Annotated in this window: 40 protein-coding genes, 3 other RNA genes and 1 pseudogene (2 of these 44 cut by a window edge); 28 read left to right on the top strand and 16 right to left on the bottom strand. The window is 64.2% G+C overall.

Features of this window, described 5'->3' with window-relative positions; genetic code table 11:
• On the top strand, nt 1-6,111 hold the 3' portion of the coding sequence (locus RQH86_RS04545) for an autotransporter-associated beta strand repeat-containing protein (RefSeq protein ID WP_311238869.1). Its footprint begins 4,095 nt before the window's first position; only the last 6,111 of its 10,206 coding nucleotides appear in the window; the start codon falls outside the window, past its left edge; the stop codon is at nt 6,109-6,111.
• Between the two features lie 459 nt (nt 6,112-6,570).
• Here the strand turns inward: RQH86_RS04545 and RQH86_RS04540 are convergent, their stop codons facing one another.
• The 3 genes from RQH86_RS04540 to RQH86_RS04530 form a co-directional block, all read right to left on the bottom strand.
• A complete protein-coding gene (locus RQH86_RS04540) occupies nt 6,571-9,327 on the bottom strand; it encodes a S8 family serine peptidase (protein WP_311238870.1) in 2,757 nt (918 codons plus the stop codon).
• A 1,731-nt stretch (nt 9,328-11,058) separates the two neighbouring features.
• Nucleotides 11,059-11,691 (bottom strand): carboxymuconolactone decarboxylase family protein, encoded by a 633-nt coding sequence (locus tag RQH86_RS04535; RefSeq protein WP_104616798.1) that lies wholly within the window; start codon nt 11,689-11,691, stop codon nt 11,059-11,061.
• A gap of 185 nt (nt 11,692-11,876) precedes the next feature.
• Nucleotides 11,877-11,954: non-coding RNA, sX9 sRNA (locus tag RQH86_RS04530), on the bottom strand.
• Nucleotides 11,955-12,443: 489 nt separating this feature from the next.
• Between RQH86_RS04530 and RQH86_RS04525 the strand changes: the two genes are divergently transcribed.
• The 5 genes from RQH86_RS04525 to RQH86_RS04505 all read left to right on the top strand — a co-directional run bounded on the left by RQH86_RS04525 (nt 12,444) and on the right by RQH86_RS04505 (nt 16,648).
• Complete coding sequence (locus RQH86_RS04525) at nt 12,444-12,860, top strand: hypothetical protein (RefSeq protein ID WP_311238871.1); 417 nt, start codon at nt 12,444-12,446, stop codon at nt 12,858-12,860.
• A complete protein-coding gene (locus tag RQH86_RS04520) occupies nt 12,857-14,179 on the top strand; it encodes a sorbosone dehydrogenase family protein (RefSeq protein WP_311238872.1) in 1,323 nt (440 codons plus the stop codon). Before RQH86_RS04525 ends, RQH86_RS04520 begins: the two co-directional genes overlap by 4 nt.
• Nucleotides 14,180-14,584: 405 nt before the next feature.
• Nucleotides 14,585-14,661, top strand: a non-coding RNA gene (locus RQH86_RS04515) — sX9 sRNA.
• A 70-nt stretch (nt 14,662-14,731) separates the two neighbouring features.
• Entirely contained in the window at nt 14,732-15,418 is a 687-nt protein-coding gene (locus tag RQH86_RS04510) for a thermonuclease family protein (protein ID WP_311238873.1), read from the top strand.
• A 168-nt stretch (nt 15,419-15,586) separates the two neighbouring features.
• A complete protein-coding gene (locus tag RQH86_RS04505) occupies nt 15,587-16,648 on the top strand; it encodes a Gfo/Idh/MocA family oxidoreductase (protein WP_311238874.1) in 1,062 nt (353 codons plus the stop codon).
• A gap of 137 nt (nt 16,649-16,785) precedes the next feature.
• Here RQH86_RS04505 and RQH86_RS04500 read toward each other — a convergent pair whose 3' ends face one another.
• From RQH86_RS04500 to RQH86_RS04475, 6 genes are all read right to left on the bottom strand, one after another.
• Nucleotides 16,786-17,037 carry a hypothetical protein gene (locus tag RQH86_RS04500; RefSeq protein WP_115527782.1) on the bottom strand — a complete coding sequence of 84 codons (252 nt, stop codon included), beginning with the start codon at nt 17,035-17,037 and terminating at the stop codon, nt 16,786-16,788.
• The gene (locus tag RQH86_RS04495) at nt 17,037-18,383 is read right to left on the bottom strand and encodes a TFIIB-type zinc ribbon-containing protein (protein ID WP_311238875.1); all 1,347 of its coding nucleotides are present in this window, start codon (nt 18,381-18,383) and stop codon (nt 17,037-17,039) included. Before RQH86_RS04495 ends, RQH86_RS04500 begins: the two co-directional genes overlap by 1 nt.
• A 14-nt stretch (nt 18,384-18,397) precedes the next feature.
• A complete protein-coding gene (locus tag RQH86_RS04490; protein WP_311238876.1) occupies nt 18,398-19,549 on the bottom strand; it encodes an SPFH domain-containing protein in 1,152 nt (383 codons plus the stop codon).
• A gap of 231 nt (nt 19,550-19,780) precedes the next feature.
• The gene (locus tag RQH86_RS04485) at nt 19,781-20,056 is read right to left on the bottom strand and encodes a hypothetical protein (protein ID WP_055854279.1); all 276 of its coding nucleotides are present in this window, start codon (nt 20,054-20,056) and stop codon (nt 19,781-19,783) included.
• Between the two features lie 170 nt (nt 20,057-20,226).
• Nucleotides 20,227-20,652 (bottom strand): YqaA family protein, encoded by a 426-nt coding sequence (locus RQH86_RS04480; RefSeq protein ID WP_115527785.1) that lies wholly within the window; start codon nt 20,650-20,652, stop codon nt 20,227-20,229.
• 200 nt (nt 20,653-20,852) lie between these two features.
• Nucleotides 20,853-21,395 carry a TetR family transcriptional regulator gene (locus RQH86_RS04475; protein ID WP_115562017.1) on the bottom strand — a complete coding sequence of 181 codons (543 nt, stop codon included), beginning with the start codon at nt 21,393-21,395 and terminating at the stop codon, nt 20,853-20,855.
• 145 nt (nt 21,396-21,540) lie between these two features.
• Between RQH86_RS04475 and RQH86_RS04470 the strand changes: the two genes are divergently transcribed.
• The 3 genes and pseudogenes from RQH86_RS04470 to RQH86_RS04460 all read left to right on the top strand — a co-directional run.
• A complete protein-coding gene (locus tag RQH86_RS04470; protein WP_311238877.1) occupies nt 21,541-22,230 on the top strand; it encodes a DUF1349 domain-containing protein in 690 nt (229 codons plus the stop codon).
• Between the two features lie 203 nt (nt 22,231-22,433).
• A non-coding RNA gene (locus tag RQH86_RS04465) (sX9 sRNA) lies at nt 22,434-22,509 on the top strand.
• Between the two features lie 102 nt (nt 22,510-22,611).
• Nucleotides 22,612-22,860 (top strand): annotated as a pseudogene (locus RQH86_RS04460) (MFS transporter); the annotation flags it as partial.
• A 647-nt stretch (nt 22,861-23,507) separates the two neighbouring features.
• On the opposite strand, the gene RQH86_RS04455 reads toward RQH86_RS04460, so the two are convergent.
• From RQH86_RS04455 to RQH86_RS04440, 4 genes are all read right to left on the bottom strand, one after another.
• A complete protein-coding gene (locus RQH86_RS04455) occupies nt 23,508-24,905 on the bottom strand; it encodes an alginate export family protein (RefSeq protein ID WP_311238878.1) in 1,398 nt (465 codons plus the stop codon).
• A gap of 6 nt (nt 24,906-24,911) precedes the next feature.
• Complete coding sequence (locus tag RQH86_RS04450; protein WP_311238879.1) at nt 24,912-25,802, bottom strand: glyoxalase; 891 nt, start codon at nt 25,800-25,802, stop codon at nt 24,912-24,914.
• 303 nt (nt 25,803-26,105) lie between these two features.
• Complete coding sequence (locus tag RQH86_RS04445; protein ID WP_311238880.1) at nt 26,106-26,402, bottom strand: XapX domain-containing protein; 297 nt, start codon at nt 26,400-26,402, stop codon at nt 26,106-26,108.
• A gap of 918 nt (nt 26,403-27,320) precedes the next feature.
• Nucleotides 27,321-28,076 (bottom strand): hypothetical protein, encoded by a 756-nt coding sequence (locus tag RQH86_RS04440; protein ID WP_311238895.1) that lies wholly within the window; start codon nt 28,074-28,076, stop codon nt 27,321-27,323.
• Between the two features lie 926 nt (nt 28,077-29,002).
• On the opposite strand from RQH86_RS04440, the gene tssB reads away from it, so the two are divergent.
• The 19 genes from tssB (at nt 29,003) to RQH86_RS04345 (ending at nt 54,990) form a co-directional block, all read left to right on the top strand.
• Nucleotides 29,003-29,509 carry a type VI secretion system contractile sheath small subunit gene (gene tssB / locus RQH86_RS04435; protein WP_311238881.1) on the top strand — a complete coding sequence of 169 codons (507 nt, stop codon included), beginning with the start codon at nt 29,003-29,005 and terminating at the stop codon, nt 29,507-29,509.
• A complete protein-coding gene (gene tssC / locus RQH86_RS04430) occupies nt 29,502-31,022 on the top strand; it encodes a type VI secretion system contractile sheath large subunit (protein WP_311238882.1) in 1,521 nt (506 codons plus the stop codon). Before tssB ends, tssC begins: the two co-directional genes overlap by 8 nt.
• A 94-nt stretch (nt 31,023-31,116) precedes the next feature.
• Complete coding sequence (locus tag RQH86_RS04425) at nt 31,117-31,620, top strand: type VI secretion system tube protein Hcp (protein ID WP_115527790.1); 504 nt, start codon at nt 31,117-31,119, stop codon at nt 31,618-31,620.
• Between the two features lie 36 nt (nt 31,621-31,656).
• Nucleotides 31,657-32,490, top strand: coding sequence for a type VI secretion system accessory protein TagJ (locus RQH86_RS04420; protein ID WP_311238883.1), 834 nt, complete (start codon nt 31,657-31,659; stop codon nt 32,488-32,490).
• On the top strand, nt 32,478-32,981 hold the full coding sequence (tssE, locus tag RQH86_RS04415) for a type VI secretion system baseplate subunit TssE (RefSeq protein ID WP_311238884.1): 504 nt from the start codon (nt 32,478-32,480) through the stop codon (nt 32,979-32,981). The genes RQH86_RS04420 and tssE overlap by 13 nt, the downstream gene beginning before the upstream one ends.
• A gap of 3 nt (nt 32,982-32,984) precedes the next feature.
• Nucleotides 32,985-34,862 carry a type VI secretion system baseplate subunit TssF gene (gene tssF, locus RQH86_RS04410; RefSeq protein ID WP_311238885.1) on the top strand — a complete coding sequence of 626 codons (1,878 nt, stop codon included), beginning with the start codon at nt 32,985-32,987 and terminating at the stop codon, nt 34,860-34,862.
• A complete protein-coding gene (gene tssG / locus RQH86_RS04405; protein WP_311238886.1) occupies nt 34,826-35,842 on the top strand; it encodes a type VI secretion system baseplate subunit TssG in 1,017 nt (338 codons plus the stop codon). The genes tssF and tssG overlap by 37 nt, the downstream gene beginning before the upstream one ends.
• Before the next feature lie 33 nt (nt 35,843-35,875).
• A complete protein-coding gene (tssH, locus tag RQH86_RS04400; RefSeq protein WP_311260561.1) occupies nt 35,876-38,581 on the top strand; it encodes a type VI secretion system ATPase TssH in 2,706 nt (901 codons plus the stop codon).
• Nucleotides 38,582-38,685: 104 nt separating this feature from the next.
• Complete coding sequence (locus tag RQH86_RS04395; RefSeq protein WP_115527795.1) at nt 38,686-39,126, top strand: hypothetical protein; 441 nt, start codon at nt 38,686-38,688, stop codon at nt 39,124-39,126.
• A gap of 535 nt (nt 39,127-39,661) precedes the next feature.
• Complete coding sequence (locus RQH86_RS04390; RefSeq protein WP_311239975.1) at nt 39,662-40,702, top strand: hypothetical protein; 1,041 nt, start codon at nt 39,662-39,664, stop codon at nt 40,700-40,702.
• A gap of 19 nt (nt 40,703-40,721) precedes the next feature.
• Nucleotides 40,722-42,659, top strand: a complete 1,938-nt coding sequence (gene tssI, locus RQH86_RS04385; protein WP_311239974.1) for a type VI secretion system tip protein TssI/VgrG — start codon at nt 40,722-40,724, stop codon at nt 42,657-42,659.
• 8 nt (nt 42,660-42,667) lie between these two features.
• On the top strand, nt 42,668-43,207 hold the full coding sequence (locus tag RQH86_RS04380) for a hypothetical protein (protein WP_311239973.1): 540 nt from the start codon (nt 42,668-42,670) through the stop codon (nt 43,205-43,207).
• Entirely contained in the window at nt 43,204-44,607 is a 1,404-nt protein-coding gene (tagH, locus tag RQH86_RS04375; protein WP_311239972.1) for a type VI secretion system-associated FHA domain protein TagH, read from the top strand. The genes RQH86_RS04380 and tagH overlap by 4 nt, the downstream gene beginning before the upstream one ends.
• A complete protein-coding gene (gene tssK / locus RQH86_RS04370) occupies nt 44,604-45,941 on the top strand; it encodes a type VI secretion system baseplate subunit TssK (protein WP_311239971.1) in 1,338 nt (445 codons plus the stop codon). The genes tagH and tssK overlap by 4 nt, the downstream gene beginning before the upstream one ends.
• Nucleotide 45,942: 1 nt before the next feature.
• The gene (gene icmH, locus RQH86_RS04365; protein WP_311239970.1) at nt 45,943-47,262 is read left to right on the top strand and encodes a type IVB secretion system protein IcmH/DotU; all 1,320 of its coding nucleotides are present in this window, start codon (nt 45,943-45,945) and stop codon (nt 47,260-47,262) included.
• Nucleotides 47,263-47,265: 3 nt separating this feature from the next.
• Nucleotides 47,266-50,724: a type VI secretion system membrane subunit TssM gene (tssM, locus tag RQH86_RS04360; RefSeq protein WP_311239969.1), complete on the top strand. Its 3,459-nt coding sequence runs from the start codon at nt 47,266-47,268 to the stop codon at nt 50,722-50,724.
• The gene (tagF, locus tag RQH86_RS04355) at nt 50,721-51,374 is read left to right on the top strand and encodes a type VI secretion system-associated protein TagF (RefSeq protein ID WP_311239968.1); all 654 of its coding nucleotides are present in this window, start codon (nt 50,721-50,723) and stop codon (nt 51,372-51,374) included. The genes tssM and tagF overlap by 4 nt, the downstream gene beginning before the upstream one ends.
• Complete coding sequence (locus RQH86_RS04350) at nt 51,371-52,093, top strand: serine/threonine-protein phosphatase (protein ID WP_311239967.1); 723 nt, start codon at nt 51,371-51,373, stop codon at nt 52,091-52,093. Before tagF ends, RQH86_RS04350 begins: the two co-directional genes overlap by 4 nt.
• Complete coding sequence (locus RQH86_RS04345) at nt 52,090-54,990, top strand: protein kinase (protein ID WP_311239966.1); 2,901 nt, start codon at nt 52,090-52,092, stop codon at nt 54,988-54,990. The genes RQH86_RS04350 and RQH86_RS04345 overlap by 4 nt, the downstream gene beginning before the upstream one ends.
• 351 nt (nt 54,991-55,341) lie before the next feature.
• Here the strand turns inward: RQH86_RS04345 and tssA are convergent, their stop codons facing one another.
• From tssA to RQH86_RS04330, 3 genes are all read right to left on the bottom strand, one after another.
• Nucleotides 55,342-56,370, bottom strand: coding sequence for a type VI secretion system protein TssA (tssA, locus tag RQH86_RS04340; protein ID WP_311239965.1), 1,029 nt, complete (start codon nt 56,368-56,370; stop codon nt 55,342-55,344).
• A gap of 8 nt (nt 56,371-56,378) precedes the next feature.
• Entirely contained in the window at nt 56,379-57,353 is a 975-nt protein-coding gene (locus RQH86_RS04335) for a LysR family transcriptional regulator (protein ID WP_311239964.1), read from the bottom strand.
• 131 nt (nt 57,354-57,484) lie between these two features.
• Nucleotides 57,485-57,671, bottom strand: the final stretch of a protein-coding gene (locus RQH86_RS04330) for a two-component system VirA-like sensor kinase (RefSeq protein WP_311239963.1). It continues 2,255 nt past the right edge of the window; the window shows 187 of its 2,442 coding nt (coding positions 2,256-2,442); its start codon lies beyond the right edge, outside the window; its stop codon occupies nt 57,485-57,487.

Below are 57,671 nucleotides of genomic sequence, written 5' to 3'. Positions count from 1 at the left end.
GTCAAGAACGGCACCACCACCACCACCGTGTCGCTCAATGGCAGCAACACCTACAGCGGCGGCACCACGCTCAACGCTGGCACGATTGCGGTGGGGGCCGATAACGCACTCGGCACCGGCAGCTTGTCGGTCACTGGCGATTCGGTGCTGAGCAACGCCATCGCGGTGGCCTTGAGCAATGGCATCGATCTGGGGGCAGCGCTCACCGTCGACAACACGGCGGACATGCTGGCCAGCGGCACCATCAGTGGCGCGGGCGCGCTGACCAAAACCGGCCTCGGCACCTTGACGCTGAGCGGCAGCAATACCTATACCGGCCCGCTGGCGATCCAGGCTGGCACCGTGGTGGCCAGCACGGCTGCATCGCTTGGCAATGCCAGTAACGTGGATGTGGCAGCCGGTGCGGTGTTGAACCTGACCAACGGTGGCCTGATCAATGCACTCACCGGTGCGGGGAACGTCGATACCGATGCCGGCGCCACCTTGCAGCTGGGCAGCGGCAATTTCGCCGGCAGCCTGGGCGGTGGCGGCAATCTGGACAAGGTCGGCCCGGGCACTGTGAACCTGCTCGGCACCAGCCTGATCGGCGGCACCACGCAGGTGAGCGGCGGCATCCTGGACGTGGTGGGCAGCCTGGGTACGAGCGCGTTGAACGTGGCAACTGGCGGCACGCTCACTGGTACCGGCCCCAGCGGCAGCATCGGTAGCGATGTGACCATCGGCAATGGCGGCCGGCTGGCATTGAGCAGCGGTGCGTCGCTCAGCATGGGCGGGCTGACGTTGGCACCGGGCGCGGTGATGGACGTGTCGCTTGCGGCGCCGAGCACTACGCGCCTGCTTGCGGTCAACGGCAATCTCACCCTGGACGGCACACTCAATGTCATCGACATCGGCGGCTTCGGTTCCGGTGTGTATCGGTTGATCGATTACACCGGTGTGCTGACCAACAACGGCGTGCTGTTCGGCAGCATTCCCGGTAGCGTCGATATCAGCCAATTGGCATTGCAGACCGCGATCGGCCAGCAGATCAATCTGGTGGTCGCGGCACCGGGCAGCATCGTGCAGTTCTGGGACGGCGTGCAGACCACCGCCAATGGCACCGTCGACGGCGGCTCAGGTGTATGGGGCACTGCCACCAACTGGACTGGCCAGGACGGCTCCGCCAACAGCACCTGGCAGGGCGATTTTGCAGTGTTCTCCGGCACTGCCGGCACGGTTGTCGTGCAGGGCACGCAAACCATCGGCGGCCTGCAGTTTGCGAGCGATGGCTACGTGCTGAACGATGCCGGTGCGAGCACGCTGGCGGTGACCAGCCCCCTCACCGCAATCCGCGTCGACCCCGGCGCCACCGCCACGATCGATGTAGACATCTCCGGCATCGGTGGCGTGCAGAAACTCGACACCGGCACGTTAGTGCTCGACGCAGCCAACAGTTACACCGGCGGCACCTCGCTCGGTGGCGGCACGCTGGTGCTGGGCGATGCACAAGCGCTCGGGACCGGCGCGTTGACCGCAGCAGCGGGCACCAGCCTCGATAGCAACCAGGCAGTGGCCGTGGGCAATGCGGTCGTCCTGGATGGCGCGCTGAATCTCATCGGCAGCAACGACCTGAGTTTGTCCGGGCCGGTCAGCGGTGCGGGCAGTTTGATCAAGAACGGCACCACCACGCTTACGCTCGACGGCAACAACAGCTACGCGGGCGGCACGGTATTGAATGCCGGCACGCTGGCGGTGGGTAGCAACAGCGCTCTGGGTGTCGGCAGCTTGTCGGTGTTGGGTAATTCCACCTTGAGCAATGCGATCGCACTGGCGCTGGGCAACAGCGTCAACCTGGGTGCGGATCTGACCATCGCCAGTGCCGCGGATCTGGCACTGACCGGCACGCTCAGTGGTGCGGGTGCGCTCACCAAGACCGGGTTGGGCACCTTGACCTTGTCCGGCGCCAACAGCTTCAGCGGTCCGGTGGCGGTGCAGGCCGGTGTGCTGGCCACCGCTGCCACCGGCAACCTGGGCACCACCAGCGCGGTGGATATCGCCGCGGGTGCCGGGCTGTCGTTGGGCAGCAATGCAGCGCTGGGCGCGGTGACCGGGCTGGGTGCGGTCGACATCCTCGGCGGCAACACGTTGCAGCTGGGCGTCAACAACGTTGGCAGTACGTTTGCCGGCAGCTTGAGTGGCGCCGGCAACCTGGACAAGGTGGGCACCGGCACATTGCAGCTCACCGGCACCAGCGCGCTGGGCGGCACCACGCAGGTCCTCGGCGGCACGCTGGATGTGGATGGCACGCTGGCCAGCGCTGGTGGCCTGAGCGTTGGCGCGGGCGGCAGCTTGAGCGGCAGCGGCGTGGTCGATGCGGCGGTCACCGTCAACAATGGCGGCCGTCTGGTGGTGAGCAGTGGTGCATTGCTGACCACCGGCAGTTTGAGCATGGCGCCCAACGCCACGCTCGATGCATTCCTGGGCATCCCGAGTCTGACGGGAGTGCTGCAGGTCAACGGCGACCTTACGCTGGATGGCACGCTCAACATCACCGACATCGGCGGCTTCGGCACCGGTGTGTATCGCCTGATCGACTACAGCGGGGCGCTGACCGACAACGGCCTGGGCATCGGCACGCTACCCGGCACCGTGGACCCGACCCAGCTGACGCTGCAGACCGCACTGGCCCAGCAGGTCAACGTGGTGGTGTTGGCGCCAGGCAGCAACGTGCAGTTCTGGGATGGTGCGCAAACCGTCGCCAACGGCAGCATCGATGGCGGCACCGCTGCATGGACGGCCGGCGGCACCAACTGGACATCGATCGACGGCCTGGCCAATGACACCTGGCAGAACAGCTTCGCGGTGTTTGCCGGCACTGCCGGGACTGTGGCCGTGCAGGGCACCCAGGGCATCACCGGCATGCAGTTCGTCACCGATGGCTATGTGCTGAGCGATGGCGGTGCCGGTGCGTTGAGCGCCAATGCCGCCAACACCATCATTCGCGTCGACCCCGGCGTGACCGGCACGATCGATGTCGCCATCGGCGGCGCAGGCGCACTGCAGAAACTCGACACCGGCACGTTAGTGCTCGACGCAGCCAACAGTTACACCGGCGGCACCTCGCTCGGTGGCGGCACGCTGGTGCTGGGCGATGCACAAGCACTCGGCACCGGCGCGTTGACCGCAGCAGCGGGCACCAGCCTCGATAGCAACCAGGCAGTGGCGGTAGGCAATGCAGTGATCCTGGATGGTGCGTTGAATCTCATCGGCAGCAACGACCTGAGCTTGTCCGGGCCGGTCAGTGGTGCGGGCGGCTTGATCAAGAACGGCACCACCACGCTCACGCTCGGCGGCAACAACAGCTACGCGGGCGGCACCGTGTTGAACGACGGCACGTTGGCGGTGGGTAGCAACACCGCCCTGGGTGTCGGCACGCTGTCGGTGACCGGCGATTCGGTGCTCAGCAATGCGATTGCTGCTGCGTTGGGCAATGCGGTCAATCTGGGTGCCGCGCTCACCGTCGACAACCCGGCGGATCTGACCCTTGCCGGCGCCATCGGTGGCAGCGGCGCACTGATCAAGACCAATACCGGCACGCTGACGCTGGACGGCAGCAACAGTTACACCGGTGGTACCACGGTCGGTGCCGGCACGCTGGCAGGCGATAGCGCGAGCTTGCAGGGCGCGATTGTCGATAACGCCACCGTCGTCTTCAATCAGGCAGCCAACGGAGTGTTTAGCGGCTCGATCACCGGCACCGGCAACGTGATCAAGGACGGCGCCGGGGCGCTGTTGCTCAACGGCGCCAATGGCTACAGCGGCGGCACCACCATTGCGGCCGGCAGCTTGATCGGCGACAGCACCAGCGTGCAGGGCGATATCGTCAACAACGCGGCGCTGGTGTTCAACCAGGCCATCGGCGGTGTGTATGCCGGCGTGATCAGTGGGAGCGGCTCGCTGGAAAAGGCCGGCACCGGCGCACTGCAACTGACCGGTGCCAATAGCTACACCGGCGGCACGTTGGTCAGTGCCGGCAGCTTGATCGGTACGACCGCCAGCTTGCAGGGCGATGTAGTGGACAATGCCACGCTGGTCTTCAACCAGACCACCGACGGTACCTTTACAGGCGTCGTCAGCGGCACCGGTAACGTGGTGAAGCAAGGTGCCGGCGTGCTCACGCTGGCCGGTGCCAATACCTATAGCGGCGGCACGGCTATTACCGGCGGCACACTGCAAGGCACTACCACCAGCCTGCAAGGCAACATCCTCGACAACGCAGTGCTGGTGTTCGATCAGGCCGGCGACGGCACCTTTGCCGGCAACATCACCGGTAGCGGTGCGCTGATCAAGAACGGCAGCGGTGCGGTCACGCTGGATGGCGTCAACGCGTATCTCGGCGGCACCACGATCAATGCGGGCAGCTTGATCGGCGACACCGACAGCCTGCAGGGCAACATCGCAAACAATAGTGCGTTGGTGTTCCTGCAGAACGCCAACGGCACCTATGCAGGCACGCTGTCGGGCACCGGCAGCCTGCTCAAGGACGGCGTCGGCACCTTGTTGGTTACTGCCAACAGCAGCGGCTTTACCGGCCCGACCACCATCACCGCAGGCACCTTGAGCGTGGGCAACCCGGCCAACCCGGGTGCCGCCATCGGCGGTCCGGTGACGGTGGGGCCGGGCGGTACGTTGACCGGCAGCGGCAGTATCGGCAGCCTGACCACGACCGGCGGCACTCTGGCCATGGGCGGCACCACCGGCACGATCAGTGTGGTCGGCAACGCCACCATCGGACCTGGCTCCACGGTGCAGGTCACGCCCGGTACGGGCGGTGCGGTGACGCCTTTGACGGTAGGCGGCGCGGCCACGCTAGCACCGGGCAGCACGTTGGTATTGGTGCGTGCGGTCGACCTGCCATTGTTCACCGAGATTCCGGTGATCAACGCGGCCGGCGGGCTCACTGGGCAATTCACCAACGTCGTGTCCGACTACGCGTTTATGGATCCCAACGTCAGCACCACTGCAACGGCGCTGTCGGTATCGCTGGGCCGCAATACCGTTGGCATGGTGGATGCCGTGACCACGCCCAACCAGCAGTCGACTGCTGGCGCAGTCGATGGCCTGCCGGTGACCAGCCCGGTGTATCAGGCGGTGATACGTCTGCCGGACGACCCGGAGGCAATCGCCACCGCCTTCGCATCGCTGTCGGGTGAAAGCCATGCCAGCACCGCGACCGCCATGCTGGACAGCCGCTTTCTCAATAGCGGTATCGGCGGCCATCTGCGCGGCGATAGCCAGGACACCCGCATCGGCGACACCACGGTGTGGATTACCGGGCGTAGCCTGCCCAACCGCGTCGATGGCGATGCCAATGCGATTTCGGTGCGCCGCGAAGACAACGGCATCATGGCCGGTGCAGAACGTCGCATCGGCGAGCGCAGCGTGCTCGGTGTTGCGGTGGGCAGCCAGGACATCGAAAGCTGGTCGCGCGAGTGGGGCGACCGCTCCGACATCGATGGCACGCACGTCGGTGTGTATGGGCAGGCCGACTGGTCCGCGTTTTCGCTTCAGGGCGCCGTGGATTATGCGGACTACAGCGTGGACGGCTCGCGTCGGGTGATGCTGCCCGGCGTGCTTGAAGAACGGCTCACCAGCGAATACGACGCCACTGCGGTAACGGTGTCGGTGGAAGCGTCCTGGAATCTGCGCACCGGCAATGCGGTGTACAGCCCGTTCATAGCCGCCGACTACACCCATCTGAAGACCGATGGATTTGACGAGCGCGGCGGGATCGCCGGGCTGACCGTCGACAGTGCCACGGACACGTTCACCACCAGCACGTTGGGTGTGCGCGGGCGTTGGGAGCTTGGTCGGCAGGCCGCGCTGTATGCCTCGGTGGGTTGGCGGCATGCGTTCGGCGATCGCGCAGTGCAGCGCTCGGCGGGCTTCATCGGGACTGGCTCGGAGTTCGCAGTGCAAAGCGTCACGCTGGCCAAGAATGCCGCCATCGGTGAGTTGGGGGTCAGCCTGATCACTTCGCCCAACAGCCGCCTGTCGCTGTCGTTGCAAGGACTCAACGGCGATGGACAGACCGCGTATGGGGGGCAGGTGACCTGGGGCTGGAGTTTCTGATCGGCTCCACACAGTGAACGACAAAGCCCCGGCATGCCGGGGCTTTTTTTGTGTGACTATTTGCTTGGCCGGGTGCGTATCGACGCGTCGTCGTCGATGAAGTAACCGATCGGTACCGGTTTGCTCGTGGCTTGCGCTCTGTCTCGACCAGCGCAAGCGTGTCGGCAATCATGTGCGGGCCAGCCGGTGAGCATCGGCCGGGATCGACTGCACATCACGTCGGTGGCGTGCATTGCCGCAGTCCCGCATCGGTCGAAAGCAGCGCTTTTCAAGCGTTTTCTGCAGGCCGTGGCATCTCCTGGAGTGCCTTCGTAGCGTGCAAGCCCACGGCCACGCGTGCTGTGGCAGTCGCGCTGCCACACGCACAGACGCACGAAGGCCCCGGCATGCCGGGGCCTTCGTTGTCGCTGGCATTACGCGGCCAGCGGAGGGTGGCGCGCTACCACCACCATCGCCGGATCAGAACTGCCAGCGCAGACCGACATTGGCGTTGATGCTGTTGGAATCGGAACGACCACGCTCGGCGCCCACATTGCCGTACAGCGAAAACGCGTCGTTGACCTGGTAACGCACGCCGACCGAGGCGCGCACGGCCTGCTTCGATACCGGCGTCCCGGCCACATTGAAGCGCGCTTCCGGCAAGCCGGTGAACCAGGCGGTGAAGTCGGCATTGGGGTTGCCCAGCAACGAGCGGTACGCGACCAGACCATCGAAGCCCCATTTGCCGCGCGCCAGATGACCGCGGACGCCCACCTCGCCGTAGCCAGCGCGCAGGGTGTCGCTGCCGGCGCTCAGGCCCAGACCGGTCACCGACGCTTCGCTGAAGGCATCCTGGGTCTGGCTGACCACACCCGCAGCAACGAAGGGCGACAGCCCGGCATGCGGCAGCAGGCCCACTTCCGCGCGCAGCGACCAGTTGGTGTCGTGGCGACGGTCCTGCAGACGCTCGCCAATGCTGCCGGCTAGCACGTTGCGCTCGGTGTCCACATTGCTCATGCCATACGAGCCAATGCCCGACACGTACGCCTGGCCGATGGGCTGATACAGATACGCGGTCATCGCATAACGGTCCGCGCGCAGGCGGCTGGCCGACGCATCGATATGCGCGCGGTCCTGGCCCGAGGTCACTGCTGCACCCACCACCGTGCCGGCACTGCCCAGCGGCAGATCCACACCGAAGGTGGTGGCCTGCTGGGTGTAGTCGGCCGAGGCGAACCCGCTGCGGCTCAGATCGCCATCCAGATAGCTGCCCTGCATCCAGGTGGTCAGCGTGGTGGTGTCGGCCAGATAGGGCAGGCGATCGGCAGCAACGCGCGCATCGTTGAGTGCCGACTGGAAGCCCAGCGTGCGCTCGATACCGTGCACCTGGCCGGCCAGGGTCGGCAGCGATGCGGCAACCTGCGCATTGGATGCCGCCAGCAGCGAGCCGGTGGCGCTGATCAGGCCACCCAGGTTTGCGGTGTCGCCGGACGCCACGCGGGTGTCCAGCACCTTGACCAGCGCATCGGCCTGGGCGGCACCGTTGACCACTGCCTGCGGCGCACCGGCGGCCTGCGCGCTGGCAGCCGACGCATTACGGGTCAGGGTTGCGGTGACGGTGGTCGGGTCGTAGGCAAGCGATGCAGTCCAGAAGAAATTGTTGGCGTACTGCACACGGTCGAAGGTGCCTTGCAGGACCCCGGCCTTGACGATCTTCTCGCTGCTGCCGACGGTGTAGCCCGCCGCTTCCGGCAGCAACAGCAGATTGCCTTTCAGGCTGGCCAAACCGGTGACGGTCAGGCCCTTGCCCAATTCGATGGCGGTCGTGCCGGTGTTGTTGACCAGGCTGTAGCCGCCGTTGATCACGCCGCCGCGCGACTCGAAGGTGGCCGAGTTGGCCACCAGAAGATCCGAGCGCAGGCTGCCGGACAGCGCGAGCACGCCATCGAGAATGGTGGTGCCGCCGGTATAGGTGTTGTTGCCGCTCAGGGTGAGTTTGCCGGTCCCGCCCTTGGTAAAGCTGCCAGTGCCGGAAATGTCGTTGCTGAAGGTGCTGTCGTAGCCCGCACCTACGCTGATCCCCCAGTTGCTGGCGAACTGGCCCGGGCCCTTGATCGCCTTGGCCGCGTTGACCAGGCCCCAGCCATACAGCGCATCCACGCCCGGGTCGCCCAGATCGGTAGCGGTGGTCAGCAGGGTCTGCTGCAGGTTGGACGCGCTCATCCACGGATACACGCTCAGGACCTGCGCCGCGACGCCGCTGACCGCAGCGGTGGAGAACGAGGTGCCGGCGATCTGGCCCTGTAATTCGGTGCCGGCCAACGCCGGCGCGGTGAAGCTGCCCGGTGCCACCAGGCACCACTGCGCCGCGGCGCCGCAATGATTGGAATAGCTGGTCAGACCGGCCGCATTGCCGGCATTGTCGACATTGATCGCGCCCACCGCCAACCAGTTGTTGCGCACGCTGGCTTCCTGCACCGGCGTCGCTGCCGGATACGAGGCTTCGGTAGCGCCTTCGTTGCCTGTCGAGGCGACGATCAGTGCGTCTGCCTGCACCAGCGGCGTCAACGCAAACCGCCAGGCGGCTGCCGCGTTCGCGCTGCCGGCGGCGTCGGCATACGAAGCGCCCAGCGACAGGTTGGCGATGCGCACACCCGAGGCGGCCAGATCCACCGCAGCGCGGCGGGCCTGCTGGGTGCCGCAGGAATTCTCGGCGCAGATACGTGCATAGAACAGGTCTGCATCCGGAGCCACGCCACCGGCAAAGCCGTCCTGCGCCGAGCCCAGCACCAGCGCCGAGACGATCGTGCCGTGTCCGCGCAGCGCATTGGACGACGACTCGGGCGTGCCCGGGCTGGCGGTGTAATCGCTGAAGCCATCGACCTTGCCGGCAATCGGCGCGTAACTCGGCACCAGGTTGTCGTCCAGCACCGCCAGCTTCACGCCCTGGCCCCGGGCACCGGCTTGCTGCGCCAGATCGGCATTGATCGGCACCAGCAGATTGCTGCCGACGCCTTGATAGCGGGTAGGCGCAGGCGCGGGCGTCGGAACCGGCGCGGTCTTGGGCAGCGGATCGGGCGTGGTGCCCGGGGTGGTGGGCGCGGTCGGCGTGGGTGCCGGCGCAATCACGGTGCTCTGCGGCGGATCATTGCGGACGTTGCCGCCACCGCCACCACCGCCACATGCGGTCAGGACGAGACAGGAGGCGATGGTGGTGGCGAGTAGCGAGCGATTCATAAGAGTGGTCGATTCCGTTGTAGGCGCGCCGCTACTGCTGATTCTGAAATTTGGCGCAGAAGGTCCCATCGCTGGTGGTCACCAACGAAGGCGTTTAATTTCACGTTTTATTCACTTCAAACCGCAGCGGTCCGTCCCCTCGGAGTTGCGCTGACGGAGCACGCGGCGAATACGCTGATGCACTAGGCGTGTGCTTGCGGTTTGTTTAACGGCGCTATCCATAAACTCTAAAGTCTGAATGGACAGTTGCTATTCAGAGAAAAGAATCGAGCGATAGGCATCGCCGATTTAATCCATAGCCAAATCGGATTAGAAACCGACTAGCAGGCCAAAATGCAGAAAAACGTCGGACCGAACTCAACAATTATGCGTCACATTTCGCAGAGGGCGATAAGCCTAAATGCGATCGAGCGCGCGGGTAATCAGGGAATCATGTCAAAGATGTCGGTGAATCCCTCACCCTTAGTAGCGGATTCAACCGCAAGTTAGTCACTCTAACGGACTCTGCCGTATGTGGGAAAATTTTGAATAATGTTGTTTAAGGCGACGATTAAAGCTGTTTAAATGATCGTTATAACTTGCCTTTTTTGCGATAAAAACGCCCTCGGGAAATGCCGACCGGCCTCTTCCGATTGTGCAAAATTCGACGTCTGAAGGCGCCGATTTCGCAATCGTTTGCATTCAAAATGAACGATTTGAATAATTTCGTTTATTTTTTGGGTGAATTTTAATTTATTGCTTTCCCGGCGGATCGGGGGTGAGCTAACAGTTATTCAATCATCCACTCTCGAAATCCCGGTTGGTTTCCGGCGCGAATTGGAGAGTGGCGACCGTGGAGGGCAAGCTTTCGACATCTTCGGCATTCGAGGGCTGGAAAGGTTCAGCTCGCTGGGTGCGGAGGCCAGTGACCTCTGCTCCCGTCTGACCGCGAAAGCCGGTGGCGTCGCGGCTGTGACTGTTTGGGGGATCTGCTCAGGCAAGGATGTGCTGTCTTCATTGACGGCACAGCCTGGAGACCGACTCTGTGGCCGGGCTATCGTCACAGGCTGCCGTGGGCGATCACGTCTGCAACCGACTAGTACCGTCACCAGCTACTCCAGAAGCCACCGCTGAACATCCGCAAGATCGACCCACCACCCGCATGGGTTCGGAAGGTATGGCGCGGTCAGATGCATATGGAAGTCTGCAGTCGCACCCGAATGGCGCGTGGAGTGCCTTGAGCGGTGCGCGGGCAGGTGACGCGTCAGCGATAGGTGGCGCATCGGCGCTAAACGACGCGTTCGCAGCGCAAGACACGCAGCGTCGAGATCAACGGGTCAAGGTGCGCGCTGGCCGCGCGCGGTGGTCGTCGCTTTTTCCTGGCCAATGCGCAGCGCATCCTGCAATCAGCGGATGGGGATGGCGACGGCCGGCGCCGACAGGGGCGGCGGCACCTCGCTGCTTGCCTCCCAATACGCCGATCTGCGGGCTGTAGTGAGGATGCTGCAGATGAGCGGGCACCCGACCACTGGCGCGCACCTGCGGTCGGGTGGTTGCAGAGCGCGGCGCAGCTCGGCAGCAATCTATCCTGGCAACACATCGGCCAATGCATCAGGAGACAGATACGCAAGCGCCAGGAGCCGCGCCACCTGCAGCCAGGTCGCTGCCCGCCGCGCGGCGGCACATTGGGCGAGTCTTTACGCTGCGGCTGCGGCTGCGTCGGCCAGCGGCTGCATCAGTTGGTCAGTACCGTCACTGCGTCTTGGCCAGGGCGGCCTTGGCGCGGGTGCCGGCCGCGGCACCGACCCGTTTATCCAGCACCTGCGCCAGCGCATTGAGCTGCGCGCTGCTCACACCGATGTTCATGCTGATCTTCAGGTGCGACTGCAATTGCGAATCCACGCCCTCCAGCGCTGCGAGCATGCTCACCGTTGCCAGTTCGCGGCTCACCCAATCGAGGTTGTCGCGCGCAAAAATGTCGCCGAACAGGTGCGTCTTCAAGTAGGCATCGATGGCCGGTGCGAAGTCGAACAGCGGTCCCGACACCGCAGCCCCCACCAATTGCGTCTGATTGGCGGTACCCAACGCAAGCAGTTCCGGCCCGGTCGGCACCGGGCCCGGCAGCGCGCCCTGCGCATCGGTCACACCGCGCTGCTGTCGCGCCTGGACCACCTGCATCAACGCCGCAAGTGCATTGAGGCTGCGCGGGAAGCCGGCATAGGCGTAGACCTGCACCAATACTTCCTTGCATTCGTTGATGGTCAGCCCGGCATCCAGACCTGCCTCCAACGCATTCTTCAAACGGTCGATATCACCGGTTGCCGCAAACGCGGCAATCGGGGCGATGGCTTGCTGCTGGGGCGACAGGCTTTCTGAGATGGGCATACCGATGGACTCCGGGGAACGTGCTGCCGCGGGGGAGGGGGCAACGACACAAACAGCGGCCGCGCCAAGGGCGCAGACCACTACACGAGCGATCAATGGGCACCAACGAGGCGCATTGATCGGTCTCTCAGATCTAGATCTAGGGATCGATACGGTGAAATCCAAGCGTTAACCTCCTGTTGCGCGGCAAACAACAACGTTACGCACGGCTGCCAGGCGGGTGTGGGGCGGTGCACAGAGACCGGAATGTACGAGCAGTACATGCCGATTCCGAGCACCCGCAGCCCCGTCGGATAGTCGCGCAGTCGCGTTGTGGGTCGCTCTTGGTGAATCGATACCTGCAGGCCAGACGCACTGCGCGAACGCGACATGCACGCACCGTTGCAGGGCTCGACAGGGCAGGGCGCCAGCATGCCGTATCCGCATGGCGGTTCCATCCGTGTGCGCCGCATGCAGTTATGAGATGCACTCATCAGCGAGTGTCCGTACCACCTTGTTGCGATGAATTCCCTGAAAAAGTCAGCGCTCGCTGCAGACAAACACTCGACGCATACCAACACTCGCCGCATATGCCATGCCAACGCCATGACGATGCAATGCGGTCTTTCGATATCGCCCAGCGCACCAGCCTGGCGCGTGCAACAGTGCGTTCGTGGCATGTGGAGGTGCGATGCGCTGAATATCGCCTTTCTCATCACACGCCAGCTGGCAGCATCGGGGCACGTTTCGCCATTGCCCCCAACGAGTTCGCCATGAATGCAGCCGCCGTTTCGCCCCGTCGCTGGGCCATCCACCCGTTCCATGCAGCCGTGCTCGGCGGTGTATGGCCCTTGTTCCTTGGCGCGCTATTGAGCGACTACGCCTACTGGAGCAGCTACCAGATTCAATGGAGCAACTTCGCATCCTGGCTGTTGGTCGGCGCCATGGTGGTGACCACCATCGCGCTCGTGGCCGCCATCGTCGCGCTGGTGCGCGGCAGCCGCAACATCATCTATGTGATCGCATTGTTGGCAACCTGGATCGTGGGATTTTTCGACGCGCTGCATCACGCGCGCGATGCGTGGGCCATCATGCCGGCGGCATTGACGCTGTCGGCAATCGCCACCCTGTTCGCATTGGTCGCCACCTGGTCGGGGCTGTCGGGTCTGCGCGTGGGAGGTGCACGATGAGCCGCTACACGCGTGTGCTTTCCGTCTCGGTTGTTGCTGCTGCGCTGGCCGCCTGCGGCAAGGCACCCGAACTCGATCAACATGGCGCCACGCCAGAGCTGCCGTCCCCGGATCGCGGGGTGCTGCCCGACATGACGATCGCCGAACCAAGTGCATGGGGCGACCGCAAGCCGACCGTCCCGGCGGGCTATCGCATTACCGCCATTGCCACCGACCTCGGCATTCCTCGCCAGACGCTGGTGCTGCCGAACGGCGACATCCTGGTGGCCGAAGGCCGCGGCGGCTCTGCGCCAAATCTCAAGCCCAAGGACATCATCGCCGGCCCGATCAAGGCCAAGGGCACGTCCAAGGCCAAGAGCGGCAATCGACTGACGTTGTTGCGCGATGCCGACGGCGACGGCACCTATGAATTGAAGACGGTCTTTGCCGACAAGCTCAACGCGCCTTACGGGCTTGCGCTGATCGGCAATGCGCTCTACGTCGCCAACCAGGATGCGCTGGTGCGTTTCGACTATCGCGACGGCCAGACCAAGGCCAGCGGCGCGCCGAGCAAACTGACCGATCTACCATCGGTCATCAATCACCACTGGACCAAGGCGCTCACTGCCAGCGCAGATGGCCGTTATCTGTATGTGGCGATCGGCTCCAACAGCAACATCACCGAACGCGGCATGGCTGCAGAAGTCGATCGCGCGCAGGTCTGGCAAGTTGACGCGGCAACCGGTGCGCACAAGCCATATGCCACCGGTCTGCGTAATCCCACCGCACTGGCGACCCAGCCCGGCACCGGCGCGCTGTGGGCAGTCGTCAACGAGCGCGATGAAATCGGCCCGAACCTGGTGCCCGACTATCTGACCTCGGTACGCGAAGGCGGCTTCTATGGCTGGCCCTACAGTTATTGGGGCAAAAATGTGGACGCACGTGTGATGCCGCAGGACCCGCAGAAGGTGGCCTCTGCCATCGCACCCGACTACGCGTTGGGGTCGCATGTGGCCGCGCTGGGTGTGGCGTTCTCGTCTCCGGTGCTGGGCGCGAAGTTTGCCGACGGCGTGTTTGTCGGCGAACACGGCAGCTGGAACCGCGACCCGCCAGTGGGCTACAAGGTGGTGTTCGTGCCGTTCCGCGATGGGCGCCCGGCAGGTCAGCCGATCGACTTCGTGTCCGGCTTCCATGGCGATGACGGCAAGACGCGTGGCCGCCCGGTGGGAGTCACCGTCGACCCGCGCGGTGCGTTGATCGTGGCCGACGACCTGGCCAACATCATCTGGCGCGTGACGCCAGAGGCCGCTGCAGCGGCGACTCCAGCCGCGCCACAGTAAGCAGCAACGCGAGAGCCCGCCCGGTTGCATGATGCGCCGGGCGGGCTTTCCTTTGCCGTTCTGATCACACGAGACGGCTAGTCAGCCAAATGCTTGGCAGTGCGCCCGAGTAGCGCAGGGCGGGTGCGCAGCAACGCAATGCATGCGGAAGACTGCTCGCTGTGACAGCGACGCGTTGCGACGGGTTGTGTGCATCCACGTGCATCGTCTACTTCAAAGATCGTCGTGAGTAACTCGCAAAAGATAGCCATCCCCTTCGCATTCGCATACAGTGCCGGCCCTGCGTCGGCACTGCCGCGCGGACGTCGGGCGTCAGGATCGCGCCGGGCAAGGCCATCCGGCTAAGAGCAGCTAACAAAATGACTGGGCAGGCGCCAGACGGGCGTGACCGGTGCTCGGTGCGGCATGTACCACGCGTACACGCTGGTTCTGAGCGCGCTGTCCACACCCGCCTGACGACTGCTCGCTACGTTTTGTTAGCCGCTTTAAGAATGCACACACGGGAAGAATGCAGGGACGACTTCTACCGATTGCCAAGGGACGTTGTTGTCGATGTTGTTCAGATGGTTGTTGGGTGTTGTGGGTGTCTTACTCGTTTTGCCTGCCGGCGCAGCAGAGCTTGTCGGTCGGGCCGCCGTCACCGATGGCGATACCATTACCGTGGCGCACAAGCGCATCCGGTTATGGGGAATCGATGCGCCGGAAAGCGCGCAGCAGTGCAATGATCCGGACGGCCGTGCGTGGCCCTGTGGCCGTCGCTCTGCAGAAGCGCTGGATGGTTATCTGATCGACAAGACCGTGCGATGTCAGCAAAAGGATACCGACCGTTACGGACGCGTCGTTGCCGATTGTTTTGTTCAAGGGCAATCGGTCAACGGCTGGATGGTGCGCAATGGCTGGGCGGTGGCGTATCGCCAATACGCAACTGCGTTCGTTGCCGATGAGCGCATCGCGCAGCAGCAAAAACGCAATCTCTGGCAGGGAACCTTCCAGCAGCCTGCCGAGTACCGGCGCAACAAACGCCATCACGTTGCATCGCGTACAGCAGCAACTGCACCGGCAGCTGTGCCGGGCAAGTGCGCCATCAAGGGCAATATTTCGGGCAAGGGCAGCAAGATCTTCCACATGCCTGGTCAACGCGATTACGCGCGTACCAGCATCTCTACCGAGAAGGGAGAGCGCTATTTTTGCTCGGCCCAGGATGCGCTGAATGCCGGTTGGCGGCGCGCCGCACGTTAAGCGGGGAGGGGACTCAGTCGGCCAGGCACGGGAGGCAAGCACATGCAGTCCGCGCACTGGCTGCGTCTGCTTTGCGCTCTTACAGCCCTGCGCCTGAGGCGCCATGCCACGCCGATCAAAACGCGTGGTTTGCTAGCATCGCTCGCTCCACGACAACGCAGCGACCCGATGCCGATGCCCCACATCCCCGAGCCCGATCTGTTCGCGCCTGGCCAAGGCGAGCCCTCCCTGCGCTGGGGCGTGCTCGGTCCCGGCGGGATCGCATCCGCATTCGTGCGTGCGTTGCGCAGCAATACCCATCAACGCCCGGTGGCAGTTGCCTCACGTAGCAGCGAGCGTGCGAACGCGTTTGCGAAGACCTGGGCGATCGACCGTGCGTACGACAGCTATCAGGCGTTGGTCGATGACCCGAACGTCGACATCGTCTACATCGCCACGCCGCATAGCGAGCATCTGCAGCATGGGCTGCTGGCGCTACGCGCCGGTAAACATGTGCTGATCGAAAAGCCCATCACCACCTGCGCCGACGATGCGCACCTGCTCGTGCAGGAAGCGCGTGCACGCGGCCTGTTTTTGATGGAAGCGATGTGGAGCCGCTATCTGCCGCAGACCTCGGTGATCCGCAAACTGCTTGCTGATGGTGCGCTGGGCGATGTGCGCCAGGTGTTTGCCGACCTGAGCCAGCGTGGACCCAGCGACCCTGCACATCGGCAACGCAGTCCCGAACTTGGCGGTGGTGCGCTGCTGGATCTGGGCGTCTACGCCGTGCAGTTTTCCTCGATGATCCTCTCTGCGCCCACCGCAATCACCGCCGTCGGTGAGCTCACCGACACCGGCGTCGATGCCTTTTCCACCATCGTGCTGTCGCATCGCGCGCATGCGCAGTCCACCTTGATCAGCTCCATCGTCGCGCGCAGCAGTTCGATGGCCTACGTCACCGGCACCGAAGGGCGCATCGACCTGCTCGGCGATTTCCACAATCCCACCACGCTGCGGATTGGTAGTCACGATGACGCCAGCACGCCGGTCGAATGGACCGACCCGACCGGCATCAAGGGCTATGAAGGGCTGTCATGGCAGGCAAACGCCGCCGCACGCTATATCGGGGAAGGCCGCAGCGAGTCGCCGCTGCATCCGCTCGACGAAGTGGTGCAGATCATGACAACGCTGGACGTGGCGCGCGCACAGCTGCACGCAGCTGCTGCAACGGCTGACGCTGATACCGCTTGACGCGCCTCACCGTTGTCAGGGGAGCCGCTACATCACGGATCGCAAGCACCTCACGCCCGCGCCGCACCAACACATCCGCATCGGGTCAGTCGCACTGCCTGCACGCCCAGCAACCACAGCAGGCGCGGCGCCATCGATCAATCGCCCTCGCGTCGCACCCGTGTACGGTAGGCAGACACATTGTCGCCATCGATCTGCGTTTGGCGCGTGCCGATGATGGTATCGACCTTGACGTCGGTACCGGTCACCGGCTGTGCATCGACCTTGGTTTCGCGCTCGAACGCATGCGATTGATCGGTATTGCGGTAGTACCGATACAGCATCCAGTACAGCGCCGAGCCACCGGCCGGGCCCGCCAACAGCAGAAAAAGAACGCCATCATCGCTCATCAAACACCTGCCAGAAAAAATAGAACCGCCGCTTCGATCGCGGTGCCGGCGGTCAGCGCAGCCAGCAACAGTTTCCACTGCTGGACCGGCACGCTGCCCATGGTTTCGCCGGTGCGGCCATTGACTGCGATGTAGTGCAGCATGCCGCCGTCGCGACCGGGCTGATGGTACGAATACAACCACACCGGCAGATACATCGACACCCAGCGCGTGCCGTGCACGTCCAACCGCTCCGACTCCCAGCGCACCCCACGGCCATAGCGCCTGACCGACGGCTCGACCTGCGCACGTGCGATCGACAGTAGCTGGTCTTCCAGCCGGGGACGTAGCTGTGCGATGTCGCGGTCGCGCTTTTCCGAGCTGAAACCGGCCAGATACGACGCGTTCCAGCGCACGGCGTTCTTGGTATCGAACGGCAGGATCGCGTTGATGATGTTGTTGGTGTTCACCCGGCTATCAAGATTTCCGCGCGCCGCGGACGATTCCAGCGGCAGATCGTCCACTGTGAATTCGATCTGCCGACGCAGCTGATATACGTCGGCGTCGTAATAGGTCTGCTTGTTCTTTTCGGTGCCGCGGGTGTACTGCCGTAGCTTGATCTCGCCCATTCCCGACACGCTGGCGCTCACATTGCCGTCGACGATCATGTAAGGCAGATACACACCCACCACGTTCTCGGGGGTGAACTGCTGCTTGAACGCCTTCAACGCAAACAAACGGCGCTTGCCCACGAACTGACGGATGCGCGCTACCGCATCCTGCTTGTCGATATGGAAGGGCAGCACCGCGTCGGGAACCGCGCCGTTGGCCACCTGTTCGTTGACGCCGAACACATGCCGGCACCAATGGCAGCGCGCCGTCATGGTGCTTTGCGTGTTGATGGTGACCTCGGCCCCGCAACCGGCGCATTTGAAGCTCATCAGGCTGGCCGCCTCCGCAGCGATGTCTTGCGCACCGGAGGCGACGACCGTGCCATGCAACGCGTCGAGGCCTTGCCCGAAGCCGAATGCCTCTTCGACCCGTACCCCTGGCCACTCGGCGCGGCAGTACTGACAGACCAGCAGGTCGGTGCCGAGCTTGGGGCGGATATCGCTGGAGCCGCAGGCCGGGCAGCGGTTGAGGCCATCCTTGAGCTCGGCAGCGGCGGTGTCGATCGCCAGCGGATCGGGAGCCAGCACTTCCTCTCGGATCGGGCCGGGCAGGGTGGCAGGGTCGAGCGCCAGGCTACCCGGCAACGGCGGCACGTCCTGCGCTGAGCCTGGACCGGTAGGCGGTGCCGCACCCAATGGTGGCAGTGGAGGCGGCTGCAGTGGCGGCAGCGGCGGCGGAAAGCGGGGATCGGACATGACGGCGAGCGCGCTTACAGACCCAACGCCCTGGCCTTTGCGGCGTCGTAATCGGCCTGCGTGATCAGGCCCAGATCCAGCATGTCCTTGGCCTTTTTCAATTTGGCCACCGGATCGTCCGCCGCAGGCGTTGCTGCTGCGACAGGCTGCTGCAACGCACCCACACCGCCTGCCAAGCCCGTGGCCATGCCCACGCCCACCAAACCTGCCGCTCCGCCGTGTTCGCCTGCCGATTGCAGACCCTGCGCAACGCTGGCCTGCAAGTTGGAGTTACCGCGCGCCCCGGCCAGCGCATCGGCGCGCTGCACGGTCTTGAGCAATTCGCGCGTGTTGGCGTCGTACTCGATCGACACGATGGTGGTCTTGACGATTGCCAGACCACGATCGGATTTCCACTGATACGCCTGCTCCACTGCATCGGACAGGCTGCGCGCAAACCCCAGCGAATCCTGCTGCAGTTTGGTGATGCGATTGCCCTTGGCCGGGTCGTTCGTATACAGACTGAAAGCGGGCGCGAGCGAGCCGACCACTTCGTTGAACAGCTGACTGGCCGCGGCGTTATCCAGATCGGTGAAGTCGAAGATCGCGCGCGGTTGCAGGTAGCGCGCCGGCACAAAATTCTTCACGAACAGAATGGGGTCGACGATCTTCAAGGTGTACGCGCCGCGCGTGATCGCGCCCACCTGCGTGCCCAGAAAGCCGTCGTCCCAATAGATTTCGGACTGTGTGCCAAAGCGGTTATCCGGCAATTCCTTCAGCGAGACAAAAAACGCTGCCTGCTGAGATCCGGGCTGACCCCCGAACTTGAAGCGCTCCCAACTCTGCCGGATCAACGGCGCCACCAGCCCGTCGCCAGCAAATAGCGATTGCGCATTGACATCGTCCGAGCGCCATTCGTAACCGCCGGGTTCGGCGACAAACCCGGTGATGGCGCCATCCTGCAACAGCAGCAATCCATAGCCTTCGGGGACCACGATCTTCGAGCCATTGCTGATGATGTTGGACGACGCGCTGGTGTTGGCGCCACGCCCGGCGTTGCTGCCGTGCGAAACCGCAGCGAACAGCGCTGCCGTCGCCGGTAGATCCGCCGGCACGGTGTAGAAATCCTTCCACTGGTCGGCCAACACGCCGCTGACCGCACCTGCCACTGCCTGGATCAGACCCATGACAACATCCTGTAATTGGTAGACCCGCAGCGTACCCGTCTTGCGCACGCAACTCTATGCCGTGCGTCGGGTGCGGCGCGCCGCCGGTGGCGCCTGCAGAGCGGTCGGACCCTGCATCGAAGACAGCGGGTTGCACCGCACGACTGTCTGACATGCAAAACCCCGCATCCGCGGGGCTTTGCATTCGTGCATGGCGGCGGCGTAGGGCAGTGCGCTACGCCAGCGCGGTCATCACGGCAGATCGCACTTGATCTTGCCGTCCACGTAATAGGGTTTGGGGACGTCGGGATTGGTGCTGGTTTTTTCGAACACCACCTCGAACGAGGCCATGTCCACCTTGCCCTGTCGCGACGTGCAAGCGTCCTGAAGTTTTTTCTTCACCGCGGCAATGCCGGCTTCGCGGTTGGCGCCATCGGCGCTATTGGTCAGGTTGGCCACTTCGGCCCAGGCCTGGGTGCTCAGGCCGAGCAGGCATCCGGCGAGCAGCATGCTGTGCAGCTTCTTCATACGATCTCCTTTGCAATGTCCATTGTGCAATGTCCCTGGATGCGCGGCAGATGGGTTGCAGCGCGCCGACAGCATAGGCGTGCCACGTTAAGAACCCGTGCGCAGCCACCTGCGCCAATGGCGCGCTGTGTCATGCGCGCTGCAGGTCGTGCAGGCTCCACATCCCGGCATTACCGGGCAAGTGCCAGCGTTGCCCATGCAAGTACGCCGTAGCGCGTGACCTTGGCGATCGTCACCAATGGCAGGAAGACGCGCAGTGGTTCGCGCATGACCCCGGCCGCCAGCGTCAGTGGGTCGCCAATGATCGGCATCCAACTCAGCAGCAGCGACCATTTGCCGTATCTGCCATACCAGGCCTGCGCACGCGCCAAGGCGTTTGGGGTTACAGGAAACCAGCGCCGCCCCTGGAAGCGCAGCACCTCGCGCCCGATCCACCAATTGATCAGCGAGCCCAGCACGTTGCCGACGCTCGCAGCCGCCACAAGCCCCACCACCGAACCGCCATCCAGCAACAACGCAACCAATGCCGCCTCCGACTGCGCGGGAAGCAGCGTAGCGGCAATCAACGACAGTGCGAACAGCGAGAGATAGGTCAAGGGCAGCCTATGGGTTGGTCGTTACGTTCTGAATTTCAGCGCGAGATGGAGACCTTTGACTCACACATGCGCTGGTGCGCGAGCGGCGGCGACATCCGCAAAACCTCACCTCATAAATTCAGTGTGCAGCAATCAATCCGTCGCCATGCAGTGGAGGTTGCGATGCTTGCACCGCTCAATTGTGCAGCGCCCAGCACGCGTTACAGCAGGGCCAGCTGCCCCACCGCATTGCGCACGCTCTTCTTGGTCATACGCACCACCGAACGATGGATCGTCATGCCTTCGATCAAGGCATCGATTGCACTGGCGGCTGCCTTGGAAAAATGCAGTTCCAGCGCTGCGCGGCTGCGTGCCATCCATTGCTCCATGATTGCCGTCATCTCCGGGTGGCGCCGGGCAAACGCGTACAGCTCGTAGCTCAGCAGCAGGATACGCGGCGAGGCGGTGCTGTCGGCAAAGATGATGTTCACCACAGCATCGCAGGCTTGGTCGCGGTTCTTCGCAGCGCGGATCTCGGTGGCGAAGTTCTTCGAGACCTCCTGCGAGAAGCGGGTGAATGCCGCGATCAGCAGCTCATGCATGGAGCCGAAGTAGTAGGTGGTCGCGCTCAACGGCACCTGTGCGTGTTCGGCAACCTTGCGGAAGGTTGTCCCCGCCACGCCATGCTCGACGACCACCTGCAAGGTGGCCTGCTCAATATGTTCTTTTCGATGTGGGTCTTGCCGCCAGGTCCTGCCGCTCATCTGTCTTCATGCACGTATCGACCAGGGCGATGGTAATCCAGAGTTGACGTGCCAATTGGTACAGATGTACAAATTGAGCTACTGGCTTTACGCTGCCCGCAGAAAGGCACCGGAGAGCATTGCTTTTTCTTCACGAGGACTAGGTATGACGGGTTCGGAAAAACACCAGGTCGATGTTGGCCGCAGGGCGACGCTGGGCGGTTTGGCCGCTGGTGGCGTGGTCATCGCAACCGGTGCAGGTGCGGCGCCATCCAGCCACTGGCAGCAAGGCAAATGGCTCAATGAACCCAAATCGCACCGCATCGTGAGCGGCGATGTGCTGGAGGTCGTCACCGACAAGGGCACTGACTTCTGGCGCGAAACCCATTACGGGTTTACCCGCGATAGCGGGCATTTTCTTGGCATCGCGGCGCCGGCAGCATTTACCTGCCAGCTGCGCGTCCGCGCAAAGTTCGAGCAGCTCTACGACCAGGCCGGGCTCATGATCCGCCTCAACGAGCGGCAGTGGGTCAAGGCGGGCATCGAGCTCAGCGACGGTCGCGCGATGCTCAGCAGCGTGCTGACCGATGGCAAATCGGATTGGGCCACAGGGCCGTACGAAGCTGACCCCTCCGACTTCTGGATCCGCGCCACCGTCGACAAGGGCGTGCTGCGTCTGCAAGTCTCCAAGGACGGCACGTATTGGCCGCTGGTGCGGCTGTGCCCATTCCCGGTGGCCAGCACCTATCTGGTTGGTCCGATGACCTGCACCCCAGAGCGCGAGGGCTTGAAGGTGCACTTTTCCGACTGGAAGCTCGGCCCGGTGCTCGGCAAGGATCTGCACGATCTGTCCTGAGGGTTTAGCGCAGCCAACAAAACAGCTGCGTTCACCGTCAAGCGGACGTGTTCGGTGTTCGGTGCGGCACATGCCACGCGTGCGCTCCTGTTTTGAGTGCGCCATCTATACCGACCTGACGGCTGTTCGCTCTGCTTTCCTGGATTGACCAACAAAACGAATGCGTATACCGCCAGACGGGAGCGACCGGTGCTCGGAGCGGCATGTACCACACGTACATCCCTGTTCTGAGCGCATTGTCCACACCCACGTGACACTGATCGCTGCGTTTTGTTAGCCACTCTTAGTCACTCTTCATGCCGTCTATCGCCTGGCAGCAGGTGTCTTCGCAGTTGGATGATTAATGACGTCTCGTGCTTCACACCGTGCGCAGCAGCACGCATCGGGTTGGGATGCGCCAACATCGCACCGGCGTTGTTTTCGATGGCCGGACAACAGCGCGCCATGCCCGAGGACATGGCGATCACCGCAATGACGACACTCGGCTACGCCGGCGTCCTGGCCGGCCCCGCCTTGATCGGCTTCGCCGCCCACGGCTGGGGACTGACCGCCGCGCTGATGCTCGTGGCTGCCGCCATGTGTGCGGCTGCCATTTCTGCCCGCTGGTTGCGATTGGGTAACGCTGAGTAGGGGGGGGAGGGCTAGGCCAACGCCTTGGTCATCAGCATCCCCATGGTCAGGGCAACGATCAGCATTAATCGACCGGCTTGCATGTTGCGGTCTCCGGTTCTTGGGACATCTTGCCTTCGACATCAATTTCAGTAATCGCCGTCCGGTGGGGCGGCGGCCATCGCTCAGTCGCGCCGCACCACCAGACCTGTCTGCGCAGCCAGTAGATCGATCCCCGACGCCGGGTCGCCTAGAAGGGCGGGCCAACCAGCGTTGCCTAGTCACGTCAGGTACGTTCCCACAGTGGCCGCTCAGGTGGAAGCCGGCATTGGTGCCAAGGTGGAGCATCCGCTCCGCGTGAGCAAACGTAGATTCTTTCACCAGTACTTATGCGTGTGCTTTCCCTGCACTGATGAGTGCTCGCAGCATTCTGCTAGCCGCGATAATCCATCGACCACACATGTGGCCCACACGCTGCAACGTCTGCCGCACAAGGCGCGGTGCTATCAGCATGCAGGCATTAATTGGTCAGGAGCGCTTTGCGCTCATGCACTGATGCGTCGATCAACGCAACGGCGCTTCGGTCGCATTGACGTCTACGTTCGCAATGAATGCTCAACAATCAGCAATCAGCGCGCTAAGCGCAGCCACGGGCGATCCAGCGCCAGCTACCACATGAACTTCATCTCACAGCCAAGGTAATTGCTGTCGTGACCGCCGGCGGTACGCACGGTGTCGCCGGCCTGGTAATGGACTGCTTCGATGGCGGTTTGCAGGTGTGTGTTGAGCTTCCAGTCACCGCGCAGCTGTAGATAGCGGCCGGTCCAGTGACTGCCGGTGCCGGCAGTGCCGGCCAGCGGAATGTCTGGCTGCACATACACGGCGTCGGCGGTGCTTTGCCGCCACAACAGGCCGAGCGAGGCGGTAACGCTCAGCTGCGCGGTGGGCCGCAAGGTGAGCATCGGTTTGATCTGCAGCAAGTTGCTATAGCCGGTGTAGCCGGCCAGGTTAATGTACGCGCCGTTCGGGAACAGCGGGTTGAAGGTTTCAAGCTGTCCATCGTCCGGATGTCGGTCGCCGGAGGCGGTATCGACCTGCAACCCCAGGCGCGGCGTCAATGAGGTGTCCTGCCAGGTGTAGCCGGCCTTGAGGCCGAGCGCCCAGGCTCGCGCGCGGCTGTTGCCAACCTTTCCGCGTTGCCCCATCGCCTCAAGATCCCAGTCCAACGCAGTGTGCACACCTGCGAAGCGGGCATCGACAATATCGCGGCGCTCGTTGCCGGCCGCATCCAGAAAGCTGGCGTCATCCTGCCGATAGCGTGCGTAATACAGCGACAGTTCGTCGCTGCCCAGGACGTGGCGTTCGACGCGCACGGTATCAAGGCGCAGATGTCGATTGGAGAAGTCATCGAAGCTGCGCACATCGGCGTACTGCACCGGCTGGCTGACAAACGCAATCCAGCGCCATGGGCCGATCTCGTAGTTGACCCACACCGCGTCGAAGGACTGGCGCACGTTTGGGCCATCACGCAGCGAGACGAATCGCTGCAGGTCGAAGGCAAACTCCTGCCGGCCCACGCGCAGTTTTACATCGCCATCGGCCAGTGGCGCGGTGTATGCGACGAACGCCATGCGCAGGTCGGCACGATTGGCATCGGCCGGGCCGATGCGGCGTTTATCCACTGCGCGTACGTCTTCTAGTTGGGTAAAGAGCTGCAAGTGCTCGCCAACCCGCACGTCCAGATGCGCCTGCAGGCGATGCAACAGATAGCTGTCGCTCTCGCGGCCGATACCCAGCGCAGGCGTGTGATTGCTTTCGAAGCGTTCGCGCAGGTTGATGCCGAACGATGCGTAGCCCGCGTCGCCAAGCGGCACATATTTCAGGCGATCGAACGGGTGCGTGCGCAGCGCGGGGTCAGCAAGCGGCGACCAGTCTTCCTGCCAACGGTTCGACTTGATGGCGGGGCGTACCGGTGTGGCGATGGTTGCATCGACCGAAGACTGCGCCCATGCATCGGCGCATGGGCACAGGACCAACATCAAGGGCAGTGTGAGGCGTAACGACATGTGCGATCAGGAGTGGAGTTCGGCGTGCAACTCGGCGACATAGCCGCCGGGGAACTCCACCATCGCCGACTGTCGACCCGACGCGGCCACCGCAGGCACCAACACTTTTGCGCCGGACGCGGTGGCGCGCGCGAGCGTTGCCGCAAGGTCGTCCACTGCGTATCCGGTGAGCTCGTGCCCGTACGGATAGGGCAGGTGGCCGTCAGTCACCAACACCTGCAACGCACCGAAGCCGGAGCTGATGACGATGCTGCGGTAAGTGACGCCAGGCCGGCCGATCAGCGTTGCGTCCGCATGGCGGTCATCGCGCTGCACCTTGCCATGCGAGAACTTCAGCCAGGCTTTAACGAACGCGTCGGCGCGATCGGGCGAGACGTAGACGCGGTTCTCCGGAATCGTCGCCAGCGGTGCGTAATGCGGTGCGGTGTCGTGCCAGTACAGCTGCATGCTGACGCCGCCCGGCCAGGCGATCACCGCATCCATACCGATAGGATCCTTGAACGGTGCAACCAGCACCTCCGCCCCGGCAGCGCGTGCGGCGCTGATTGCCTGCTGCATGTCGGTCACCAGATAGCCGGTGCGTTCGCTGCCGAACGGGTGGGGCACCGGCGTACGAAATCCGAACAACGACACGGTGCCTGCCGGCGTCTGCACCAGTTGCGAGCTGGTACTGCTTGGCGTTGGCGTGACCGTGGCGATCACCTGGCGCGTGCTTTGTCCGCCGAAGGTCGCGGCGAAACTGCGCGCAAACGCATCCACATCGGCAGGTGCCACATAGACGTGTGTGGTGTCGTACTGCGGGCCGACCGACACCGGTGCCGCAGCATCGGCAAGGACCGGGAGGACCGCGCTTAGCATCAGCGCGGCGGAAAGGCTCAGGGAAAGTAGCGGACGCATGGAAGTTCCTTTGGGGAAATAGGGCAGCGATGGCATCTCCGGCCATGGGTAGTCGATGCCTTTGCGGTAGGAGTTGGATGCACTTGGAGCGTTCTTGCGCGCCGGTTGGACTAGACGCCGCCCGCATCGCGCTGTGTTTGTTGCCAAGTTTCTTGATCACGCGCGCGATCTGCGTTGCAGCTACGCGCATCGCCACAGAGAACAACCGATTGATCGATGCGCCGTCTTTGCAGGATTCTCGCCGGCGACGTACTAGGCCTTACGCAGGTGAGATGCACCATCAGATCGCATGGACGAGCGCGCTCACGCATCGCCTTCGTCGGTTCGCGCAGGTGGCGGTGATGGCGCAGCCAGCGGCACGCGTTTGCCTTCTGGCAGATGCCCGAACATATGTGGCTTGACCTGATGCCCGATCCACGAGGCCTCGGTCTGACTGCGCGTTGTCAGCTGTCGCACGAGTGGCGGCAGTTGCTCACCGACCAGGATGCCAAGCAAGCCGACCAATGCAATGACCGGCGGCGCTGGCGAGCGCACATTGAGCAGGCTGTAGATCGCACCGACCAGCAGACCGGCGCCAAGCGAGAGCAAATAGGGCTTCATCGTGCGACTGCCTGTGGTGACGCACGGTCCGCGCAGGTCGGCAGTGCATGGCGTCTACGTGCCACCGCCAGCCAACGTGCCTGGTCGCGTGGCGAGGGGAGTGCACTGCCGGCGAGCGCGTGGCGCTGGCCCGACACATCAGACATCGTCATGGACGCGATCTCTCTGGAGGGGGAATCGCTGGGTCATGGCGTCGAGGGACGCCAGCGATGTGGTCCATGCTGGACGCCTCGGGCCGAATCCAGAACACCGCGTCGGGGCAGGGTCCGATGACTCGTTCGGGGGATGCGTGCACACGGCACACGGCGCGCCTCCGCCATGCGTTCTGTACAGCAGGCTGGTTCAGGTGACGCCAACCTGCACGGCAGATCAACATCGACGCATGGCAGGAAATGACGTAACAGCGGCATTGTTGCTGCGGGGGGGAGTGGGCAAAGAATGCACGCACACGACCCACCTACGGCAGCACCATGGCACCTGGCATCTGCCTGGATTGGTTCGGCACGCCACGTTGGCTGCATGCGTCTTGCTGGCCGGATGTGCAGCGCCGCCATCGAAGGCGACGCCACTTGCAGCAGCGACATCGAGTGCCACATCCACCGAGGACGCGTTGATCTTCGCCTATCGCGCTCGCTTCAATTGCGCGCGCGGTGATTGCGGTGGTCGGGGAGAACACAGGCGTGGAGATCAGCGACTTCCTGGTGCCTTTCGCGATCCTGTCCCGCGCCAGGACGCTGACGTATCCGCAGTGACGCTCCATGAGGGGCCGCCACGGCGACCGAGTAGGCACCGGAGCGTGACTACGCGTTACGCGACGTCATTGCACAGCATTGGACTGCACTTGGCGGTGCTCATTTGCGGTTGCCGCCTATCGATTTTTCGGAGCGGGAAGCGGTCTGCCCGTACAAGCCAATGTTGTTACTTGTGTGCATCCTTGAGCAACTGTGGATCCCTGAGCATCTCGTCTGCCGTTTCCATTCGGGCCTGGACGGTTTTTGATGCCAGCGGGTCGATACGCGCAACGAGCTTGCCTGCCGCATCGCGTATCCAGATCGTCACCCGGACATCCAATGACCGAGACAGCACGTGCCAGGCCACGAGTTCGGCAAAATCTTCGCCTGCAGATGCGGTGGAGTACAGGGAAACAAAGGGAGACTCGGCCAATGCCTCGTACAGTGCCGGTGCCTGCGCCAGCGGCTGCGGTGGCTGTTGCCGGTAGAGGGTTTGAGCCAGTGGTCCTTGACTGAGTGGTGCGGCCAGGCCGCGATAGTCGGCCCATACATCGCGAAAAGGGCCACCATTGGCGGTGATCTTCAATGCGTGATCGACGACATGAGTTGCCTCGTGCAGCAGCAGATACTCGAGTGCCGGGACCGTCCCAGCGTCCATTTGGAGGCGATATCCCGACGCGTCGGCAGTGAACAGCCGCGCATCCTTGCCGGTAAGGAATTCGCTGAGTGATGTATCAAGCACATCCGCACGCACCGTGATATCGAACATCGGTGCGCCATCGGGGCAATCGTGCTCGCGCGTCAATGCCGTGCCTGGACTATCTGGCGCATCGACAAAACTCAATCGCGCCAGGTGCCGTTGCAGCATCTGGCGATGCAGGGTTGGCAAGGCATTGATGGCGCGCTCGACCAGGATCCATTCGCGTTCGCTCAAGACATGCACCTTTGCGGGTTTGGAAGCGCTGGAGAAGGCGCGCAGGCTATCTGGGTGAGCCGGTTGTAAGCGCGCGCGCAAGGACATGGCTGATAAATCGGCTGCGGCCTGCGCTGGCGTGTCGGAGGCTGGCGCGCATGTTTCTCTGGCCCAGGCGGTAGTGACGCAGCTCAATGAAACGACCAGCAGGCCGGCGGCTACTCGGAAGGATGTCGATCTGCGCAAATGCGGCATGGGAAGCACCAGGATTTGGGTGGGGCGCGCCGGGGAGCATGATGGCGGGCTGTCGGTAGAGCGTAAACGAAGCAATTGCGTGCTCTGCCATATGGCACCTATCAGTGGACCGTTACCAGCGGGATGATGCGGCAGATGCCATCCTCTGCGTGGAAACAACGGACGCATGCCGCACACATGCGGTCTATTCGTCGAGGTCACGTCGCCAGCAGCTAGCCGCGTACTGGTCGTCACCTCAGACGAGCTCGGCTATTTGCGATCACCCGCCCAGCCGGCGCCTTGACGCGACTATTGGACGTAACAGTCGCAACACATATGCATTGCCTTTTCTTATTGCACTTGATTTTCGCTGTATACCACAGCGATCGCTGGCGTTGCCATCGATAGCAGATCGTTGCGCTCGATGCGAGTGTGACCGCCTCCGTGAGGGCGGCCGGATCAAGGTGCATCGTATGTCTTGATCCGGCCGGTGCGCCGGGAGCAGTGCGTGGTCCTTGCCCACGCGGCATAAGGCGCCGCCATTACAAATTTCATCACGCCAGCCAAGCCCATCACACACACCCATACCTGCCATCCCGGCGTTCGATTTCACCGCGCACTGAGCTGCGCGCACGATGCGCTTCCAGTGCAAGGGCATGCCCTTTGCCACACGGCCGCTGCAATCGCAGTGCCCAGCAATCACGCAGATCATCGGAGGCGGCATGTCCGTTCGCAGCAGCAGTCAGAAATTCATCGCCAGGAATCGCGCACCCCGCGTGCAGATCGAATACGACGTGGAGATCTACGGGTCGCAGAAGAAGGTGCAGGTGCCATTCGTCATGGGCGTGTTGTCGGACCTGTCCGGCGCCAATACCGGGAACCTGCCTGCCTTGGAGGAGCGCGAGGCGATGGAGATCGATGTCGACAACTTCGACAGCCGGCTACGTGCCATGCAGCCGCGGGTGGCGTTCACCGTTCGCAACATGCTCACCGGTACCGGCGAACTGCCGGTGGACGTCACCTTCGACAGCTTGGACGATTTTTCGCCGACCGCGGTGGTGAAGAAGGTGGTACCGCTAGCCGAGCTGCTGGAGGCACGCACCCAACTGGCCAACCTGGGTACCTATCTCGACGGCAAAGCCGGTGCCGAGCGTCTGATTGCCGATGCGATCAAGGATCCCGCCCTGCTGCGCTCGCTGATCGCAGCTCCCAAGTCGACCGATGAGTAACGATCACATGGCCAATTCCAATCCCGCCATCGCCGCCGAGCAGGCCGACGACCAGACCCAGCTCTCGCAGGTCGACGATTTCGCCGCCCTGTTGACCCGCGAATTTCGTCCGCGCAGCGAGCGTGCTGGCGAAGAGGTGCGGCGTGCCGTGCGCACGTTGGCCGAGCAGGTGCTGGAGCGCAGCGACATCATCAGCGACGACCTCGCGCAGACTATCAACGCGTATGTCGCCGAGATTGACCGCAAGCTCTCCGAGCAGCTCAACCTGATCCTGCACACGCCGCAATTCCAGGCGCTGGAAGGCGCATGGCGCGGTCTGCACTATCTGGTCAGCAATACCGAGTCGGACACGCAGTTGAAGATTCGCGTGCTCAACGTGTCCAAGAAGGAACTCGCCAAGAACCTCAAGCGTTTCAAGGGCACCGTCTGGGACCAGAGCCCGGTGTTCAAGAAGATCTACGAGGCCGAATACGGCCAGCTTGGCGGCGAACCCTATGGCTGCCTGATCGGCGATTACCACTTCGACCATAGCCCGCAGGATGTCGACACGCTGCGCGGCATCAGTCAGATCGCCGCCGCCTCGCACGCTCCCTTCATCGCCGCTGCGGGTCCGGGTTTGATGGGCATGGAAAGCTGGAGCGAGCTGTCCAATCCACGCGATCTGGCCAAGATTTTTTCCACCCCCGATTACGCGGCATGGCGTTCATTGCGCCAGAGCGAGGATGCCAAGTACCTGGCGCTCGCCATGCCACGCACGCTGGCGCGATTGCCTTACGGGGCCAAGACCGATCCGGTGGAGGCGTTTGACTTCGAAGAGGACACGCAGGGCGCCGATTCGTCGCGCTACACCTGGCAGAACGCGGCCTACGCGATGGCGGTCAATATCAACCGGTCGTTCAAACAGTACGGCTGGTGCACCCGCATTCGCGGCGTGGAGTCGGGCGGGGCAGTGGAGGGCTTGCCGACGCATACCTTCCCGGCCGACGACGGCGGCGTGGACATGAAGTGCCCGACCGAGGTTGCAATCACCGACCGCCGCTCGGCCGAGCTCGACAAGATGGGCCTGATGCCGCTGGTACATCGCAAAAACACCGACATGGCAGCCTTCATCAGCGCCCAGTCGCTGGGCAAGCCCGAGGAATACGACGATCCGGACGCCACTGCCAATGCGGCGCTAAGCGCGCGCTTGCCGTACATGTTCGCTTGCTGCCGCTTCGCGCATTACCTGAAGTGCATCGTGCGCGACAAGATCGGCTCGTTCAGCACGCGCCAGCAGATGCAGAGCTGGTTGACCGATTGGGTGATGAATTACGTCGACGGCGACCCGGCCAATTCCAGCGAAGAAACCAAGGCGCGCAAGCCATTGGCCGCTGCCGAGGTGGTGGTCGAAGAGGTCGAGGGCAACCCCGGCTACTACACCTCCAAGTTCTTCCTGCGCCCGCACTACCAGCTCGAAGGCCTGACGGTATCGCTACGCCTGGTTTCGCGCTTGCCGTCGGCGCAGGCCGCCTGAGCGGTCGCAGGCTTCGTTTTCAGCATTAGCGACCTGCGGCTCACAAAGCCGCGGGATCAGCTCCCCTTGCACCACACATCACTGGAGAAGTTCCATGGCTTTCGATATGCATCTCAAATTTGGCTCGGGCGACGTCGAGATCAAGGGCGCATCCAACCATTCCAAGCACACCGACCAAGTGCCGATCATTGCCTGGTCCTGGGGCACCAGCAACACCGGAAATTTGCATACCGGTGCTGGTTATGCGGCGGGTGGCAAGGCCAATGTGCAGGACATTTCCATCACCAAGTACGTCGACAGCTGCTCCAACGCCTTGCTCAATGCCTGCTGCACAGGCGCACGCGTGGAGTCGGCCACGCTATACGTCACCAACGCCACCGGCGAGCAGACCGACTACGTGACGCTCGAGTTGAGCGAGGGCGTGATGATCACCTCCGTGTCCACCGGCGGCAGCGGCGGCGAAGACCGTCTGACCGAAAACGTGACCCTGCATTTCGGCAAGTTCAAGTACTCGTTCCAGCCGCAGGACGACAAGGGCAAGAAGCAGGGCGGCACCAAGGACTTCACTTTCAACATGCAGGAAGTGAAGAAGTCCTGAGTCCCTCGTATCCCCCCGACCGGAACGCCGCTGCCGATGTCTACTGCCCATCCCGAACATGCCTGTGCCCGCCTGCTCAAGGCGGGTAACCCCGCGCAATCGTTGGCCACAGCCAAGGACTGGGTGCGCCAGTGCCCGGCCGATGCCGAAGCGCGCATCGGGTTGTTCCAATTGCTGGCCGTGGCGGGGGAGTGGCAGCGGGCGAAACAGCAGGTGCGGCTGGCTGCAGAGTTGGACCAGAGCTGGGGCGGGGTAGCCGGTGCGTATGTGCGCATCCTCGACGCCGAACTGGAACGCGAGCAGGTGATGGCCGGGCGGATGATGCCGTTGATGCCCGGCCAAGTACCGCCGTGGCAGCACGATCTGCTGCAGGCATTGCAGCATGATCGCGACGGCGAACCAGGGCAGGCGGCGCGACGGCGTGCCCTGGCGCTTGCACAGGCCGACGCGATCGCTGGCCACATCGACGGCCAGCGTTTCGACTGGCTAGCGGACGCGGACCCGCGATTTGGCCCCTGTCTGGAGGTCATCCTCGAAGCGGGTTATGCCTGGGTGCCGTTCGCCCAAGTGCGCAGCCTGCGCTTGGAGGCTCCCACCAGCTTGCGCGACCTGCTCTGGCAGACTGTGGAGATCGAATGGCGCAACGGCACGCACAGCCGTGGCGTGCTGCCGTGCCGTTACCCAGGCAGTCAACACAGCGAAGACGGCGCGATCCGCCTCGGCCAGCGCACCACCTGGGAAGGTGAAGACTTGTCCGCGTGTGGTTTGGGGCAACGCCTGTTGGCCGGTAGCGAGGACGACTACGCCGTGCTCGACATCCGCCACCTTGAATTCGACATCGGCGCGGTGGAAGCACCATGGCCGAACTGACCCAACAAGAGCGATTGCAGCCCTCGCTGCTGGACCGATTGATCGATGACCGCCGGCATGAGCTGGCGGAAAGCCGCGACGCACGGGCGATCAGTCCGGCCAAGCTGCGCGACTGTGTCATGCGCGACCTGGCCTGGCTACTGAACTGCACCCGGCATTGGCACGAAGACGCACTGCAGGCGTATCCGCATGTCGCCAGCTCGGTGCTCAATTACGGCATTCCCGACCTGGCCGGCGCAAGGCTGGCGGGGCTGGACGTGATTGAACTGCAGAACCTCATTCGTGCAGCGATCGTGGCCTTCGAGCCTCGCCTTGCAGCAGCCAGCCTGCAGGTCACCGCGAAAGTAGACACCGGACGCATGGACCGCATGTCGCTGTCGTTTGTCATCGATTCCGAAATGTGGGCACAGCCGCTGCCACTGGCGCTGTATCTGCGTACCGATCTCGACCTGGAAACCGGTCGTTTCAATCTCTCTTCAGGAACCCACTGAGTCATGGACCCACGCCTGCTCCATCACTACAACCGCGAGTTGCAGCATGTACGCGAGATGGGTGCGGAGTTCGCGCAGACGTATCCGAAAGTGGCGGGCCGTCTTGGGATGAGTGGCATCGACTGCGCCGATCCTTATGTCGAACGTTTGCTGGAAGGGTTTGCGTTCTTGTCAGCACGCGTGCAACTCGAGCTGGAAGCCCAGCAGCCCGTCTTCGCGCAACACCTGATGGAAATGCTGTACCCGCACTTCCTGTCGCCGGTGCCGTCGATGGCCGTGGTGGAGCTGCAACCGGAGCAGGGCGAGGGCATCGGCCCAGCGGGGCATGTGGTGCCGCGTGGTAGCGCGCTACGCTCGTTGATCGGGCATGGCGACCGCACCGCCTGCGAGTATCGCACTGCGCATGCGGTAACGCTGTTGCCGCTGCAACTGACCGCTGCCAGCTACCTGGCCTCGCCTGCAGCGCTGGCCACGCTCGGTGTGCCGGTCGAGCCGCGTGCGCGCGCCGGCCTGCGCCTGGTCTTCAACGTACATGCCGGGCTGCGCCTGGACATGCTGGCGCTAGACACGTTGCCGATCTTCATGACTGGGACAGACGGGCTCGCCGGCAGCCTCTACGAGCAACTGCATGCCAATGCGCTGGGATTCGTAGTGCTTGCCCGTTCTGCGGACGGGCAGGTGCTCACTCGCACGTTCGGTCCCGAGCATCTGAAGCCGCAGGGCTTCGACGACGAGCAGGCGCTGCTGCCGCGCAGCGAACGCTCTTTCAGCGGCTATCGCCTGCTGCAGGAGTACTTCGCCTGCCCCGAGCGTTTCCTGTTCGCCGCCTTCGAGGGCCTGGCGCAGGTGCTGCCGCGGGCGGCGTGCGCCGAATTCGAGATTCTGGTGTGGTTCGATCGCAGCGTCGAACGACTCGATAATGCGGTGGATGCGAGCAACTTCCGCCTGCATTGCACCCCGGCGATCAACCTGTTCCCCCGGCGCGGTGACCGCATCCATCTGCATTCCGGCATCTCCGAGCATCATGTGCTGGCCGACCGCACGCGGCCGATGGACTTCGAGGTCCATGGCGTGGAGCAGGTTGAAGGCTTCGGTGATGGCAATGCGTCGATGCAGCGCTTCGAGCCGTTCTATGGCGCGCAGCCGCGCAGCTGGCATGAGCGGCGCTCGGCGTTTTATGCCTTGCGACGGCAGCCGCGGCGGCTATCGACCGGGCAGCGCCGCACCGGTCCGCGCTCGAGCTATGTCGGCAGCGAGGTATTCCTGTCGCTGGTCGACGGCGACCAGGCGCCGTATCCGCATCAATTGCGTCAACTGGGCATGCAGCTGTGGTGCAGCAATCGCGACCTGCCGCTGCACATGCCGGTAGGTAAGTCCACTACCGACTTCGTGCTCGACGACGGCGGCCCGGTGACGTCGATCCGCTGCGTGGCCGGGCCCACTCGACCGCGCGCGGGGGTGACCACCGGTGATACGCGCTGGCGCCTGATCAGCCATCTGCAGTTGAACTATCTCTCGCTGCTGGATGCCGGCGACGACGGCGCCACTGCACTGCGCGAGATGCTCACGCTGTACCACGACCCGCACGATGCCGCAGCGCGGCGACAGGTGGACGGCGTGCGTCGCATCGCCTCGCGCCCGATTGTGCGGCGCATCCCGGTGCCTGGCCCGGCCACCTACGGCCGTGGACTCGAGATCACCCTGACCTGCGACGACGCTGCCTTTGAAGGTCAGGGCGTCTATCTGCTGGCCTCGGTGCTGCGGCATGTCTTCGCCCGGCAGGCATCGCTCAACTCCTTTACCGAAACCGTGCTGTGCACGCTCGAACGCAACGAGGTCGCCCGATGGTCAGCCCATCTCGGCAATCGGCCGATCCTGTAGCGCTGCTGGCGCAACTGGATGCGCAACCGCAGGACTTCGAGCTGTTCGAAGCGTTACGGCGGCTGGAGTGCGCGCATCCGGCACAACCACGACTGGGCCAGGCAGCACGGCCGCTGGAGGAGCCCGTGCGCTTGGGCCAGCGCGCCTCGTTGGAGTTTCCGCCGCGCGACATCGACAGCCTGCATGCCGGCGTGGACGGTCGACCGCCAACACTGCGCACGCTGTCGCTGGGTTTGTTCGGCCCGCATGGCGCGTTGCCGCTGCACCTGACCGAACACGCCATCGAACGCGAGGGTGCCGGGGACCCCACCTTTGCCGCGTTCGCCGACATTTTTCACCATCGCATGATTGCGCTGTGGTATCGCGCCTGGTCCGATGCGCGTCCCACCGTGCAGATGGACCGCCCGGGCGATGATCGCTTCGGCGCGCGGCTGGATGCATTAACCGGTGTGGACCAACCCGCGCTGCGTGGTCGCGATGCGATGCCGGCTGCTGCACGCCGCCATTTCGCCGGCCGCTTCGTTGCCCAGGCGCGCAATGCAGAAGGTCTACGCGCCGTATTGATCGGCTTGTTCGACATCCCTGTGCAGGTGCAGGAGTTCATTGCCAACTGGCTGCCGTTACCCGAAGACGGACGGCTGCGGATGGGCCGTGCCGCCGCGCGCATCGGGCGTGACGCCACGCTCGGCGCATCGGCTCGCAACGCGCAGCATCGCTTCCGCTTGCGCCTTGGGCCGCTGGATATCGCCTGTTATCGCGAGTTCCTGCCCGGCAGCCACGCGCTGGCCATGCTCACTGCCGCCGTGCGCGGCTACATCGGCGACGAGCAGGCCTGGGACCTACAGCTCGTGCTGGCGCGCGAAGACGTCCCGTTGCCGGTGCTGGGGCAGGGGCAGGGCCAGCGTATCGGCCTGTCGCTCTGGCTCGGCCACTATCGCCGCCCGCTCGACGCCGACCAACTTGTGCTTGCGTCGCCCTGATTCATTTCTTAGTTCTCACTTATTGGAGTTTCCATGGCAGACATCAGTCGCGCCGCCTTGTTCGGCAAGCTCAACAAAACCACCTATCGCGGTATCGAATCGGCCACCACGTTCTGCAGACTGCGTGGCGACCGCGAGGTGGAACTGGTGCATTGGCTGCATCAGCTGCTGCAGGCGCAGGACGGCGACTTGCATCGTATCGTGCGCCACTTTTCTCTCGACACTTCGCGACTTGCGCAGGATCTGATCGTGACGCTGGATCGACTACCGCGCGGCAGTGGCGGGTATTTTGATCTATCAGCCAGCGTGGAGGAGGCAGTGGAACGCGCCTGGGTGCACTGCACGTTGCGATACGGGCGGCAGCGCATCCGTGGCGGCGATCTGTTAGTGGCCATTTTGCACACGCGCAGCCTGCGTAACGGATTGCTCGCAATGTCGAGCGAGTTCGCCAAGCTGCGCGCTGAGGCACTGGTTGAAGATTTGGAAGACATCATCGCCGGCTCGCCAGAGGATGACGCCACCGGCGTTGCGATGGCAGGCGCTCCCGCCGGACCAACCGCCGTGGGGGGTGTTGCCGCGCTCGCGCACTATACGATCGATCTCACCGCGCAAGCACGCGAGGGCAAGCTGGACCCGATCATCGGCCGCGACGACGAGATTCGCCAGGTGGTGGACATCCTGATGCGTCGCCGCCAGAACAACCCGATCCTGGTCGGCGAGGCTGGCGTGGGCAAGACCGCGGTAGTGGAAGGCTTCGCGCAACGCATCGCCCGCGGCGACGTGCCGCCCGCATTGAAAGACGTGCAACTGCGCACGCTGGACGTGGGCCTGCTGCAGGCCGGCGCCAGCATGAAGGGCGAGTTCGAGCAGCGCCTGCGCGCGGTCATCGATGAAGTGCAGGCCAGCCCCAAGCCGATCATTCTGTTCGTGGATGAAACCCACACCTTGGTCGGCGCCGGTGGCGCGGCTGGCACCGGCGATGCCGCCAACCTGCTCAAGCCGGCACTGGCGCGCGGCACGCTGCGCACCGTGGGCGCGACGACCTTTGCCGAGTACAAGAAGTACATCGAAAAAGATCCTGCACTGAGCCGCCGTTTCCAGGCCGTGCAGGTGGACGAGCCGGACGAAGCCAAGGCGGTGCGCATGATGCGCGGCGTCGCCTCGATGATGGAGCAGCACCACAGCGTGCAGATCCTCGACGAAGCGCTGGAAGCCGCCGTCAAACTCAGCCATCGCTACATCCCGGCGCGCCAGTTGCCGGACAAATCGGTGAGCCTGCTCGACACCGCGTGCGCGCGCGTTGCAGTGAGCCTGCACGCCACGCCGGCGGAAGTAGACGACAGCCGCCGCCGCATCGAATCGCTGGACACCGAACACGCCATCATCGAACGCGAGCGCGCCATCGGCATCGTGGTCGACGAGCGCGCGGCCGCATGTGCGGGCTTGCTCGATGGCGAGCGTAGCCGTTTGCATGACCTGGAACAGCGCTGGGTGTCCGAGAAAACACTGGTCGATGAACTGTTGTCGCTACGCGCACAACTACGCAGCGGCAACGCCCCGGTCGAAGGCACCGGCAGTGCGTTGGAATCCGAGGCAGAACAGGACGCCTCCGGCGATACCGCCGTGCTCGACGCACCGGTGCAAGTGGATCGCGACACGCTACTGGCGCGCCTGCAACTGGTGCAGGCCGAACTGGCCGCGTTACAAGGCGAATCGCCACTGATCCTGCCCACTGTCGATTATCAAGCCGTCGCCGCCGTGGTCGCCGACTGGACGGGCATCCCGGTCGGGCGCATGGCGCGCAACGAGATCGACACCGTGCTGCGCTTGCCCGAACTGCTGGCCAAGCGCGTGATCGGCCAGGACCACGCCATGGAGATGATCGCCAAGCGCATCCAGACCAGCCGCGCCGGCCTGGACAACCCGGACAAACCGATCGGCGTATTCCTGCTGGCCGGCACCTCCGGCGTGGGCAAGACCGAAACCGCACTCGCCCTGGCAGAGACGCTGTACGGCGGCGAACAAAACCTGATCACCATCAACATGAGCGAATACCAGGAAGCGCACACCGTCTCCTCGCTCAAGGGCGCACCGCCCGGCTACGTCGGTTACGGCGAAGGCGGCGTCCTCACCGAAGCAGTGCGCCGCAAACCCTACTCGGTGGTGCTACTCGACGAAGTGGAGAAAGCCCACCCCGACGTACACGAACTGTTCTTCCAGGTCTTCGACAAAGGCTGGATGGAAGACGGCGAAGGCCGCCGCATCGACTTCCGCAACACCTTGATCATCCTCACCAGCAACGCCGGCACCGACCTCATCGCCAGCCTGTGCAAAGACCCGGAGTTGATGCCGGATCCGGAGGGCATGGCCAAGGCCATCCGCGAGCCGTTGCTGAAGGTGTTTCCACCGGCATTGCTCGGGCGCCTGGTCGCGATTCCGTATTACCCGCTGAGCAACGACATGCTCGGCCAGATCGTGCGGTTGCAGTTGAACCGCATCAAGAAGCGGATCGAGGAGCGTTACAAGATTCCGTTTGACTACGACGATTCGGTGGTGGAGCTGGTGGTGAGTCGATGCACCGAGAGTGAGTCGGGTGGGCGAATGATTGATGCGATTTTGACCAATTCGATGTTGCCGGAGTTAAGTAAGGATTTCCTTGGGCGATCAATTGAAGGTGGGGTTGCTTCCCGCACGTTCGTGCGTGTGTATGAAGGGAGGTTCGACTATGTCTTGCAATGAATTTCGTGTTCATCCTGTTGTTTCATTGTTTTTCAGAACGTCTCATTCGACCCTTTATCGAGGGCTATCCATCGTGCACAGGGCGGAATCTCGTGGAGTAACGAATGGCTAGGTTCTTCCGCTGGGTTCCAAAGAAGCATGCAAGTGATGCTCTGAGTTTTGGGTTGGTTTCTCACAACGGGTCGGCGATGTGGGTCTTCGGCATGGGGCCAGGTCAGAGCTATCGGCCAGGACAAGCGATCTATAGGGATGCTTATCTGGTCGCTTACGAGCTCGATGAAGTTGCGACAATAAACATCACTACAAGCCATCACATCAACTTCGAGAGCTCGAATTTTGCCGGCGAAGCCGCACACAGCTCGGAAGTGATCATCAAGAGTAACGAGCCCGGTGCATTCGGTATAGGCAAAATGCGCCAGCGCAACACCAACACTAAGACACACGTCAGAACGTCCTATGCGACCAAGCGGGAGGTCGCAAGAGCTTTGCAGAAGAGCGAGCTTGAGATTCCGGATAGCTTCAAGCCGCCCACGGGATGGGGATGATGCGCCCCCCTAATACGGGTTGGAATCTGTCCGGGATTGAACGCCCCGTGCTGCTAGGAGTGTGGCCAGTTAACGCTCGAGACGAAGCTGCGCGACCTTGCGCTCGACTTCACTCGTTCGAGCTGTCGTCTGTTCGGTAGCCGAAAGCCGGGAGTCCCCAACTTATCCGGCGCCAAAGCTAATGGCAGCATGCGGGGCATGGCCTGGAGTCGTGGCGACTACGTCTTATCCTCGACCTACTACCGACGCTTACTCGTGGCGATCGGATAGCTCCAGGCCCGAACGCTGGCAGCAACGCCTTACCGCAATCAATGGTCGAAAGGCCTCCATTGCTGTGCGTATTGCTCCCCAGCGTGGGCTCTGGATTGCGTATTGATCGCTCGGATGCGTGGCATCGCAATCTTTGATTTCCTCGATCGACGCCGTCCCTGTCAAATCATCCCTGGGCGTTCTATGCCCAACGGGTTGCGGAGTGCGGTCGGCAGTGTCGACGCACTCTCCGCAGCAGATGCGCCCCAAGACCACGAGGACTCGTATGACCACATCAGCTCTGAGCCGGGAAGAATTCGATGCGCTGACCGTCGTCGCCAAGGCGCGTCGAAACCTGCTGTTCCAGACCTTTAACGGGACCCGCCTGAGCTTTGGTAAGCGGCGCTACGCATCCGGTAACGCATTCGGGACCGGCGTGGCAATCTACGAGTTCCAGCAAATGATCAAGGAAAAGGTCACCGAGGCGGCCATCCCAAAGATTACCGCTGCGGCAGAGAAGTTCATCGCCGATGCTGCAGATGTGGAGGGCTTCCACGAGATCGTCGCGGCACTCGGAGCCGAAGCAGCTGGCGAGTTGTTCAAGGAGATTCTGCCGATCATCGGAATCTTCTACTCCGCCAAGAAGTGGGCCGAAGTATCGGCCCAGGTGATTGGCGACGCACACATGCGCTATCGGATGGTGGCCGGAGATTATCGTTCGGGCTTCCGCAGCGGTACGCCCCAGGCAGCGGTGGACTCGGTGCAGCACATCATCGATACGCAGCTGCTGATCGGCGGGATCGACTGGGCTAACCAGAGTGTCGGCTTAGCCACCAAGTTCGCCGGCCTCTCACTGGACATGGGCGTCGCTTCGACCATGGGGCCCGGTATTGCCGGATTCATCGCGGATTTCCTGCTGAAGCTCACTGTCATCGGGATGGACATCAAGGAGATGCGGGCAGGCAACCGTTGGCTGCAGACTCCGTCTTCGCTGAGCATCGAGGTGTTCAGGGATTGCCCGATTCTAGGCTGCTACCTGCTGATCAGTGCCGATACATCGAGTGTGGCCAACCTATTTGTGGCCGATATCGGTCTGCCTGGCTGGATGCGACAGGTAGAAACGATGCAGGAGAGCAAGATCGCGCCGACGATCCGGCATGCGCGCAAGCTGGTCGAACGGTCGAACCTTCAGCTGGAGGGACTGACGGCAGCAGCGCAGCCGGCGAAGACCCATGTCAAGAAAGATTTCTTCGTGGCCAGCAAGAGCAAAGCCGCGCGGATGACGGCCGAGTTGCGTGGTCACTTCGGTCACGGCACCGCGGCTTGAGACGGAAGGGAACCTGACCATGGCGCACGCCATCACGCTGCAGTCGCACCTGGGTAATTCGCTGCGCTTCGTGCGCATGAGCGCGCGCGAAGAACTCGGGCGGCCGTACGCATTCGTTCTGCACGGCATCAGCCGTGATGTGGCGATCGATCTCCGCGGGTTGCTGGGCAAGCCGATGGCCGTCAAGGTTGCCTCCCCGCAGGGGTATGTGCGGCATTACCACGGCATCGTGGCCGAGGCGGAACAGACCGGGTTCGAGCAGATCGATGGAGTGCGCTATGCGACTTATGCGTTCTCTATCGTGCCAAGGCTGTGGCTGCTCGGGCAGCGCCGCGATTGCCGTATCTACAAGAACAAGAGCGTGCCGGAGCTGGTGCGTGCGCTGCTTGCCGAGGTCGGCTGTACCGACGTCAAGTTGCGCCTGAGCGCGAGCTACCAGCCGCGCGAATACTGCGTGCAATACCGCGAGAGCGCGCTGGACTTCATCAGCCGGCTGATGGAGCAGGAGGGCATCTACTACTACTTTGAACACACCGCCAGCACGCATACGCTAGTGCTGGCCGACAGCCTCGGGGCGCACGAGTCCTCGGCGCCGTTCGCACAAATCCCTTATTGCCCGCCCGGGCAGAAGGGTAGCCGGATGAAGGACGCAATCACCGATTGGTCACTGGCGCGCAGCGCACACAGCACGCGCGTGCGCCTGGACGACTACGACTACCTCAAGCCCAAGGCATCGCTGCGCGTAGACGAGATGCCGGCCGAGTCCTCCGGCCCGGCGTTGGGTGAACTGGACGTGTTCGATTACCCCGGCGAGCATCTCGATGTCGCGGCCGGCCGCCGTCACGCGCAGGTGCGTGCCGAGGCGCTCAACGTGACGCAGGCGCAGTATCAGGGCTGGACCGATGCCTGCGGTTTGCAGGTGGGGGCGCTGTTCAAGCTGCGCGATTTCCCACTGGCCGAGCACAACCAGGAGTACCTGGTGACCAGCGCGAACACCGAACTGGTCGAAGTGGACTACGTTTCTGGTGGCGGGACTGTTGCCGAGCCGTTTGCGTCCACGTTCCGTGCGTTACGCAGCCGGCAGCCGTTCCGCACCCCGCAGACCACGCCGCGTCCGAGCATTGCCGGATTGCAGACCGCGGTCGTCGATGGCAACAAGGCCGAGGACATCGCGGTCGACCAATACGGTCGCGTAAGGGTGAACTTCTTCTGGAGTCCGCCAGGCACGCCGAACGCCGACTGCTCGTGCCCGGTGCGTGTGGCGCAGTCGTGGGCGGGAAAACGCTGGGGGGCGCAGCACATTCCGCGCGTGGGCCAGGAAGTGGTGGTGAGCTTTCTGGAAGGCAATCCGGATCGCCCGCTGATCATCGGCAGCGTCTACAACGCCGAGCAGATGCCGCCCTATGCACTGCCCGAGCACCGCACCCGCAGTGGGGTGAAGAGCCGCAGCCTGCTGGGCGGGGCCGAGGACTACAACGAGATCCGTTTCGACGACAAGAAGGGCAACGAGGAGCTGCTGCTGCATGCGCAGCGCGATCTGCGCCACGAGGTGGAGAACGACCATTTTTTGAGCGTCGACGGAAACGAGACTGCCGAGATCAAACGCGAGCGCACCCACACCATTGGCGGCAACGACCGCCTGGACGTGGGCAAGGCGCTACGGATCGAAGCGGGCCGTGAGATCGAACTGGTCACCGGTGCGGCACGCCTGCACTTGAAGGCCAGCGGCGAGATCGTGCTCAGCGGCACCCGCTTGACGCTCGACGGACGCGTCAGCGTGGGTATCCAGGGAGGAGTCAGTGTCGATGTCAGCGCGCTGGCCAGTCTGACCTTGCGCGCCAACGCCTCGGTGTTGGTGCAGTCCAACGCCGTGACTACCGCGCGTGCAAACGCGGCGCTGCTGTTGCAGTCGTCCGGCCCCGCCGTGCTCAAGGGCTCTCCGCCCATCATCGCTTGAGGACCACCATGTTGCAGATCCTTCCCGCCGCGCGGCAGATGCGGCTCTCTCCCTCCGCGCACGCCGCGCTGGCAGCGGACATGGCGCCCGACGCCGCAGTACGCGAATTGCTGGTACGTGGGCTTGCCCAGGATGCCTTGCCGTTGGCCTTGCGCTTGTTGCCCAGGCCATATGCCGTGGCGTGGTTGTGCCAGTGCATGCGCGCGCAGGCGCTCAGCGGCCACGATAGCGAAGGCCTGCGGCTGGCACAGGCGTGGGTGCAGCAGCCGGGTGCAGCTCAGCGCGAGAGCGCACGTACGTTCGCTGCCGATGATGACTACCAGTCGATCGGTGCCTGGCTGGCCGCTGCTGCGGCGTGGAGCGATGGCAGTCTGAGCGGCGAGCAAGGCCCGCCAGTAGCCGAGCACCTGACCGCAGCGGCGGCGGTGGCTGCGTTATTGCATCTAGCTGGACGCGAGCCTGCAACCTTCGATGCGCAACTGGCGCGCTGGAGCGAAGATGCGGCGCGATTGTTATCCGGACTACGTGTGCGCGAGCGTGCACCATGAGCATGTCGCCACGGCTCAGGTTGACAGTGCGGGACGCGCAGTCGTTATCGCGCAGCACGTTGCCGCAAGCAAATTTCGCGACAGAAGGCGGGCGGATCGGACGTGATGCCTCGTGCGATTGGGTACTCGATGGCGATGGCGTATCGCGCTTGCACGCAAGCGTGCGCCACCTTGACGGCGTGTACTTCATTGAAGACCACAGCACCAACGGTGTGCTGCACAACGGCGTGCCACTCCGGGCCGGAGTTCCAGTGCCGCTGCATGCCGGTGATGCCTTGCGCATCGATGCCTTCGAGATCGATGTAGCGGTGTCCAGCACCAGCGTAACAGCCGTTCCGGCTGCGACGCAGACCTGGAATCCAGCAGAACCGTTGACGCTGTCGGCAATGCCACCGCCGCCACAAGCCGTGCAATCGCCCATGCAACGCGATGCGTTCGCCGAACTCGTTGCGTCGCCGATGCGGGCCGCCGATGCGGATCCACTGGCGTTGTTCGCCACCTCGTTCACGCTGGCAGGCAGCAACAGCAATGCTGGAGCAGTATTCGAGTTGAGGCATGCACCTGCGACAGCCGATGCCTACCACGCGCCCGAGGCGGTGCCGGACGACCGTGCAGTGATGTTGCCCGAGCACTGGGACCTGACACGCAGCGAGTTTGTGCCGCCGCAGATTGCAGATGCAAAACCAGACATGCAGGCGGCTATGCAGCCCGCTACGCAGCCCGCAGCATCCTCGCCGTTGCCCACGCCTACTTCCATCGCCGCACCGCACCCACAACAAGCCACGCCCGCACCAGTTACAAAGCTTGTCACCACGGCGGAGGCGTCTGCCCCTGCGGTCACGTCCACTGCGCAGCCTGACGTCACACAGTCACCGGACGCGCCCGAACTGCCTGCGCTGTTCACCGCGATGACCGCTGGCCTGATGGACGTGTTGCATGCGCGTGCGGAGTTGAAGAACAGTCTGCGCCTGCCGGTGACGCTGATCCAGCGCACCGAGAATAATCCGCTCAAGTTCGCCGCCACAGTGGACGAGGCGGTGGCCCGTCTGTTGGCACCCGCCGATGCGGGTTACCTGTCGGGTGTGGCCGCCATTGATGACGCCATGGAAGACATCGGTCGCCATCAGTTGGCCTTGCTGGCCGGCATGCGCGCGGCGTTTGAGCACGTCTTCGCTCAGTTCGATCCGGCGCGTTTCGAGGCTGATGCGGCGGGTTACTCGATGCTGTCAGCCTGGGGCAATCGGCCCTGGCGACGCTATGCGCACTACTACAACGGGCTACTCAGCGACCCGGACGAGCGCTTCCGCCGATTGTTCGGCGAGGAGTTCGCACACGCCTACGAACAACAGATGGCGCGCACCAAGGCGCAAGCCCATCCCCCACACGGCAATCGGACATGACTCCCTACAACAAGGTGATCTGGAGCGAGGGCTTGTTCCTGCGTCCTCAGCACCTGCAACAACAAGAGCGCTATTTCGAGCGCTACATGGAACTGCATGCCGATGCGCGGCGTTCGCATGCGTGGGGTTTCAGCGTGCTGGAGCTGGAACCGGAGTTGCTGTCCATCGGCAAGCTCGCCATCCGGCGTGCAAAGGGTTGCTTTCCCGATGGCACACCGTTTTCCATTCCCGACCGCGACCCCGCGCCGCCGCCGTTGGAGGTCCCAAGCACCTGTCGAGACCAGGTGGTGAGCCTGGCGCTGCCGTTGCGCGCAACCGCTCAGCCGGATAGCGCGTGGCCGGATGGCGACGGTAGCCGGCTTACCCGCTATCGAGTGGGCGAAGCGGAGGTCGGCGATGCCTCCGGCAGCATCGCCGGCACGGTGCTGCTGGAAGTTGGTGTACTGGCAAGTCGTCTGCGCCTGCAGTCCGAGCCGAGCGCGGGGCTGGTGGAGGTGCCGATGGCGCGCATCGTCGAGTGCCGCGCCGATCGTCGGGTGACGCTCGATGATGCCTTCATCCCGACAGCGAGTCGCATCGAAGGTGCAGCGCGGCTGTCCACGCTGCTGGCCGAATTACTCGGGTTGTTGCACCAGCGCGGCCAAGCGCTGGCCGAACGCGTGGCTGGCAGCGACCGCGGCGGCGTGGCCGAAATCGCCGACGTGCTGATGCTGCAGGTCATCAACCGCTACCAACCGCTGGTGGCGCACTGGGCCAGCGCGCCGCTGGAGCATCCCGAAGCGCTGTACTGCGTACTGCTGTCGATGGCCGGCGAGCTGGCCACCTTCACCCGTGCGAGCAAACGCAGCGGACCATTTCCGCCATACGCACACGATGCCCTGCAGGCGAGCTTCGAACCGGTCGTGCTGTCCCTGCGCGAAAGCCTGAGTGCGGTGCTCGAACAGTCGGCTATTGCAGTACCGCTGCAACAACGCAAGTACGGCGTGTGGGTGGGCATGGTGCCCGACCCGGGGCTACTGGACTCGGCCGCTTTCGTGCTGGCGGTCAAGGCAGACCTGCGTGCCGACGACCTACGCAAGCGACTGCCCGCCGAGTCGAAGATCGGCCCGGTCGAGAAGATCCGCGACCTGGTGAATCTGCAATTGCCAGGCGTGCCAGTGACCGCGTTGGCCATGGCGCCGCGGCAGGTGCCATACCACGCCGGCTGCGCCTACTTCGAACTCGATCGGCAATCGTCGCTGTGGAAGACGCTGCGTACCTCCGGTGGCGTGGCCTTGCATTTCGGCAGCGGTTTTCCGGGCCTGGAACTCGAACTGTGGGCGGTGAGGAACTGAGATGAGCAAGACGATCGGCCAGCATGACGACGATGCCACCGTGGTACGCAGTGCAGTGCCCGCGCCGCGCACCCTCGAGTCCACGCCACCACCGCGTCCGGCGCCGCTGCGCACGGCGCAAGTGCCGGACCTGGATGCCGCCATGCGTGCAGCACCAGGCGCGATGCACGGTAACCCGGTAGTGCGCGCAGCCACGCCGCTGCTGCTGCTGGCTGTGCAGTTGCGGCACTCCACACATACCCCGGATATCGCCACGTTGCGTGAAAACTGCAGCACCCGTCTGCAGCGTTTCGAGGAGGATTTGCGCAAACAGGGTACCGATGACAAGGCGAGCATTGCCGCACGCTATGTGCTGTGCACGCTGCTGGACGAAGCGGTACTGGCTTCGCCCTGGGGTGAGGGCAGCGGCTGGTCGCAACGCACCTTACTGGTGACGTTTCATGGCGAAACCTATGGCGGTGCCAAGGTCTTCGACCTGCTGGATCGGTTGGCGCGCGACCCCGCTCGGCATCTGGACCTGCTGGAGTTGATGTACCTGGCAATGGCACTGGGCTTTGGCGGCCGCTATCGGGTGGAGCAGAGCGGGCGGGCACGCCTGGCTGATCGTCAGGTCGAGCTCTATCAATTGATCCAACGCCAGCGCCTGCCGGCGCCTGCCGACCTGTCGCCGAACTGGCAGGGATTGGCCGCGCCGCTGTTACGCAGTGCGGCCACGCCCTCGCTGTGGATCGCTGCGCTAGCCTCGTTATGCATCGTGCTGCTGGCATTGGTCTGGTTGCACGCTCGGCTCAACACATTGACCGCTCCCCTCAACGCCCAGCTGGCGCGCATTGGTCTGGAGCGGGTTGCCTTGCCGGTGGCTGCAGCCCATGCGCCGTCAGCAGCGCCAGTACTCGCGCCGCTGCTGGAGGCCGAACAGCGCGCCGGGCTGCTGACCGTACAGACCGACGGCGACGGCCGCACAACCGTACGCCTTGCCAGTCAGACCATGTTCCCCAGCGGCAGTGCGGAGCTGGATCCCGAGCAGAACCGTCTACTCGTACGCGTGGCTGCGGCGCTGGAGCGGGTACCGGGACGGGTGGTGGTCATGGGACATACCGACGACCAGCCAGTGCGCTCGCTGCGCTTCAAGGACAACTTCGAGCTGTCTGCGCGCCGCGCCGAAAGTGTCGGCGCTGTTTTGGCGGCAGGCCTGCGCGATCCGCGTCGCCTGCAGACCAGTGGCGCGGGTGCTTCCCAGCCCATTGCGCTGCCCCCGCAGCTGCCACAACACCGTGCACGCAACCGGCGTGTCGAAATCCTGCTGATTCCCGAGACCTGACCAATGCGCTTTGCCCTTGATTTCCTGCGCGCCCGATACACGGCCGACGCTGCTGTCCTTGGTCTGTTGGCCATCCTGGTCTGGGTCGGCGGGCCTTACCTCAGCGTTGGCCGCTGGCAGCCACTCGACAGCGTGGCCGGACGCCTGCTCGCCGTGGCGGTCTTGTTGCTCGCATGGTCGGCATGGCGCTATCTGCGCTGGCGCCGCGACAGCGCCAAGCAGCAGCGCATGGCCGGCGAATTGCTGGGGCAAACCGCTAGCGAAGATGATGCCAACGGCAGCGATAGCCGCGCGCGTGCCGCACAAGAACAGGTGCGCTTGCGCGCGCGCTTCGCCGAAGCCATGGCGGTGCTACGCCGGCGGCGTCGCAACGGTCCCGGCTTGCATGTGCTGCCCTGGTATCTGCTGATCGGCGCACCCGGTTCGGGCAAGAGTACCCTGCTGCAGTCATCTGGGCTGGATTTCCCACTTAAAGAGCAGGGCAGCAACAGCGCGCTGGAGGGCGTAGGTGGGACACGTCATTGCGATTGGTGGTTCGCCGACCAGGCCGTGTTCCTCGATAGCGCCGGACGCTATACCACCCAGGACTCAGACGCCGTTGCCGACGCCGGAGCTTGGCACGGCTTTCTCGACCTGCTCAGGCGGCATCGCAGGCAGCCGTTGAACGGCGTCATCGTGACCGTCAGCGTTGCCGAGCTGATGGAGTACGACGGCAGTACCGGTACGCCACAGGCACGTGCGGTGCGGCATCGCCTGGACGAACTGGTCGACAAGCTGCGTGCGCGCGTGCCGGTGTATCTGGTGGTGACCAAATGCGATCTGGTGGCTGGCTTTGCCGAGTTCTTCGCCGACCTCGATGCCGCCGGGCGCGCGCAGGTGTGGGGGATGTCGTTCCCGCAGGAGCACGATGCCAGCCAAACCGATCCGCTGACGCTGTTTCCCGGCGAACTCGAACGCCTGATAGAGCGGATCGATCTGCGCGTGCTGGAGCGCCTGCAGCGGGCGCGCGATGCGCGCGAACGTGCGGCCGTGCTGTCTTTCCCGCAGCAGCTGCGCCTGCTGCAGCCGGCGCTGATGGACTTTGTGCAGACCGCGTTCGGTCGCCATGGTTATGCCGGCCAGCCGTGGCTTCGCGGTGTGTATCTGAGCTCGGGCACCCAGCAGGGCCACCCGGTCGATCGTGTCATCTCGGCGGTGGCACGCCATTTCGGCATCGCCGCTGCCGGGCTGCCACCGGCCGTCAGTGCCCCACGCAGTTATTTCCTTCCACGCCTGCTCAACGATGTGGTCTTCGCCGAGGCAGGCCTGGCTGGGAGTCAGCCCGGTAGCGCGCAGCGCCGTCGGCTGCTGCAGCTGGCCTGCTGGGCCGCGCTGACCGCCACCACCCTGGGCGTGCTGGCCGGCATGGCAGGCAGCTACACCCGCAACGTGCGCCTGATCGGCGAGGTGCGCGACGCACTCGATGCCTACCCGGCTGGTCCGTTGCCCGCCGACGCCGGCGAGGCTGCCTTCTATGCCAAGGCGTTGCAACGCTTCGATGCGCTAGCGCAGGCGCGCGATGTGGCGCTCACACCGGGCGAGTCGATTCCGTGGTCGCGGCGCTTCGGGCTCCATCAGGGCACGGCATTGGCGCGCGATGTGCAGGAAGCGTATCTGCGTGACCTCAACGGAGCCTTGCTGCCAGCGTTGGCGCAGTCGCTGCGACGCAAACTGGCGCAATCCAGCAACGATCCGCAGCGCCTGTATCCGTTGCTGAAGGGCTACCTGATGCTGGGTGAACCTGCGCGCCGTGATGCAATGCATCTCGCGACGCTGGCGGGAACGGTCTGGCGCCAGATATTTCCCGAGGATGCATCGGTACGCGCGGGCTTGAATCGGCATTTACGTGCATTGCTGGGGCCGGTCGACGGCGCGCGTGCGCTCCCATTGGATCGGCAGCAGATTGAACAGACGCGGGCGAGCCTGCGCACTGCCGAATTGCCGACACTGGTGTACGGCGGCCTGAGGCTAACGCAACCTGGAGTGGACCTGGCACAAGCGCCGAGACTGGACCGCCGCCTGGGTTTGCTCGGCGATATCTTTGAACGGCGCAGCGGGTTGCCGTTGTCCGCGCCGTTGCCTGCGCTGTTCACCCGCCATGCGTTTCAGGCGCAGGCTAGCGGCGGCATCGCGCGTAACGTGGAGCAGTTCCTCGCCGACGATTGGGTGCTGGGGACGGCGCCGCTGGACCCGTTGGCGCGTTCGCGATTGGTGCGTGAAGTGCTGGCCTTGTACCAACGCGATTACATCGCCGCCTGGGACGACCTGCTGGCTGACCTGGTATTGCGGCCGGTCACACAGACCGGACAGGCGAGCGCGGTGGCGGCAAAATTGGGCGGGCCCGCATCGCCGCTGAAGGCATTGCTGGTGCTGGTGCGCGAGCACACACACGCGCTGGGGCGCACACCGGGGCCCGGCACCAACGCAGCCACAGCCACAGCCACAGAAAATACTGTCGTTGCCGAACCCGATGCGTCGGCCGAGCCAATCGAACGTCATTTCGAACCGCTCAATCGCCTGCTCGATGGCGGACCGGGCGCCAGCGCGCTTGATGAGACGCTTACCGCGCTGACGCAGATGAGCCGCACGCTGCTGGGCGCCGCCGCTGGCGTTGCTGCCGACCAGAACGACCCGACATTGCTGATCGCCGCACAACAGGCCGAACAACTTCCGCCACCGCTGGGGAACTGGTTGGCGGCCTTGTCCGGGCGTGGGCGGGAATTGACGGCCAGTAGCGCCGGCGAGGCATTGGGCAACGCGCAACGGCAGGCGGCCGGGCGCGAGTGCGCGCTGCTGCTACGCGGGCGCTTTCCCTTCGTGCCGGGTAGCAACAACGAGATTCCGTTGCGCGATTTCGCTGAACTGTTCGGGCCGGGTGGGCGCATGGACCGATTCGCACAGCAGGCCTTGCTCGACAAGGTCGATACCAGCGGGCCTCGCTGGCAATGGAACGCAGGCATGTCTGCAGTGGGCGCCGACGATGTGATGGCGCGTGCGCAAGTGGCCGACGAGATCAAGCAAGCGTTCTTCGCGGGCGGTGGCGCGCAGCCGCAGGTCGCCTTCACTGTGTCCATCCCGCCGCAAGTAGCGATCAGTCGATTGCAATTAGACGTGGATGGGCAAACCTTGGACGTGCGCGACGGCGCGCGCGCTACGCAGTCGATGACCTGGCCCGGTCCGCGTCCGGGCCTAGTGCGTATTGCCGCGTGGGATACCAACGGGCAAGCGCTGCCAGTGATTGAATACCGCGGCGCCTGGGCTTGGTTTCGTGCATTGCAGGCCGGGCGGCTGCGCCGTAGCGGCGACCTGGACTACACCGCCAGCTTCGCGCTGGGCAATGGCGCATTACAGGTGGACGTGCAGCCAGCCAGTCTGCGGCATCCCTTCGCGGCGTCGGCCGTGCAGCGGTTCAGCTGCCCATGAGCGCCATGTCACGCCCGCCGGGTTTCTACGGCAAGCTGCCTGCTGTAGGCGACTTCGTGCATCGGCGCTTGCCAGAAACCTTCGTCGACCCATGGCACGCGGCGATGCAGGGCTTGCTGCACGCAACCGGGGTAGAGCCCGCGACGCATGCGTACCAGCCGCCGGTGTGGCGCTTCGTGCTGATGCCGGGCCTCGCAGGCATTACCGCATGGGCTGGGGCAATGCGGGCCAGCATCGATCGCGCTGGCCGGGCGTTTCCTTTGGTCATCGCCGCACCGCTGTCCGCAGGCGATGCCGATGACAGAACGGATGATCGAGCACTGCCGACAGTCGTGCGGTTACCCGATTGGCTAGACGCTGCCGAGATGATGCTACGCACCGTCGGCGCAGCACCACAACAGGATGGCGCCTGGCTGGATCGTGCCTGCGCGGCGTTTGCGCAGCATGCCTGCGACAGCGCATCAACGTCGAATAAGCCGCCGTTTGCAGAGATGGCCATGGCCGGCGGCAGCCTATGGTGGATGGCCATGGCCGGCTCCTTGCCAGGCGCCTGGATGCAAATCGCCGGCTGGCCCGAGGGCTGCCATGCGCCAGCGCTGCTAGGTGGCGTATGCGCGTCGAATGTGTGCGTTGCAGAGGAACTGCAGTGAGCCAGGGTTATGTCTCCGCGGGACGCACCGAACAAGGAAATGTCAGGCGCCAGAACGAAGACGCGATCCTGGTACGCGACGATCTTGGCCTGTGGGCTGTGGCCGATGGGTTAGGCGGTCACAGCGCCGGCGATGTGGCGAGCCGCATGGTCGTCGAGGCATTAGGACGGCTGCGGCGCGACGGCGATCTGGCCAGCTTTGTCGATGCCATCGATACGCAGCTGAGCCAGGTCAATCAGCAACTGCGTGCGCTGGCGCGCGCGCGGCGCGTGGACGTGATCGCAAGCACCGTGGTGGTGCTGGTGCACGACAAGGAGATGCTGATGTGCGGCTGGGTGGGAGACAGCCGCGCCTATGCCTTCGAAGATGGCCGGCTGCAACTGCTCACCCGCGACCACGTGGCCGGCGGCAATGACGAGTTGACGCGGGTCGGCGGATCTCAGCCGGCCGGCGGTGCGCTCACCCGCGCGATCGGCGCCGACGATGCGCTGTACGTGGACTGGATGGTCTGCGCGCCACGACCTGGTCAGCGCTATCTGCTGTGTTCGGACGGGATCAACAAAGAACTCAACGACGACGAGATCGCTGCCCACTGCCGGCGCGAGGGCCAGCCTTCCGCACTGTTGGCGCGCTTGTTCGACACCGCGCTTGGCCGTGCCGGACGCGACAACATTTCGGCCGTGGCCTTGCGCCTGGCCTCACGGAACACACTGTCATGAACACTCGCGACGACGACACTGCCGGCCGCACGCCCCCAGACGACGACCGTACCCGCGTGCAGCCCGCCCGCGACCCGACCGAGACGCCGCCACGGCCTGCTGCCAGCGATGATGACGCCACCCGGCTCGCGCCGCTCACCCGGCAGCGCGCCGCACACGCATCCGACGACGTGGCAACCCGGGTCAACCCACCGCCACACGCCGACGACAGCGCCGGCGCCTCCAGCTGGCGGCGCGTGGCGCAATTGCAGGGCGACGCGAAGGTCGGCGTAGGCATGCTGCTCAAAGCACGCTTCTTGCTAGTGCGCGAAATCGGCCGTGGCGGCATGGGCGTGGTTTACCTGGCGCGCGACGAACGCAAGGTGGAAGCGCGTGATCGCAATCCCTACATCGCGGTGAAAGTGCTTAATGACGATTTTCGCCGCCACCCGGACTCGCTGATCGCATTGCAGCGCGAATCGCGCCGCGCGCAGAGTCTGGCGCACGACCATATCGTGCGGGTGTACGACTTCGACAAGGACGGCGCCATCGTGTTCATGACGATGGAGTACATCGAGGGCGACGACTTGCGTGGGCTGATCCGCAGCCGGTTGGGCGAGGGCATGCCACTGGCCGAAGCCTGGCCGTTGATCGAGGGCATGGGACGCGCACTACAACGTGCGCATGCGGCCGGCATCGTGCATTCGGATTTCAAGCCTGGCAACGTGATGGTTGGGGCAGGGCACGTCGCCAAGGTGTTCGACTTCGGCATTGCCCGCGCCGCGAAACTGGCAGGCGCCGACGCAGGCGAAGACCACACGGTGTTCGATGCGGCCACGCTGGGCGCACTGACCCCGGCCTACGCCAGCCTGGAGATGCTGCGGGGCGACGAGCCGGCGTTTGCCGACGACGTGTACGCCTTCGGCTGCGTGGTGTACGAGCTGCTGTCGGGCCGCCATCCCTTCGCCAAGCAGTCGGCGACGCAGGCACAGGCACAACAACTACGCGTGGCGCCACTGCCGACGTTGAGCCGACGGCAGAACCGCGGGCTGCGCAACAGCCTTGCGTTCGAGGCCGGCGCCCGCCAGGCGATGGCTAGTTTGCTAGAGCAACTGCGACCGCGCAGCCGTGGCGAGCGCCTGTTGCCGTACGTACTGGCCGGTGGCCTGCTGCTCGTCGGTGCTGCCGGCACGGCGGCATGGATGCAAGTGTATGCGCAGCAGCAAAAAGTAGCCGGGGTGCTCGATCGATTCTCGCCGCAGGCGCCCAATAGGTTCGTGCACGAAGCCCATGCACGGGCGGCGCTGTGGGCGCTTGGGGAAGACGACCGCCGTCGTTTGATCCTCGACCGCAGCAGCACGATCGAGGCATTTCTGCTAAAGCGCATGGAGCACTACTGGCAGCCTGCACGCGGCCGCGAAGACTACGTGGGCGCACAGCGCATCCTGGTCTTGCGAGATCAGTGGAAGTTGTTCTCGCCACGTCTGGATGCTCGCCGCAGCGCGATGGAGCAGGAGCGTGATCGCCTGCTCAATGGCCTGGATACCGCATTGACCGGCGCGATTGCCGCTGGCGCCCTGTTCGAGGATCAACCCGGCAACGCCGTGGCCTTGCTCGAACGCGTGCGCCGCCTGGCGCCGGACAGTGGTCTGCTGCGTCATGCCGAACTTGAGCTTCGCTACCGGCGCGGATGTGCCGATGCGCTCAACGCCGGCCGCATCGATGACGCACGCCGCTGGCTCGCAACCGGGCGCCGCGTCTTCCCGCAATCCACCCTGCTGCGAGAGTGCGCGCGCGCGATCGATGCCGCCAGCACTACGGCATCTGCCGCGACGCCGACTCCGCTGCCGTCTGCGGTAGCCGATACGCAGGCGCAACTCGCCGCACAGATCGCCACGCGGATCGAGTCGGTCCGCGCGGCGGCCGCAGCCAACGATGTGGACAAGGTGAAGCACCAGCTTGCCGAAATCGCTGAGGCAAACCCCGCACATCCTTTCCTGCGCAGCGAAGGCGTGGAACGGATGACCGACGCCTATCTGGGACTTGCGCGAGCGCTCTGCCGGGAAGGTCACTGGAAGGAGGCCACCGTGGTCGTCGGGCGCGGATTGAGCCAGCAGGACGCACCACGCCTCCGACACGCTTTGGACCGCTACCAGCTGGCAATGGAGTTAGAACAACTCGGAACCACGCCGCCTACACCGCCCGTACTGCAGCGTCTGCGCGAGCGCAGGGCAAGGTTGCAGGAGCAGGACGCCGAAGGCTTCCGAGCATTCCAGAGCGATGTCGCCAAGGCGGGGCGACAACGCCCGTCGTCTGCTGCGGCACTACTGCCGAAGCTAGAGCCGACAGCCGCCGCCGCGCAACCTCCAACCGCGCCGGAGGATCCGTGCCGCGTTGCCGCTCCGTCCGGCGGCGCGGCGACCTGCAGCGACGCCCTGGGCAAGCATGGCCGTGGCCCTGAGCTGGTGGTGCTACCAAAGCCTGGACGTGCACTGGCGATGATGCGACGGGAGATCAGCGTGGCGGACTTCGCGCTGTTCTGCGCCGATACCAAGCGTTGCAGTGTGTCGCGTTGGACACGCAGGTCAGCCGCGGTCGACGACGTGCGCTTGGCGCTGATCCGCGATTACGCGGCCTGGCTGAGCAGCGTCAGCGGACGAATGTACCGCTTACCGCGCGATACCGAATGGCTACGCGCGGCCCGTGCCGGCGAGGATAGTTGCAGCGCGCCGGGCTCCAACAGTTGGGGGGTGCTTGAGATGGTCGGAGGTGTCGCCGAATGGGTGCAGGACGGGCACAGGGTGGCGGTGCGCGGTGGTGCGCGGAGTGCTGGTGCGTGTGCGTCGGCAGGCGCGGTGAGCGCAAGCGATGCAGCGTCACGCGGAATCGGCGCACGGTTGGTGAGGGAGCTGGAGTGAACGACTGGGAAACCTGGGCCAACCTGGTCCTGCAGGATTTAAACGCTGCACACGCCGCGCGACGTCTGGATCCCGCCGAATATCGAAGGCGACGGCGGCACCTGCTGCAGCTGATCACACGCGCTACCGGTGCGCCAACAGCGCGGCGACAACGCGTCGCAACACCGAGCACATTGCCGGTGCCCATCGTGACGGTGCGACGCGACCGTCAGCCACCCAGGGCCCGACATGCGGCGTTGCGCTCGTGGACGTTGGCCTTGTGGGCAGCGGCCATGCTGGTCGGCGCGGCCTGGCTGTCCTGGCAGTGCATGTCCGCCGGGTGATGCCGGCCGCGCAGGCCGGCCCGTGGAGCTAGTCTGCGTGATCCTGGCCCGACACCACCTGGAGTTCGTCGATGCCTCTGGGCGCCAGATCGCGCATCAGCGCAGCAAAATCCAGGCCGACCAACCGCTGCGCCCGCCGCAGCAACAACGGTATCGGGCTGGAGGGCTCGCGCCGTGCGTAGTACTCGCAGAGCTGATCGAGCATGCGCCGAACATCGTCCGGATGTTCCAACGCATGCGCCCGCGGCGCAGACGCACTGTCGCTGCCCGCGTCCGCTGCTGCATCGGCTTGGTCGGACGGCAGCGCGCCCGTACGCTCGGCAACGTAAGGCCGCAGGAATGCGCGCAACTCGCTCAGGTCGTGTATCAGCGGCGCAAGCTCCGGGCCGTACCCTGGAGTGCGTTCGGCGAACACGTGGGCGATTGCGCCGATGTCGGTCTGCGCAGCGTCCAGCGCGGCATCCACGCCGAGCAACGCGTCCAGCGGGCAGTCGCGCAGGCAGGCATCGATGGCGGCCGGCTCCGGTGTGTCGGCAACCTCGTCCACACCGCGCTTGAGCGTGCCTTGCGAAATGCGCAGCTCGCGCAGCGAGAAGTGCCCCGGGTGCATGCCCTTGAACAGGCGCACGTTACGCAGCTGCACAAGCGTCTGCTCGCTGTCGCCCAGCGCAGCGATGGCGTTGATGCGTTCGGTGGGGTCGTTGTCTTCGTCGGTCTCCAGGCGTGGATGGATGTCGTCCCAGAATCGCTCCAGCAGCTGCCGGAGCAGGCCGACACCATCGGCCCAGCCCACCAAGTTGTCTTGATGCAGGCGCGCACTGCTGAGCAGGACGCCCAGCCGCAGGTCCTTGGAGCGCAGCAATAATTGCTCGGCGCTTTCCGCAACCTGGCGCCATTCGGGGGCCTCAGGCACCAGGATGCCGGCGCCCAACGCGCGTTCCTGGCGCGGGCGGGCGAGCTCTTCAAGGGCTTGGAACTCTGGCGTGTATTCCAGGTTCGGTCCGGACGGCGCCTGGTCGTCGATTGGCTGCAACAGCTGTTCGATCCCGGTCTGCATGACACGGCTCACGACGCGGACAGCACAAGGCCGCCACGCGCAACCGTATGTCCGCATGCGGCCGGTGTTGCTTGTGTCTCTGCAACGACCAGTTCGAGCACGCGTTCACGCAACCAGCGATGCGCGCCATGGCCATCACTACGCCGATGCCAGGCCATGGCCAGCGCCATGTCCGGCAGCGTGAAGGGCAGTTCGAAACAGTCCAAGGGTGCATGCCCGCTTTCTGCTGCCAGGGTTGCGGGCACCGTGGCGACCATGTCCGTGCCAAGTACGATGTCGCGTGCGGTCGCGCACTGCGCCACGGTCACCGCGATCTGCCGGCCCTGACCTACTTGCCGAAGTTGCGCGTCGATGGCGACATTGCACGCCTGTGCGTGCGCTACCTGCACGTGCGCCAGGCGGATGTAGCTTTCCACGCTCAGCGGCGCGTTCCCGCGCGGATGGCCGCGACGCTGTACTAACACATAGCGTTCGTCGCGCAGGCGGCGCAATCTTAGTGCGCCGGGAACGGCCTGCGCATGGTCGATCAGCAAATCGACGTCGCCGCTTTCAAAGGCATCCAACATCGCCTCCGCGCTCACCTGCACAAATTCCAGGCGGACCTTCGAGTTGCCATTGGCTTGAATCAGACCCGCCAGGCCCGCGCCTAGTGTGCTGATCGCATCGGCGGTGCCGGCGATACGGAAGTTCGCCGACGAATGCGCCGGATCGAATGCGCTGTCCTTGCCGAGCAGGCTCAGTTTGCCGATCGCTTCGCGCAGCGGCGAAGCCAGTTGATTCGCACGCGGAGTGGCCACCATGCCACGGCCGGTGTCCGAGGGCATCAACAACGGATCCTTGAACAGCAAACGGAGCCGTGCGAGTTGCGACGACAATGCCGGTTGGCTCATGTGCAGACGCTGCGCAGCATGGGTGACATTCTTCAGCTCGAGCAGGGCGTCGAGGGACACCAGCAGCGGCAGGTCGCTTGGTCGGATATTCATGTGTTGGATCGCTCGTAGTGGAATCCAGGCGGCGTAATGCGCCTGGGTGTCAGCTAAGCTAGGCAGTCCGCGCTACGTTCCGATGTCGATCCGCGCCGACTGTGTTTCATTTGTCACACAGCGATGGTCTCTCATCGCGTGACGTGCTTGCGACCTTCGCGCGTGACTGCGCGATCCAGCACGATGGCAAGCACTTCCAACTCGAAGGGCGGTGCGATGATTTCGGCGATGGCATCGGCCAACCCTTCGCGCGCAGAGAGAGCGGCCGCGCGCGTGACCAGCACCAACGGCAACTTCGGGGCTGCGGCGTGCAGCGCA

This window comes from Xanthomonas sp. WCS2018Noco2-27 (genome assembly GCF_031843525.1).
In the GTDB taxonomy this organism is placed as follows: domain Bacteria; phylum Pseudomonadota; class Gammaproteobacteria; order Xanthomonadales; family Xanthomonadaceae; genus Xanthomonas.
Note: the sequence above shows the minus strand (reverse complement) of the source record. Positions and strands in the feature narration are given on the sequence as shown.

What these genes read in the sequence shown, in the direction of transcription:
- RQH86_RS04540 (WP_311238870.1), bottom strand. Translation starts at nt 9,327, where the DNA reads ATGAATCGCTCGCTACTCGCCACCACCATCGCCTCCTGTCTCGTCCTG.
- RQH86_RS04535 (WP_104616798.1), bottom strand. Translation starts at nt 11,691, where the DNA reads ATGCCCATCTCAGAAAGCCTGTCGCCCCAGCAGCAAGCCATCGCCCCG.
- RQH86_RS04525 (WP_311238871.1), top strand. Translation starts at nt 12,444, where the DNA reads ATGAATGCAGCCGCCGTTTCGCCCCGTCGCTGGGCCATCCACCCGTTC.
- RQH86_RS04520 (WP_311238872.1), top strand. Translation starts at nt 12,857, where the DNA reads ATGAGCCGCTACACGCGTGTGCTTTCCGTCTCGGTTGTTGCTGCTGCG.
- RQH86_RS04510 (WP_311238873.1), top strand. Translation starts at nt 14,732, where the DNA reads ATGTTGTTCAGATGGTTGTTGGGTGTTGTGGGTGTCTTACTCGTTTTG.
- RQH86_RS04505 (WP_311238874.1), top strand. Translation starts at nt 15,587, where the DNA reads ATGCCGATGCCCCACATCCCCGAGCCCGATCTGTTCGCGCCTGGCCAA.
- RQH86_RS04500 (WP_115527782.1), bottom strand. Translation starts at nt 17,037, where the DNA reads ATGAGCGATGATGGCGTTCTTTTTCTGCTGTTGGCGGGCCCGGCCGGT.
- RQH86_RS04495 (WP_311238875.1), bottom strand. Translation starts at nt 18,383, where the DNA reads ATGTCCGATCCCCGCTTTCCGCCGCCGCTGCCGCCACTGCAGCCGCCT.
- RQH86_RS04490 (WP_311238876.1), bottom strand. Translation starts at nt 19,549, where the DNA reads ATGGGTCTGATCCAGGCAGTGGCAGGTGCGGTCAGCGGCGTGTTGGCC.
- RQH86_RS04485 (WP_055854279.1), bottom strand. Translation starts at nt 20,056, where the DNA reads ATGAAGAAGCTGCACAGCATGCTGCTCGCCGGATGCCTGCTCGGCCTG.
- RQH86_RS04475 (WP_115562017.1), bottom strand. Translation starts at nt 21,395, where the DNA reads ATGAGCGGCAGGACCTGGCGGCAAGACCCACATCGAAAAGAACATATT.
- RQH86_RS04470 (WP_311238877.1), top strand. Translation starts at nt 21,541, where the DNA reads ATGACGGGTTCGGAAAAACACCAGGTCGATGTTGGCCGCAGGGCGACG.
- RQH86_RS04455 (WP_311238878.1), bottom strand. Translation starts at nt 24,905, where the DNA reads ATGTCGTTACGCCTCACACTGCCCTTGATGTTGGTCCTGTGCCCATGC.
- RQH86_RS04450 (WP_311238879.1), bottom strand. Translation starts at nt 25,802, where the DNA reads ATGCGTCCGCTACTTTCCCTGAGCCTTTCCGCCGCGCTGATGCTAAGC.
- RQH86_RS04445 (WP_311238880.1), bottom strand. Translation starts at nt 26,402, where the DNA reads ATGAAGCCCTATTTGCTCTCGCTTGGCGCCGGTCTGCTGGTCGGTGCG.
- tssB (WP_311238881.1), top strand. Translation starts at nt 29,003, where the DNA reads ATGTCCGTTCGCAGCAGCAGTCAGAAATTCATCGCCAGGAATCGCGCA.
- tssC (WP_311238882.1), top strand. Translation starts at nt 29,502, where the DNA reads ATGAGTAACGATCACATGGCCAATTCCAATCCCGCCATCGCCGCCGAG.
- RQH86_RS04425 (WP_115527790.1), top strand. Translation starts at nt 31,117, where the DNA reads ATGGCTTTCGATATGCATCTCAAATTTGGCTCGGGCGACGTCGAGATC.
- RQH86_RS04420 (WP_311238883.1), top strand. Translation starts at nt 31,657, where the DNA reads ATGTCTACTGCCCATCCCGAACATGCCTGTGCCCGCCTGCTCAAGGCG.
- tssE (WP_311238884.1), top strand. Translation starts at nt 32,478, where the DNA reads ATGGCCGAACTGACCCAACAAGAGCGATTGCAGCCCTCGCTGCTGGAC.
- tssF (WP_311238885.1), top strand. Translation starts at nt 32,985, where the DNA reads ATGGACCCACGCCTGCTCCATCACTACAACCGCGAGTTGCAGCATGTA.
- tssG (WP_311238886.1), top strand. Translation starts at nt 34,826, where the DNA reads ATGGTCAGCCCATCTCGGCAATCGGCCGATCCTGTAGCGCTGCTGGCG.
- tssH (WP_311260561.1), top strand. Translation starts at nt 35,876, where the DNA reads ATGGCAGACATCAGTCGCGCCGCCTTGTTCGGCAAGCTCAACAAAACC.
- RQH86_RS04395 (WP_115527795.1), top strand. Translation starts at nt 38,686, where the DNA reads ATGGCTAGGTTCTTCCGCTGGGTTCCAAAGAAGCATGCAAGTGATGCT.
- RQH86_RS04390 (WP_311239975.1), top strand. Translation starts at nt 39,662, where the DNA reads ATGACCACATCAGCTCTGAGCCGGGAAGAATTCGATGCGCTGACCGTC.
- tssI (WP_311239974.1), top strand. Translation starts at nt 40,722, where the DNA reads ATGGCGCACGCCATCACGCTGCAGTCGCACCTGGGTAATTCGCTGCGC.
- RQH86_RS04380 (WP_311239973.1), top strand. Translation starts at nt 42,668, where the DNA reads ATGTTGCAGATCCTTCCCGCCGCGCGGCAGATGCGGCTCTCTCCCTCC.
- tagH (WP_311239972.1), top strand. Translation starts at nt 43,204, where the DNA reads ATGAGCATGTCGCCACGGCTCAGGTTGACAGTGCGGGACGCGCAGTCG.
- tssK (WP_311239971.1), top strand. Translation starts at nt 44,604, where the DNA reads ATGACTCCCTACAACAAGGTGATCTGGAGCGAGGGCTTGTTCCTGCGT.
- icmH (WP_311239970.1), top strand. Translation starts at nt 45,943, where the DNA reads ATGAGCAAGACGATCGGCCAGCATGACGACGATGCCACCGTGGTACGC.
- tssM (WP_311239969.1), top strand. Translation starts at nt 47,266, where the DNA reads ATGCGCTTTGCCCTTGATTTCCTGCGCGCCCGATACACGGCCGACGCT.
- tagF (WP_311239968.1), top strand. Translation starts at nt 50,721, where the DNA reads ATGAGCGCCATGTCACGCCCGCCGGGTTTCTACGGCAAGCTGCCTGCT.
- RQH86_RS04345 (WP_311239966.1), top strand. Translation starts at nt 52,090, where the DNA reads ATGAACACTCGCGACGACGACACTGCCGGCCGCACGCCCCCAGACGAC.
- tssA (WP_311239965.1), bottom strand. Translation starts at nt 56,370, where the DNA reads ATGCAGACCGGGATCGAACAGCTGTTGCAGCCAATCGACGACCAGGCG.
- RQH86_RS04335 (WP_311239964.1), bottom strand. Translation starts at nt 57,353, where the DNA reads ATGAATATCCGACCAAGCGACCTGCCGCTGCTGGTGTCCCTCGACGCC.